The sequence below is a fragment of the Pseudomonas baetica genome, from assembly GCF_051216495.1.
In the GTDB taxonomy this organism is placed as follows: domain Bacteria; phylum Pseudomonadota; class Gammaproteobacteria; order Pseudomonadales; family Pseudomonadaceae; genus Aquipseudomonas; species Aquipseudomonas baetica_B.
On the sequence record NZ_JBPKAM010000022.1, the window covers coordinates 1 to 55,954 of the forward strand.

The 55,954-nt window shown below is 59.3% G+C and carries 53 protein-coding genes and 1 pseudogene (1 of these 54 cut by a window edge); 32 read left to right on the forward strand and 22 right to left on the reverse strand.

The window, feature by feature from the left end; genetic code table 11:
- Nucleotides 1-121 precede the first annotated feature (121 nt).
- The 3 genes from ACSFE6_RS10655 to ACSFE6_RS10665 all read right to left on the reverse strand — a co-directional run bounded on the left by ACSFE6_RS10655 (nt 122) and on the right by ACSFE6_RS10665 (nt 4,976).
- The gene (locus ACSFE6_RS10655; protein ID WP_435427558.1) at nt 122-1,447 is read right to left on the reverse strand and encodes a sigma-54-dependent transcriptional regulator; all 1,326 of its coding nucleotides are present in this window, start codon (nt 1,445-1,447) and stop codon (nt 122-124) included.
- Complete coding sequence (locus ACSFE6_RS10660; protein ID WP_435427559.1) at nt 1,441-3,216, reverse strand: sensor histidine kinase; 1,776 nt, start codon at nt 3,214-3,216, stop codon at nt 1,441-1,443. The genes ACSFE6_RS10655 and ACSFE6_RS10660 overlap by 7 nt, the downstream gene beginning before the upstream one ends.
- A 236-nt stretch (nt 3,217-3,452) precedes the next feature.
- Nucleotides 3,453-4,976, reverse strand: coding sequence for a fumarate hydratase (locus tag ACSFE6_RS10665; RefSeq protein WP_110964653.1), 1,524 nt, complete (start codon nt 4,974-4,976; stop codon nt 3,453-3,455).
- 343 nt (nt 4,977-5,319) lie between these two features.
- Here ACSFE6_RS10665 and ACSFE6_RS10670 point away from each other — a divergent pair, with 343 nt between their 5' ends.
- From ACSFE6_RS10670 to ACSFE6_RS10680, 3 genes are read left to right on the forward strand one after another with little or no spacing between them, the layout of a single operon-like run.
- Entirely contained in the window at nt 5,320-6,426 is a 1,107-nt protein-coding gene (locus ACSFE6_RS10670) for a diguanylate cyclase domain-containing protein (protein ID WP_435427560.1), read from the forward strand.
- Nucleotides 6,419-7,354: an iron-sulfur-binding ferredoxin reductase gene (locus ACSFE6_RS10675; RefSeq protein WP_435427561.1), complete on the forward strand. Its 936-nt coding sequence runs from the start codon at nt 6,419-6,421 to the stop codon at nt 7,352-7,354. Before ACSFE6_RS10670 ends, ACSFE6_RS10675 begins: the two co-directional genes overlap by 8 nt.
- Before the next feature lie 28 nt (nt 7,355-7,382).
- Complete coding sequence (locus ACSFE6_RS10680; RefSeq protein ID WP_435427562.1) at nt 7,383-8,132, forward strand: enoyl-CoA hydratase-related protein; 750 nt, start codon at nt 7,383-7,385, stop codon at nt 8,130-8,132.
- 189 nt (nt 8,133-8,321) lie between these two features.
- Here ACSFE6_RS10680 and pyk read toward each other — a convergent pair whose 3' ends face one another.
- Nucleotides 8,322-9,773, reverse strand: a complete 1,452-nt coding sequence (pyk, locus tag ACSFE6_RS10685) for a pyruvate kinase (protein WP_435427563.1) — start codon at nt 9,771-9,773, stop codon at nt 8,322-8,324.
- A 202-nt stretch (nt 9,774-9,975) separates the two neighbouring features.
- Here pyk and ACSFE6_RS10690 point away from each other — a divergent pair, with 202 nt between their 5' ends.
- Together ACSFE6_RS10690 and ACSFE6_RS10695 are read left to right on the forward strand one after the other, a co-directional pair.
- Nucleotides 9,976-10,353 (forward strand): tetratricopeptide repeat protein, encoded by a 378-nt coding sequence (locus tag ACSFE6_RS10690; RefSeq protein WP_435427564.1) that lies wholly within the window; start codon nt 9,976-9,978, stop codon nt 10,351-10,353.
- Between the two features lie 245 nt (nt 10,354-10,598).
- Entirely contained in the window at nt 10,599-10,958 is a 360-nt protein-coding gene (locus tag ACSFE6_RS10695; protein ID WP_435427565.1) for a PilZ domain-containing protein, read from the forward strand.
- 128 nt (nt 10,959-11,086) lie between these two features.
- Here ACSFE6_RS10695 and ACSFE6_RS10700 read toward each other — a convergent pair whose 3' ends face one another.
- From ACSFE6_RS10700 to ACSFE6_RS10725, 6 genes are all read right to left on the reverse strand, one after another.
- Nucleotides 11,087-12,418 (reverse strand): DUF58 domain-containing protein, encoded by a 1,332-nt coding sequence (locus tag ACSFE6_RS10700; RefSeq protein WP_435427566.1) that lies wholly within the window; start codon nt 12,416-12,418, stop codon nt 11,087-11,089.
- Between the two features lie 190 nt (nt 12,419-12,608).
- Complete coding sequence (locus ACSFE6_RS10705; RefSeq protein WP_435427567.1) at nt 12,609-13,610, reverse strand: AAA family ATPase; 1,002 nt, start codon at nt 13,608-13,610, stop codon at nt 12,609-12,611.
- Nucleotides 13,607-14,764, reverse strand: a complete 1,158-nt coding sequence (locus tag ACSFE6_RS10710) for a DUF4350 domain-containing protein (protein ID WP_435427606.1) — start codon at nt 14,762-14,764, stop codon at nt 13,607-13,609. The genes ACSFE6_RS10705 and ACSFE6_RS10710 overlap by 4 nt, the downstream gene beginning before the upstream one ends.
- A 17-nt stretch (nt 14,765-14,781) precedes the next feature.
- Nucleotides 14,782-16,326 carry a DUF4129 domain-containing protein gene (locus tag ACSFE6_RS10715; protein WP_435427568.1) on the reverse strand — a complete coding sequence of 515 codons (1,545 nt, stop codon included), beginning with the start codon at nt 16,324-16,326 and terminating at the stop codon, nt 14,782-14,784.
- Nucleotides 16,313-17,290 (reverse strand): stage II sporulation protein M, encoded by a 978-nt coding sequence (locus ACSFE6_RS10720; protein ID WP_435427569.1) that lies wholly within the window; start codon nt 17,288-17,290, stop codon nt 16,313-16,315. Before ACSFE6_RS10720 ends, ACSFE6_RS10715 begins: the two co-directional genes overlap by 14 nt.
- Nucleotides 17,287-18,012 carry an RDD family protein gene (locus ACSFE6_RS10725; protein ID WP_435427570.1) on the reverse strand — a complete coding sequence of 242 codons (726 nt, stop codon included), beginning with the start codon at nt 18,010-18,012 and terminating at the stop codon, nt 17,287-17,289. Before ACSFE6_RS10725 ends, ACSFE6_RS10720 begins: the two co-directional genes overlap by 4 nt.
- Nucleotides 18,013-18,196: 184 nt before the next feature.
- Here ACSFE6_RS10725 and sbcB point away from each other — a divergent pair, with 184 nt between their 5' ends.
- Nucleotides 18,197-19,627: an exodeoxyribonuclease I gene (gene sbcB / locus ACSFE6_RS10730; RefSeq protein ID WP_435427571.1), complete on the forward strand. Its 1,431-nt coding sequence runs from the start codon at nt 18,197-18,199 to the stop codon at nt 19,625-19,627.
- Nucleotides 19,628-19,725: 98 nt separating this feature from the next.
- Here sbcB and mvaT read toward each other — a convergent pair whose 3' ends face one another.
- Entirely contained in the window at nt 19,726-20,103 is a 378-nt protein-coding gene (mvaT, locus tag ACSFE6_RS10735; protein WP_007933316.1) for a histone-like nucleoid-structuring protein MvaT, read from the reverse strand.
- A gap of 337 nt (nt 20,104-20,440) precedes the next feature.
- Here mvaT and purU point away from each other — a divergent pair, with 337 nt between their 5' ends.
- Nucleotides 20,441-21,289, forward strand: a complete 849-nt coding sequence (purU, locus tag ACSFE6_RS10740) for a formyltetrahydrofolate deformylase (RefSeq protein WP_435427572.1) — start codon at nt 20,441-20,443, stop codon at nt 21,287-21,289.
- Between the two features lie 100 nt (nt 21,290-21,389).
- Entirely contained in the window at nt 21,390-21,593 is a 204-nt protein-coding gene (locus ACSFE6_RS10745) for a hypothetical protein (RefSeq protein ID WP_435427573.1), read from the forward strand.
- 56 nt (nt 21,594-21,649) lie between these two features.
- Here ACSFE6_RS10745 and ACSFE6_RS10750 read toward each other — a convergent pair whose 3' ends face one another.
- From ACSFE6_RS10750 to ACSFE6_RS10770, 5 genes and pseudogenes are all read right to left on the reverse strand, one after another.
- Complete coding sequence (locus ACSFE6_RS10750; RefSeq protein ID WP_435427574.1) at nt 21,650-22,648, reverse strand: lysylphosphatidylglycerol synthase transmembrane domain-containing protein; 999 nt, start codon at nt 22,646-22,648, stop codon at nt 21,650-21,652.
- Nucleotides 22,645-23,421 (reverse strand): DUF2334 domain-containing protein, encoded by a 777-nt coding sequence (locus ACSFE6_RS10755; protein ID WP_435427575.1) that lies wholly within the window; start codon nt 23,419-23,421, stop codon nt 22,645-22,647. Before ACSFE6_RS10755 ends, ACSFE6_RS10750 begins: the two co-directional genes overlap by 4 nt.
- Complete coding sequence (locus ACSFE6_RS10760; RefSeq protein ID WP_435427576.1) at nt 23,414-24,535, reverse strand: glycosyltransferase family 4 protein; 1,122 nt, start codon at nt 24,533-24,535, stop codon at nt 23,414-23,416. Before ACSFE6_RS10760 ends, ACSFE6_RS10755 begins: the two co-directional genes overlap by 8 nt.
- Before the next feature lie 174 nt (nt 24,536-24,709).
- On the reverse strand, nt 24,710-25,474 hold the full coding sequence (locus ACSFE6_RS10765; protein ID WP_435427607.1) for a methyl-accepting chemotaxis protein: 765 nt from the start codon (nt 25,472-25,474) through the stop codon (nt 24,710-24,712).
- A gap of 93 nt (nt 25,475-25,567) precedes the next feature.
- Nucleotides 25,568-26,599: pseudogene (locus ACSFE6_RS10770) on the reverse strand (HAMP domain-containing protein); the annotation flags it as partial.
- Between the two features lie 183 nt (nt 26,600-26,782).
- Here ACSFE6_RS10770 and ACSFE6_RS10775 point away from each other — a divergent pair.
- Nucleotides 26,783-28,270 carry a helicase HerA-like domain-containing protein gene (locus ACSFE6_RS10775; RefSeq protein WP_435427577.1) on the forward strand — a complete coding sequence of 496 codons (1,488 nt, stop codon included), beginning with the start codon at nt 26,783-26,785 and terminating at the stop codon, nt 28,268-28,270.
- Nucleotides 28,271-28,379: 109 nt separating this feature from the next.
- Here the strand turns inward: ACSFE6_RS10775 and ACSFE6_RS10780 are convergent, their stop codons facing one another.
- Nucleotides 28,380-28,835 (reverse strand): DUF721 domain-containing protein, encoded by a 456-nt coding sequence (locus ACSFE6_RS10780; RefSeq protein ID WP_435427578.1) that lies wholly within the window; start codon nt 28,833-28,835, stop codon nt 28,380-28,382.
- Nucleotides 28,836-29,141: 306 nt separating this feature from the next.
- Between ACSFE6_RS10780 and secA the strand changes: the two genes are divergently transcribed.
- The 4 genes from secA to ACSFE6_RS10800 all read left to right on the forward strand — a co-directional run bounded on the left by secA (nt 29,142) and on the right by ACSFE6_RS10800 (nt 34,934).
- Nucleotides 29,142-31,877, forward strand: coding sequence for a preprotein translocase subunit SecA (gene secA / locus ACSFE6_RS10785; RefSeq protein WP_435427579.1), 2,736 nt, complete (start codon nt 29,142-29,144; stop codon nt 31,875-31,877).
- Between the two features lie 119 nt (nt 31,878-31,996).
- On the forward strand, nt 31,997-33,214 hold the full coding sequence (gene argJ / locus ACSFE6_RS10790; protein WP_224541632.1) for a bifunctional glutamate N-acetyltransferase/amino-acid acetyltransferase ArgJ: 1,218 nt from the start codon (nt 31,997-31,999) through the stop codon (nt 33,212-33,214).
- A 146-nt stretch (nt 33,215-33,360) separates the two neighbouring features.
- The gene (locus ACSFE6_RS10795; protein ID WP_435427580.1) at nt 33,361-33,993 is read left to right on the forward strand and encodes a glutathione S-transferase family protein; all 633 of its coding nucleotides are present in this window, start codon (nt 33,361-33,363) and stop codon (nt 33,991-33,993) included.
- Nucleotides 33,990-34,934: a Nudix family hydrolase gene (locus ACSFE6_RS10800; RefSeq protein ID WP_435427581.1), complete on the forward strand. Its 945-nt coding sequence runs from the start codon at nt 33,990-33,992 to the stop codon at nt 34,932-34,934. The genes ACSFE6_RS10795 and ACSFE6_RS10800 overlap by 4 nt, the downstream gene beginning before the upstream one ends.
- Before the next feature lie 64 nt (nt 34,935-34,998).
- Here ACSFE6_RS10800 and ACSFE6_RS10805 read toward each other — a convergent pair whose 3' ends face one another.
- From ACSFE6_RS10805 to ACSFE6_RS10815, 3 genes are read right to left on the reverse strand one after another with little or no spacing between them, the layout of a single operon-like run.
- Nucleotides 34,999-35,580, reverse strand: a complete 582-nt coding sequence (locus tag ACSFE6_RS10805) for a cob(I)yrinic acid a,c-diamide adenosyltransferase (protein WP_435427582.1) — start codon at nt 35,578-35,580, stop codon at nt 34,999-35,001.
- Between the two features lie 3 nt (nt 35,581-35,583).
- On the reverse strand, nt 35,584-37,620 hold the full coding sequence (locus tag ACSFE6_RS10810) for a sensor histidine kinase (RefSeq protein ID WP_435427583.1): 2,037 nt from the start codon (nt 37,618-37,620) through the stop codon (nt 35,584-35,586).
- 45 nt (nt 37,621-37,665) lie between these two features.
- Nucleotides 37,666-38,583, reverse strand: a complete 918-nt coding sequence (locus ACSFE6_RS10815; RefSeq protein ID WP_435427584.1) for a putative 2-dehydropantoate 2-reductase — start codon at nt 38,581-38,583, stop codon at nt 37,666-37,668.
- Nucleotides 38,584-38,716: 133 nt separating this feature from the next.
- On the opposite strand from ACSFE6_RS10815, the gene ACSFE6_RS10820 reads away from it, so the two are divergent.
- Together ACSFE6_RS10820 and ACSFE6_RS10825 are read left to right on the forward strand one after the other, a co-directional pair.
- Entirely contained in the window at nt 38,717-39,202 is a 486-nt protein-coding gene (locus ACSFE6_RS10820) for a YajQ family cyclic di-GMP-binding protein (RefSeq protein WP_435427585.1), read from the forward strand.
- Between the two features lie 138 nt (nt 39,203-39,340).
- A complete protein-coding gene (locus ACSFE6_RS10825) occupies nt 39,341-40,183 on the forward strand; it encodes a mechanosensitive ion channel family protein (RefSeq protein WP_435427586.1) in 843 nt (280 codons plus the stop codon).
- A gap of 109 nt (nt 40,184-40,292) precedes the next feature.
- Here ACSFE6_RS10825 and ACSFE6_RS10830 read toward each other — a convergent pair whose 3' ends face one another.
- Nucleotides 40,293-41,651, reverse strand: coding sequence for an OprD family porin (locus ACSFE6_RS10830; protein WP_435427587.1), 1,359 nt, complete (start codon nt 41,649-41,651; stop codon nt 40,293-40,295).
- A 915-nt stretch (nt 41,652-42,566) separates the two neighbouring features.
- Between ACSFE6_RS10830 and ACSFE6_RS10835 the strand changes: the two genes are divergently transcribed.
- Nucleotides 42,567-42,992, forward strand: a complete 426-nt coding sequence (locus ACSFE6_RS10835; RefSeq protein ID WP_435427588.1) for an HIT family protein — start codon at nt 42,567-42,569, stop codon at nt 42,990-42,992.
- Between the two features lie 3 nt (nt 42,993-42,995).
- A complete protein-coding gene (locus ACSFE6_RS10840) occupies nt 42,996-43,202 on the forward strand; it encodes a SlyX family protein (RefSeq protein ID WP_435427589.1) in 207 nt (68 codons plus the stop codon).
- 60 nt (nt 43,203-43,262) lie between these two features.
- Here the strand turns inward: ACSFE6_RS10840 and ACSFE6_RS10845 are convergent, their stop codons facing one another.
- Nucleotides 43,263-43,865: a cold shock domain-containing protein membrane protein gene (locus ACSFE6_RS10845; RefSeq protein WP_435427590.1), complete on the reverse strand. Its 603-nt coding sequence runs from the start codon at nt 43,863-43,865 to the stop codon at nt 43,263-43,265.
- Between the two features lie 312 nt (nt 43,866-44,177).
- Here ACSFE6_RS10845 and ACSFE6_RS10850 point away from each other — a divergent pair, with 312 nt between their 5' ends.
- The 15 genes from ACSFE6_RS10850 to ybgF all read left to right on the forward strand — a co-directional run.
- The gene (locus ACSFE6_RS10850; protein WP_435427591.1) at nt 44,178-44,648 is read left to right on the forward strand and encodes a Dps family protein; all 471 of its coding nucleotides are present in this window, start codon (nt 44,178-44,180) and stop codon (nt 44,646-44,648) included.
- A 263-nt stretch (nt 44,649-44,911) separates the two neighbouring features.
- On the forward strand, nt 44,912-45,262 hold the full coding sequence (locus ACSFE6_RS10855; RefSeq protein WP_435427592.1) for a ribbon-helix-helix domain-containing protein: 351 nt from the start codon (nt 44,912-44,914) through the stop codon (nt 45,260-45,262).
- A 121-nt stretch (nt 45,263-45,383) separates the two neighbouring features.
- A complete protein-coding gene (locus ACSFE6_RS10860; protein WP_007977333.1) occupies nt 45,384-45,605 on the forward strand; it encodes an FmdB family zinc ribbon protein in 222 nt (73 codons plus the stop codon).
- Between the two features lie 122 nt (nt 45,606-45,727).
- The gene (aspS, locus tag ACSFE6_RS10865) at nt 45,728-47,503 is read left to right on the forward strand and encodes an aspartate--tRNA ligase (RefSeq protein WP_435427608.1); all 1,776 of its coding nucleotides are present in this window, start codon (nt 45,728-45,730) and stop codon (nt 47,501-47,503) included.
- A gap of 129 nt (nt 47,504-47,632) precedes the next feature.
- Nucleotides 47,633-48,379, forward strand: coding sequence for a YebC/PmpR family DNA-binding transcriptional regulator (locus tag ACSFE6_RS10870; protein ID WP_435427593.1), 747 nt, complete (start codon nt 47,633-47,635; stop codon nt 48,377-48,379).
- A 158-nt stretch (nt 48,380-48,537) separates the two neighbouring features.
- Nucleotides 48,538-49,062 (forward strand): crossover junction endodeoxyribonuclease RuvC, encoded by a 525-nt coding sequence (gene ruvC / locus ACSFE6_RS10875; RefSeq protein WP_110964618.1) that lies wholly within the window; start codon nt 48,538-48,540, stop codon nt 49,060-49,062.
- Nucleotides 49,063-49,173: 111 nt separating this feature from the next.
- Nucleotides 49,174-49,782: a Holliday junction branch migration protein RuvA gene (ruvA, locus tag ACSFE6_RS10880; protein WP_175388409.1), complete on the forward strand. Its 609-nt coding sequence runs from the start codon at nt 49,174-49,176 to the stop codon at nt 49,780-49,782.
- A complete protein-coding gene (gene ruvB, locus ACSFE6_RS10885) occupies nt 49,783-50,844 on the forward strand; it encodes a Holliday junction branch migration DNA helicase RuvB (RefSeq protein ID WP_435427594.1) in 1,062 nt (353 codons plus the stop codon).
- A gap of 127 nt (nt 50,845-50,971) precedes the next feature.
- Nucleotides 50,972-51,439 (forward strand): tol-pal system-associated acyl-CoA thioesterase, encoded by a 468-nt coding sequence (gene ybgC, locus ACSFE6_RS10890; protein ID WP_433736859.1) that lies wholly within the window; start codon nt 50,972-50,974, stop codon nt 51,437-51,439.
- Nucleotides 51,429-52,124 (forward strand): protein TolQ, encoded by a 696-nt coding sequence (gene tolQ, locus ACSFE6_RS10895; RefSeq protein ID WP_095193175.1) that lies wholly within the window; start codon nt 51,429-51,431, stop codon nt 52,122-52,124. Before ybgC ends, tolQ begins: the two co-directional genes overlap by 11 nt.
- 23 nt (nt 52,125-52,147) lie before the next feature.
- Entirely contained in the window at nt 52,148-52,600 is a 453-nt protein-coding gene (gene tolR, locus ACSFE6_RS10900) for a protein TolR (RefSeq protein WP_162634961.1), read from the forward strand.
- A complete protein-coding gene (gene tolA / locus ACSFE6_RS10905; RefSeq protein WP_435427595.1) occupies nt 52,600-53,679 on the forward strand; it encodes a cell envelope integrity protein TolA in 1,080 nt (359 codons plus the stop codon). Before tolR ends, tolA begins: the two co-directional genes overlap by 1 nt.
- Nucleotides 53,680-53,696: 17 nt before the next feature.
- Nucleotides 53,697-54,977, forward strand: coding sequence for a Tol-Pal system beta propeller repeat protein TolB (gene tolB / locus ACSFE6_RS10910; protein ID WP_433741492.1), 1,281 nt, complete (start codon nt 53,697-53,699; stop codon nt 54,975-54,977).
- Between the two features lie 52 nt (nt 54,978-55,029).
- Entirely contained in the window at nt 55,030-55,527 is a 498-nt protein-coding gene (gene pal / locus ACSFE6_RS10915) for a peptidoglycan-associated lipoprotein Pal (RefSeq protein ID WP_003178634.1), read from the forward strand.
- Nucleotides 55,528-55,533: 6 nt separating this feature from the next.
- Nucleotides 55,534-55,954, forward strand: the 5' portion of a protein-coding gene (ybgF, locus tag ACSFE6_RS10920) for a tol-pal system protein YbgF (RefSeq protein WP_435427596.1). The gene runs 410 nt beyond the window's last position; 421 of the gene's 831 nt are visible here — the first part of the coding sequence; its start codon is at nt 55,534-55,536; its stop codon lies beyond the right edge, outside the window.

Sequence of the window (55,954 nt, forward strand, 5' to 3'; positions counted from 1 at the left end):
GGTGGGAGGGTGTGGGGTGGTGCCCCCGCCGTGTATACCAGAGCCCCCCCCCCCATGGGATTTTCCCCCCCCCACACGTTGTGGGCCCCCCCCCCCCCCCCCAACGAGGCCCTTTCAGACGCTACAAGAACATCTCTCTGGCGAGCCCATGCCGCTGCATCTTTTCATTGAACGTGCGACGCGGCAGTTGCAGTTCTTCAAGCACCGCCTTGACGTCACCCTTGTGCCGGGTGAGCGCCGCGCGCAGGCATTGCGCTTCAAAGGCTTCCTGTTGCGCGGCCAGTGACTGCCCGGGTTCGATGCCTGCAGGAACGGGCTCGCCAAGCCCCAGGACCTGGCGTTCGGCCATGTTGGCCAGTTCACGCACATTGCCCGGCCAATCGTGGTTCAGCAGATGGCTCAGCTGTGGGCCGCTCAAGGGTGAGAATGAGCGACCCAGTCGCTCGGCGGCGTTGCGGGCGAACGATTCGTACAGTAATGGAATGTCTTCGCGACGGTCGCGCAACGGCGGCAGGCGCAGCTCGGCGACGTTCAGGCGATAGGCCAAGTCCTCGCGAAAACGTCCGGCCCGGGCTTCATCGAGCAAGTCCGGCTTGGTCGCGGCAATGATGCGCAGGTCCACGCGGATGCTCTGGTTCGAACCCAGGCGCTCCAGCTTTTGTTCTTGCAGTACGCGCAACAATTTCACCTGCTGCGCCAGAGGCATGCTTTCGATTTCATCGAGAAACAGCGTACCGCCGTCGGCGTATTCGAGCTTGCCGATGCGCTTGCCCTGGGCGCCGGTGAATGCGCCACTTTCGTGGCCGAACAGTTCGGCCTCAAAGAGTTGTTCCGGGATGGCCGCGCAGTTCAGAGCGACAAAGGGTTTGTCGGCCCGCGGTCCGAAGTCGTGCAGGCAACGGGCAACCAGTTCCTTGCCGCTGCCGGTTTCGCCACGGATCAGTACGTTGACCGGCAGTGCTGCCAGGTCCAGCACTTGCCCGCGCAAAGTCTGCAAGCCTCGGGAGACACCGAGCAGTGTGGCATCGAGTTTGGCCCGGTTATCGGCCTGTTCGTGCAGGGCGCGGTTTTCCAGGACCAGCCGACGCTTGTCCAGTGCGCGGCGAAGGCTGCCGAGCAGGGTTTCGGGGCTGAAGGGCTTTTCGAGAAAGTCGTAGGCGCCATCACGCATGGCTTCGACGGCCATCGGCACATCGCCATGGCCGGTCAGCAGGATCACTGGCAGATCGGCATCGCGCCGCTGCACCTCGGCCAACAGTTCCAGGCCGGTCATTCCGGGCATGCGCACATCGCTGAGGATCACCCCGGCAAAATGCTTTGGCAGCTGTGCCAGGCACTCGTCGGCACGGCTGAACAGTTGCACTTCGAACCCCGACAGGCTCAGCCATTGCTCCACGGCGCTGCGGATGCTGCTTTCATCGTCGACCACCATCACTGAATTCAGCATGAGCCATTGGCCTCCGGATCGATGGGTAAGATCAAGGTAAACACCGCGCCATTGGCGTGATTGTCGGCCGTCAGGCGACCGCCTGATTCGTGAACGATAGCGAAAGAAACCGCCAGGCCAATACCCAAACCATCGCCCACCGGTTTGGTGGTGAAAAACGGATCGAACACCTTGGGCAGATCTTCCTCTGCAATGCCGCTGCCGTTGTCGATGACGCTCAATCGCCAACTTTGTTCTTCGGCTTCGAGTCGGATTTCCAGGCGCTTGCAGGGTTTGTCTTGCATGGCGTCCAAGGCATTGCGCAGCAGGTTTATCAGCACCTGCTCCAGGCGGATCGCATCGCCGCGCACCCAGGCCGGGCGCGTCAGATGCAGCACGGTGCTGACCTGTTCGTCGCGCAACCGTGTGTCGAGCAGTTGCAGCGACTGGTCGATCACCGTTGCCAGGTCCAGGCGTTCGCGTAAGCCGCTGGGGCTTTTGCGGGCGAAGGTCTTCAGGTGGCCGGTGAGGGCTGCCATGCGCGTCAGCATGTCATCCACCGGTTTGAGAGCCTTGTACGCTTCATCGACCCGGCCGTGATCGAGCAGCAGCCTCAGCGTGGCCAGCTGCATGCGTTGCGCGGTCAGCGGTTGGTTGATTTCGTGAGCCAATGCCGCCGACATTTGCCCGAGGGCGGCGAGCTTGGCCGATTGCACCAGACTGTCCTGGGCAGTGCGCAATTCTCGGGTGCGCGCCTCCACTAGCTGTTCTAGCTCCTCGCGGCTGCGCTGGCGCAATTTGGCCAGTCGCCAGCGCTGGTTGAGAAACAGCAACAGAAACACCAGGGTCAGCCACAATCCGGCGGCGGCGAGGGCGGCGAGGGCGGCGTTGCGGCTGTCTTGGAGGGTGACTTGCGGGCGGCGCAGCAGGTGCAGCGTCCAGCCTTCGGCGGCCAGCGGCAGGGATTCCCACAAGTAATCGGCAGAGCCGTCCGGACCCTTGACCCGTGCCAACTCGCTGTTGTCGTCGAAATGGCGCAGCGATTGGGACTCAAGGGGCGTCAGTGGCTGCTTGTCATACTGACGGGTGGCCTTGAGTTCGGCGTGATCGCTGTCGCTCAGCGGTTTCAAGTGGCGATAGCGCCAGCCTGGCTGGTTGGCGATGAAGATGATCCCGCGGGCGTCGCTGACCAGCAGCGTGTCGTTGCCCTGCCGCCATTCGCGCTCCAGCTCCGGAAACTCCAGTTTCACCACCATGGCGCCGAGAAATTGCCCGTCGTCGTTGGTCACGGCGCTGGACAAGAAATAACCCGGAATGCCGCTGGTCACCCCCACGGCATAAAAGCGGCCGGTGCCTTGGGTGCGGGTCTGGTTGAAATAGGGGCGAAAGCCGTAGTTGTGGCCGACGTAACTGCTGGGCAAGCGCCAGTTGCTCGCGGCCACGGCGAGACCGGTGCGATCAAGCAATTCCAGGGTCGAGGACTCGGCGGCACCGTTGATTTTTTCCAGTTTTCGATTCAGCACGTCCTGTTGCCCAGGGCTCACCGGGCCTTTGAGCGCGTCGCGCAATTGCGGGTCCAGTGCCAGCACCGAGGGCAGGGCACGGTAGCGCTCGATCAAGGTATGCAGGGATGTGGCGTACAGCGCCAATTGCTGGTTGGCCCGGGCTGCGTCTTCGACCATGGACTGGCGCACGCTATGGCGCATGGCCAGAGTGGCGGCGATGACGGCACCAGCGATGATCACCAAGGTATAGAGCGTCAGGCGCAGGGGGCGGGATGACAAGAACATGCAGGCATTACACATGGGTACGGAGGGGGCGCACCATAACATGGGTCTTTGCTGACATCCCATCACCCCCTGTAGGAGCGAGCTTGCTCGCGATGGACGTCAACGATAACACGGGGTATCAGACAGCCCGTGTTGTCCATGCGTTCTTCGCGAGCAAGCTCGTTCCTACAGGGGCAGGAGGCAAAAAAAAAGGCGACAGGGTTAGCCCGGTCGCCTTTTTCGGTCAATCGAAGCGCTTACTGCACTTCGACGGCCAGGCTTTCACTGATCTTTTGCTGCCAGATGGCAGGACCGGTGATGTGTACCGACTCGCCCTTGCTGTCGACGGCAACAGTCACGGGCATGTCTTTGACTTCGAACTCGTAGATCGCTTCCATGCCCAGCTCGGCGAACGCCACCACGCTGGACTTCTTGATCGCTTGCGCCACCAGGTAAGCGGCGCCGCCCACGGCCATCAGGTAAACGGCCTTGTGGTCCTTGATCGCGTCGATAGCGGTCGGGCCGCGCTCGGATTTGCCGATCATGCCCAGCAGGCCGGTTTGCTCGAGGATCTGACGGGTGAACTTGTCCATCCGCGTAGCCGTTGTCGGACCCGCAGGGCCAACCACTTCTTCGCGAACCGGATCGACCGGGCCGACGTAATAGATGAAGCGACCCTTGAGGTCCACCGGCAGGGATTCACCCTTGTTCAGCATCTCGACCATGCGCTTGTGCGCGGCATCGCGACCGGTGAGCATCTTGCCGTTGAGCAGGATGGTTTCTCCCGGCTTCCAGCTTTGCACTTCTTCCGGCGTCAGGGTATCGAGGTTGACGCGACGGGCCGACGGGCCGGCTTCCCAGACGATTTCCGGGTAGGCGTCCAGCGGTGGCGCTTCCAGCGAGGCCGGGCCGGAACCGTCGAGCACGAAGTGCGCGTGACGGGTGGCGGCGCAGTTCGGGATCATGCACACCGGCAAGGACGCGGCGTGGGTCGGGTAGTCCATGATCTTCACGTCGAGCACGGTGGTCAGGCCACCGAGGCCCTGGGCACCGATGCCCAGCTGGTTGACCTTCTCGAACAGCTCCAGACGCATTTCTTCGATGCGATTCTGTGGGCCGCGAGCCTTCAGCTCGTGGATGTCGATGGATTCCATCAACACTTCCTTGGCCATCACCGCGGCTTTCTCGGCGGTGCCGCCGATACCGATGCCCAGCATGCCCGGTGGGCACCAGCCGGCACCCATGGTCGGAACGGTCTTGAGCACCCAGTCGACGATCGAGTCGGACGGGTTGAGCATGGCCATTTTCGACTTGTTCTCGGAACCGCCGCCCTTGGCTGCCACGTCCACTTCCACGGTGTTACCCGGAACGATGGAGTAGTGGATAACGGCAGGGGTGTTGTCCTTGGTGTTCTTGCGAGCACCCGCCGGGTCGGCGAGGATCGAAGCACGCAGGACGTTCTCCGGCAGGTTGTAGGCGCGACGCACGCCTTCGTTGATCATGTCGTCCAGACTCATGGTCGCGCCATCCCAACGCACGTCCATGCCCACGCGGACAAACACGGTCACGATGCCGGTGTCCTGGCAGATCGGACGGTGGCCCGTGGCGCACATGCGCGAGTTGATCAGGATCTGTGCCATGGAGTCACGGGCTGCTGGCGATTCTTCGCGCAGGTAGGCCTCGTGCATCGCCTGGATGAAATCCACGGGGTGGTAGTAGGAAATGAATTGCAGGGCGTCGGCAACGCTCTGAATCAGGTCGTCTTGCTTGATCACGGTCATGAGTCGCGCTCCTCTAAAAGACGGGAACATTCTATGGGGCAGCTACGAGCTTCAAGCCACAAGCGGCAAGATGAAGCTGTATGAGTACTGCTCTGAGCTTGCTGCTTGAAGCTTAAAGCTTGCAGCTGCTCTTCTGGCTAAAAAGGCGCGGCAGTATACCTCGGCTCGCTCAAGGGCACACCCGCCGGTAGTCAATCGTTGGTCGCATATCGGACAGTGGACTTGCCGACGGATGTTCGTCCCTGAAAATTGGATGGTCATTTATCGGCCACGCCACTAAAGTGACACTCAGTCTGTAGAGTAGGACGCTCTATCAGTCTCCTTTCATTCGGTGAGTCAACGATTGACCCATAACGCCATCCAACGATTGCTGATCAAACGTTTTGCCCTCGCGGCCGGCACTTACGCCCTGGCACTGCTGTTGGTGTGGCTGGCGTTTTTTACCGATCACTATCAGGACTCGCTGGCGGGCATGGCCATTGGCAGCGCGTTGGTGGTGATCAGCCAGGCGACCTTGTTCGCGGTGTTCTATACCGGCTGCAATCTGCGTTTCGCCGACCCCAGCCTGACCGAAGCCCAGGTATTGCTGGGTGTGGGTTGGCAAACCTGGCTGATTGCCCATCTGGATGACGCGCGCGGGGCGTTCCTGGTTTTTTATGTATTGATCCTGCTGTTCGGGCTGTTTCACCTGTCCCGGCGCTCATTCCTGCGCTGTGCCTTGCTGGTGTTCTTCAGTTTCAGCGCGATCACGCTGTGGGAGGGCTATCACTTCCAGCTGCCCGATCCGGCCCTGGCGGCGTTGCAGGTGTGCGTGCTGTTGATCGTGCTGGTTTGGCTGGTGCTCTATGCCGGTTATGTTCAAGCCTCGCGACACCGCATGCGTCAGCGGCGCTTTGCGTTGCAGGCGCACCAGGACACGCTGCGCGGAATGATGCGTCAGCTCGAAGATCTGGTCGCTACCGACGAATTGACCGGCCTGTTCAATCGTCGGCATTTCCTGCGCCTGGCCTCCCGCGAGCTCAATGCCATGGACGCAGGCGTGGCGCACGGCCTGGCGTTGATCGACCTCGACCATTTCAAACGCATCAACGACCTGCACGGTCATGCCGCCGGCGATCAGGTGCTGCAAGCCTTTGCTGGCGTGGCCACCGCTTGCTTGCGTGACGGTGACGTCCTGGCCCGCTACGGCGGCGAGGAGTTCGTGGTCCTGCTCCCCGATTGCAATGCCGACAGCCTGACCTCGTGTTGCGAACGGCTGCGCATCGCGTTCACCGATGTCGAGTTGATCGGTCTGAATGTGCGCAACCTCAGTCTGTCTGCGGGCATGACCTTGCTGGAACCGGGGGACGACCTCGACGATGCCTTGCAGCGGGCCGATCAGGCGCTGTATCGCGCCAAGCGCGACGGGCGCAACCGTTGCGCGGCGGCGTGGGAAAACGTCGATGCCTGATTTGCGAGTCGGCGATCGCCACTGGTCGGTGGCGGCGGGCAGCAATCTGCTCGACGCCCTGAATCAAAACGGCGTGGCAGTACCCTATAGCTGCCGCGCCGGCAGTTGCCATGCCTGCCTGGTGCAATGCGTGCAAGGGCTGCCGAGCGACAACCGTCCCGATGCTTTGGGCGCGGAGCAGCGTCAGCAAGGCTGGCGCCTGGCTTGCCAATGCCAGGTGGTCGAGGACTTGCAAGTGCATACCTTCGACCCGCAACAGGATGGCCGCCCGGCCGAGGTGGCTGCCGTCGATTGGCTGAGCGACAGCGTCCTGCGTTTGCGCCTGACGCCCCAACGTCCGTTGCGCTACAGCGCCGGCCAGCACCTGGTATTGTGGACCGGCCACATCGCGCGGCCCTATTCCCTCGCCAGCCTGCCCGAAGACGACCGTTTCCTTGAGTTCCATCTCGATTGTCGGATGCCAGGGGCGTTCAGCGATGCAGCACGTTTGCTGAAGGTTAGCGATCCGATCCGTTTGGGCGAGTTACGCGGCGGAGCCTTGCACTACGACCCGGACTGGCACACCCGGCCGTTATGGCTGATGGCCTCCGGCACCGGGTTGGGGCCGCTGTTCGGCGTATTGCGAGAAGCCTTGCGCCAGGATCACCAGGGGCCCATCCGCGTTATTCACCTGGCCCATGATGCCAATGAGCATTATCTGGCCAAACCCTTGCAGGCCATGGCCGCCAGCCGTCCGAACCTGAGTATCGAACTGTGGACCTCGGCCGAGTTGCCAGCGGCTTTGGCGCAACTGCGGCTTGTTTCCCGGCAAACCCAGGCCCTACTCTGCGGAGCCCCCGACAGTGTCGATGCCTTTGCCCGACGCTTGTATCTGGCGGGATTGCCGCGCAATCAACTGCTGGCCGATGTCTTCCTGCCCCGTGGTTGAGCGCTGACTTTCAGATGCGAGACCGACCATGACCGATGCCATCCAGATTGAACGCGAACACGGCCTGTTGACCCTGCGCCTCAATCGCCCCGAGAAGAAAAACGCCCTGACCCGTGCCATGTACAGCCACTTGGCCGAAGCGCTGAAGCAGGCCGACAGCGACCCTGAAATCAATGCGGTGCTGATCACCGGGTCCAGTGAGTGCTTCACGGCCGGCAACGACATCGCTGATTTCATCCAGCAGCCACCGGGCAACCTCGACAGCCCGGTGTTCCACTTCATGCTCAACTTGCTCGGATGCCGCAAACCGGTGATCGCTGCCGTGGCCGGTGCGGCGGTGGGCATCGGCACGACGCTGTTGCTGCATTGCGATCTGGTGTACGTCAGCCGTGACGCGCGTTTGCGCATGCCGTTCGTCAATCTTGGGCTTTGCCCGGAATTCGGCTCCAGCCTGATCCTGCCACGCCTGCTCGGTCAGGCCAAAGCGGCTGAGTTGTTGTTGCTCGGCGAAGGGTTCAATGGTGAACAGGCGGCCGCCTGGGGTATTGCATCCGAAGCCTTGGGCAGTGGCGAAGAGGCCTTGGCCAAGGCGCGCGAGATGGCCCTGCGGTTCGAATCCTTGCCACCGGAGGCGGTGCGCATCAGCAAGCAACTGATGAAAGCCCCGGACCGGGAGTTGCTGAGAAAGGTCATTGAAGAAGAGGGCGCCTTGTTCACCCAGCGGTTGCGTTCGCCGGAGGCGATGGCGGCGTTGGCGGGGTTTATCAACAGGCATTGAAATTTGCGGTGATTGAACCAGCTTTTTCGCGAGCAGGCTCGCTCCCACAAGTGTGCGGCTTACACCTGTCTACTGTGGGAGCGAGCCTGCTCGCGAAGAGGTCCGCATAGGCAACACATCTTCAGGATCAAAAAACAAAAAGCCCCGCCATTCACATGGCAGGGCTTTTGTTTTTCAGCAACCGGTCACTCAGACCTGAGGATCGCCAACGTGCAGGATCTTCATGCCGTTGGTGCCACCGGTGGTGTGGTAGCTGTCGCCCTTGGTCAGGATGACCCAGTCGCCTTTCTGCACTACGCCGCGCTTGACCAGCTCGTCGATGGCTTTCTGGCTGACTTCATTCGGCGCCAGAGAGGCCGGGTCGAATGGAATGGTGTACACGCCACGGAACATCGCCGCGCGAGCCTGGGCTTCGCGGTGCGGGGTGAACGCATAGATCGGCACCGAGGAGCGGATGCGCGACATGATCAGCGGGGTGTAGCCACTTTCGGTCAGGGCGATGATCGCCTTCACGCCCGGGAAGTGGTTGGCCGTGTACATGGTGGCCAGGGCGATGCTCTCGTCGCAGCGCTGGAACTCCTTGCCGATGCGGTGGCTGGAGGTCTTGCTGGTCGGGTGCTTTTCAGCGCCGATGCAGATTCGCGCCATGGCCTGCACCGCTTCCAGCGGATAGGCGCCGGCGGCGGACTCGGCAGAGAGCATCACGGCGTCGGTGTAGTCGAGCACGGCGTTGGCCACGTCGGACACTTCGGCACGGGTCGGCATCGGGTTCTGGATCATCGACTCCATCATCTGGGTCGCGACGATCACCGCCTTGTTGTTGCGGCGTGCGTGCAGAATGATTTTCTTCTGGATGCCCACCAGCTCGGCATCGCCGATTTCCACACCCAGGTCACCACGGGCAACCATCACCGCGTCGGACGCCTGGATCAGGCCATCGAGGGTTTCGTCGTCGGCCACCGCTTCGGCGCGTTCGATCTTCGCCACCAGCCAGGCGGTACCGCCGGCCTCGTCGCGCAGTTGACGGGCGTACTGCATGTCGGCGGCGTCACGCGGGAAGGACACGGCCAGGTAGTCCAGGTCCATTTCGGCGGCGAGCTTGATGTCGGCCTTGTCTTTTTCTGTCAGGGCGGGCGCAGTCAGGCCGCCACCGCGACGGTTGATGCCTTTGTGGTCCGACAGCGGGCCGCCGATGGTCACGGTGCAGTGCAGTTCGGTGGCGGTGGCGGTATCGACGCGCATCACCACGCGACCGTCGTCGAGCAGCAGCTCGTCGCCCACACCGCAGTCCTTGACCAGGTCCGGGTAGTCGATGCCGACCACTTGCTGGTTGCCTTCGGTCAGCGGATGGCTGGTGGAGAAGGTGAATTGGTCACCGATCTTCAGCTCGATGCGCTTGTTGGCGAATTTGGCGATACGGATTTTCGGGCCTTGCAGGTCACCCAGCAGGGCGACGAAGCGACCGTGCTTGGCGGCCAGGTCACGCACCAGCTTCGCGCGAGCCTTGTGCTCGTCGGGGGTGCCGTGGGAGAAGTTCAGGCGGGCGACGTCCAGGCCAGCCAGAATCAGCTGTTCGAGAACTTCCGGCGAGTTACTGGCCGGGCCAAGGGTAGCGACGATTTTGGTACGACGGACGGACATGCAAAGACTCCTGAGTTCAAGCGCTGAGTGAGGCTACTATGCTCCGCAGGTGTAGTCATTGTTCATATGCACTACTTTTTTCGAAGAGCTTTGTTTTCGCTTTCTTTATTGAACTCTGCAATTGAGGGGCGCAACTTTGCGCCAGACAGCCTGAAGATTTCCGCCCACGGGTCGATACAGCGTTCAAGACAGGAGATCTCCCATGCGATTCGTGCTCATTGCCGCCCTTGCCCTCATCAGTGTCACGGGCTGCACCCGTTTTTCGATGAACCATCATTTGAACCTGGCCTACAGCGCCTATGACCGGGGCAACTGCGAGCAGGTCATGCTCGAATTGTCCAAAGTCGAACGCGCCAGCCGCGCACGACCTTACGTGTGGCCGGAAGTGTCGATGATGCGCGGTCAGTGCCTGGAACGGCAGAAAATGTTTATCGATGCCGCTCAGACTTATCAATTCATCATCGCCTCGTATCCGCAAAGCGAGTACGCCTACCGCGCCCGTGCCCGCCTGGAAACCCTGGCGAGCCTGGGGCATTACCCGATGCGCAGTGCCGCAGCGGTACGTCCGACGCAGTTCTGATGCTGCTCGTCATCCAATGGCTGGCCGACCGGCGGTGGTGAGCTATAGTCGAATAGTCCGTTTTAGAGCTTTATTTCTAAACTGACGCAACACCTGTGATCGGCAGGAGTAAGCGACAGCGATTGATGGACTGTCGCACCAGGATCGGGGAGAGCGGGCCGCTCATGCTTGGGTATGTAAGCAGGCTGGCCTGTTCCGAAGCATTAGTGCGGCCCTGCTTAAGGGCCTTGCGTAGCGAATTCAGCATGTTCACTGACCGCCGGATCGAGCGGCATCAACTGCCGTATTTTCTGAAAGTGTTCAACAGCGTCACCGACAAACCCATCGGCTTTCTGGGCAATGTTTCCGAAGATGGGCTGATGCTGATCAGCCAACTGCCGATGATGATCGGCGTGGACTTCGATTTGCGCCTGAAAATCCCCGGCAGCGATGGGTGCCAACAGGTCATCGACCTGCGTGCGTGCTGCCTGTGGTGCCATGAAGACGCCACCCCTCACCACTATGACGCCGGTTTCAGCCTGCAACGGGCACCGCCGGAATATGGGCAACTGGTGCGGGCGTTGAAGCAGTACTTCAGTTTTCAGACGTTGCCCGCATCGGCCTGAAAAGAAGCATTAAAAGCTTCGCGAGCAGGCTCGCTCCCACAGTTGATAGGTGTACATCAAAAATCCCCTGTGGGAGCGAGCCTGCTCGCGAAGGCGTCATCTCAGTCGATGAAAATCCAACTAACGGATCAAACACTGCCACTGCGCTTCCAGCTCAAGTATTGCGTCACCAGTTGCGTACCCAACTCCCCGGGCCGCGCATCCAGCACAGGAACACCATGCGCCTTTAACCGCTCATGCAGTTCAGCCCGAGCATTCAGGAACTCCACCGTCCCGCAATAAATCAGCGCCTCGGGGAAGGTCTGCACCGGTGTTTCCCTCAGATGATCGAGCACCTCTTCGCGCAGGCTGGCGACCAGCACCCGATGTTGTGTGCTCAGGCGTTTGACGGCGGTCAGCAGTTCTTCATCGTCCTCGTCCCGCAGGTTGGTCATCAGCACCACCAACGCCCGGCGTTTTTGTCGGGCGAGCAGTTGGGTGATGGCGGCTTGATAGTCAGCGCTGCGGGGGCTGCTATTCAAGTCGTAGACCGTGTTGAGCAGGACGTTGAGTTGCCCACTGCCCTTGACCGGGGCGAGGTAGCACGATTGATCGCTGGCAAAGGTACACAAGCCGACCGCATCACCCTGGCGCAGCGCAACGTAGCTCAGCAGCAGGCAGGCATTGAGTGCATGGTCGAAATGCGCCAGCTCACCGTCCTGGCTGCGCATGCGACGACCGCAATCGAGCATGAACATGATCTGCTGGTCGCGTTCATCCTGGTACTCCCGGGCAATCGGCGTACGTTGGCGGGCAGTGGCTTTCCAGTCGATTTGCCGCAGACTGTCGCCTTCGCGAAATTCGCGCAGTTGATGAAACTCCAACCCTTGACCACGACGCTGGCGCTGACGCACGCCGAGCTGGCTGAGCCAGTTATCCACGGCCAATAGCTGGCCGCCGTAAAGGTGGGCGAAGTCGGGATAGACACGGGTGTGATCGGCTACGTTCAGCAGGCGTTTGTCGGTCCACAGGCCCAGTGGCCCCGGCAGGTTTATTTCGCAGTGTTCGAAACTGAAGTGACCGCGTTTGAGCGGGCGCAGGCGATAAGCGGTCAGGCTGCGCTGGCCGGACTGCAATGACACCTTTAGTGGCAGATTTTCGAAGCTCAGACCGCCCGGAACATGATCGAAGAGTGTCAGCTCCAGTGGCTGGGTAAAGTCATGCTCGAGCTCCAGTCGTACTTCACTCCAGCGTCCCAGGGCCAGGCTGCCGGGCATGTTTCGTTTCAGACGGGGCGAGGGCAGACGTTTGACGCGGATGGCATCGAGCAGCGCCAGGGTCAGCAGCGCTAAAAGCAGGCCCCAGTTGATTCGCGACAAATACGCTGGCACTGCAAATTCCAGCGCCTGCAAGGCGCCCAGCACGATGCCGATGGTCAGCAGCAAGGCGAGCCAGAGTAATAGCAGACGCGTCGGTTTCATCGCCTGACACCGATGGAGGAAAAAAGCGATTTTGTGGCGAGGGAGCTTGCTCCCGTTCGGCTGCGCAGCAGTCGTAAAACAGTTGAATACGGTGTATCTGGAATCACTCGTCGCCTGGTTTTTGGGCTGCTTCGAACCCCAGCGGGAACAAGCTCCCTCGCCACAAGGTTTGTGTTTGGCATGGAGGGTTTCACAGGCGCGGCGCCGGCACTTGATCGAGTAGCTGTCGCAACACCTGATCCACCTCCAGCCCTTCGATATCCAACTCTGGCGCAATGCGCACTCGATGACGCAGCACCGCCAGCGCACAGTTTTTTATGTCGTCCGGAATCACAAACTCGCCACCGCGCAACAAGGCCCGTGCTCTCGCGCAACGCACCAGCGCGATCGAGGCCCGGGGCCCGGCACCCAGCGTCAGGCCGGGCCAGCTTCGAGTAGTACGGGCCAGACGCACGGCGTAATCGAGTACTTGATCATCCAGCGGCAGATCACTGGCGATTCGCTGCAAGGCCAGCACGTCCTTGGCCTGCAACACCGTGCGCAGCGGCTGCACGTCGAGCATGTCGGCGCGGGTTGAGCGACTGACCTGGCGCACCATGTTCAGCTCCTGCCCGGCATCGGGGTAGTCCATGCGCACCTTGAGCATGAAGCGGTCCAGCTCGGCCTCTGGCAACGGGTAAGTGCCTTCCTGTTCGATGGGGTTCTGCGTGGCCAGCACCATGAACGGTTGCGCGATGGGCAGGGCACGGCCTTCGAGCGTCACTTGGCGCTCCTGCATGGCTTCGAGCAGCGCAGCCTGGGTTTTCGCCGGGGCGCGGTTGATCTCGTCGGCCAATAACAGGTTGGTGAACAACGGCCCCTTGCGCAGTTTGAATTGCTCGGTCTGCAAGTCGTACACCGCGTGGCCGGTGACGTCGCTGGGCATCAGGTCCGGGGTGAACTGGATGCGTGCGAATTCACCGCTGAAGCAGCGAGCCAGCGCCCGCACCAGCAGGGTCTTGCCCAGCCCCGGGACACCTTCGAGCAACACGTGGCCACCGGCAATCAATGCCGTGAGCACATCGTCGATCACGCTGTTTTGGCCGATCACGGCCTTTTGCAGTTCACCACGAATCGCTTGAGCCAACTGACTGGCACGCTGCCTTTGCGTGGCGGCATGGCTGGAGGCATCGGGCTCGATCGGTCCATTCATAAGGCATTCCTCAAGGTTTGCAGATGCACGACCTGACGGCTGAATTCAGCGCTGGAAAGTCGCTGCTTCGGTCGCAGGCTCATAGCCTGGCTGATAGCGAGTGTGGGCTGGCCGGTCAGGCGTGCAAGCACCCGCCATTGTTCGGCGACGCCGAGTTGGTCATACCCCGGGTGACGGTGGCGGACACGGCGCAGAATGTCCTGCTGCAGCGCTTGCAAAAGGCTGTGTTGTCCATTGCGGCGCAACAGGAAATCGGCACTGGCGCGCAGATGCTCCTGCAGTTGTCGACGTGCTTTCGGCGCTGGCTCCTGTAATGGTCCGTGGCGCACGCCGGCATGCCAAAGACTCAGGCCGATCAAGGCAATCAAGGCGACCAGTGCCTGGGGGAAGTAGCGCTGCAACAACGTCCACAGGCTGTCGTGCTCGGTGTCATACAGCAGGGTCACGCTTGAGTCCGCCGTCAAATACCAGAGCAGCCAGGCATTGTCGTATTGGTCGATGGCCGGGGTTTTCCACAGGTCGGCATCGGTCACCACGATGATCGAACCACGCCCGTAATCCAGCTGCATCATGTGTGTGGCCCTGGCGCTGTTGGCCCAGGACTGGGCAAGGTTTTTCGGGTCTTCCAGATGGAACGCGGTATCGAAGCTGGCGTAGGCCGGTGCGTCTTCGTTTTCCAGATACAGCTTGGTCAGTTTCGGATAGGGGTCTTGGCCACTGCCGTTTTCATTGCCGGGCGGAGGGTCCTTGAGATTTTTGCTCAAGAATTGGTGCAACTGCACCCGGTCGAGCAGCAGATCATTGCTCTGCCCGGCCTTTTCGTCCCACAACGACTGCGCGACAAACAATAGTCGACCGCCGGCTCGGGTCCAGTTCATGACCTGATCGATCTGCCGTGGTGTCATGTTGTAGCGGTCCCCCAGCAGCAAAAGGCTGCGCTGGTGCGGTTCCAGGCTGGGCAGGATGTCGAGGCTGTTGGCATGGCTGACGGACAGGCCCTGTTTGCGCAGGAAATGTTCGGCGGCCAGGTAAGGGTTGGCCTGGGCTTCGGGCGAGGGGCCGTGATCGATTTCAGCCGTGTAAGGCGTGGCCTTGAAGTACAACCAGATACTCAATGCAGCCAGCAGCACGGCGAGCAACACGCCGAGCATCATCGGCCAGGCGCGCCGGTTCAACGGTGTGCTCCCGGGCCGAACAAGGTGCGCCAGCCATCACACAGCTCCCGTTGCAAGTGTGCGGCGGGCAGGCGATGCCCGTAGGCCATGTTTTGCCAGTGCCGGGTCAGGTGTTGGCTGAAGTTCAGCAGTGCCGGTTGGTGCAATTGCTCGACGCGCTCCAGCACCTGGCCTTCAGTGTCGGCGTCTTTCAGCGCAATGTTGAAGTCGTGCAACAAGTGGCTGAGCAGGGCGCGATAGAGCAATCCCAGCGCTTCCCGGGGTTGGGTTTGCCAGAGGCTTTCGGCGGTGGCGGCGATGTCGGCGGGCAAGGTTTCGCGATCGATGTCCAGTCCGAAGACCTGTTGTGGTATCGGTCGTGTGGCTTTTTTAGCGGGAGTTAGGCGACGGTTGACAAAGGCCTGTAGCCAATCGCGGTATCGCCAGATCAACAGACCGACGGCAGCGATCACGGTGCCCCACAGCATGACTTCGATCAAGGAGGCCATGACGCCGAAACGCTGGCTGTCAAACAGCCCGAACAGCGCCTTCAGCCAGTCCGGTGTGTGGCCGTCTTCCGACGTTTCGGTGGTGGCGTTGTCTTCGCCAAATCGATAGCGGGTCACCGTTTCCTTGTTCTTGAACGGTGGTTGATCGAGGATTGCCTTGATGCCTTCCCGGGACGCCTGACTGGTCAATGGTTGTTTCAGCAAGCGCGGACTGTCGGGTGAAATGACTGGCTCGGCAGCCAAGGTGTGTTGCCCCGTGGGCATCAGCAGGATCGCTGCCATTAATAGCGTGACGGCTGCGCTGCTCAAGCGTTGGCGCAACCGACGGAACACCAGTTCGATGTCCCAGGCTTCCAGCACGGTGCGCCGGTTCAGATAGAGACTGAAGCCGCAGGCCACATAGATCGGTTCCCAAACCATCAGCACCAGAGCGTAAAAGACGTTAGTCAGGTGTTCCAACCACCGCCAGTCCTGGGTGGCGGCGGTGATCAGCGACTGCCAGCTCCAGTCCAGGGCCACTTGTTGCGGCAGGAGCAGATAGAACAGCACCATCAGTCCGATCCACAGAGCGGTTTCCAGGTGCACGCCAATCAGCGTCAACCATCGGGCCGCGCCGGCGTCGCGCTGCAACAACACCTGCAAGCGCTGTTGTCGCGCCTCACCCGACAGGCCTTCGAGTTGCACCACGGGCAGTAGAAAGCTGCGACTCAGGCTCAGCCGTCGCCAGGTCAGGCTGGCCAGCAGCTGTGGCTTGAGCAGTCGCGGCCATTGGCAAAGCGCCTGTTTCAAAGTGGGCGTTTCACCAAACAGGGTTTTGGACAGGATGTACAGCGGCAGGCGCTCGAAGGCCGGTTTCAGCCACCAGAAGATGAACACCGCGAGAGAGGGCGACTCCCAGAACATCCAGGTCAGCAGCGCAAACACTGGCAAGGTCACAATGGCCCAACTGCTCATTAGCAGTCGCCGGTGGCGCTGGCTCAACAGCACCCCAAGGTCCATGGCTTCCCAGGTGGGGCGCGGGCGGATCACCACGGTGGCATCACTCAGGCGCATGACGAACCCGTCCGGCAAACAGCAAATAAACCGCGACCGACAACCAGAGCAGCGCTCCGACCAGGTATTTGGTCATGGGCGCCGGCGTCGTCATCGACGACCAATAAGCTTCGATAAACGCGGCAATCAGTAGAAACAGCATGACCCCGCAAATCAACAGCACACTCTTGTGCGCTGCCAGGCGCAAGGCCTCGGCACGTGGCAGGCGTCCCGGCGCAATCAACGCCCAGCCCAGTTGCAGGCCGGCGGCACCGGCCAGGGCAATGGCGGTCAATTCGAAGGCGCCATGGCCGATCACGAAAGACCAGAAGGTCTGCCCGTAGCCGATGTGTGTCAGGTGCCCGGCCACCGCGCCGATCATCAAACCGTTGAAGAACAGGAAAAACGCACTGCCCAGGCCAAACAGCAAACCGCTGGCGAATGTCTGAAAGGCGATGCCGATGTTATGCATGATGTAGTAGCCGAACATCACCCAGTCTTCGCTGGCCGCCCGCTGTGCGGAGCGCCCCAGGTGACCGGAGTCGGGGTCATACATGTTTTGCATGTCGTTGACCTGTTCGGCGGGAATCAGGTTGTAGACCAGGTCCGGAACCAGATAAACCAGCACGGCGAAACCGATCAGGCTGCCGAAAAACATCAGGCTGGCGGCAAGCACGAAAGGCCATTGTTCGCGCACCAGCCGGGGGAAGTCCGCGAGGATGAACGCCAACACATTGGCACCCAGCCGGCTTCGGTGGCGATACAGTTGTTGATGCCCGCGCAGGACTTGTTGCTGCAACGAGTCAATGAGGAAGCTGCTGTAACCGCGCTCCCGGGCCAGCGCCAGGTGTTGGCAGATGCGCCGGTAATCGCCGGGAAAACTGTCGGTCCCTTTGGCGTTTCTGTCCCGCTCCAGCCGTTCCAGCAGGGCGTCAAACTGCTCCCATTCGGCCATGTGCCGATGTTCGAATAGACTTTGCTTCATGCCGGACCCAACAGGCCACGGGCGATGCCATTGAGTTCGGCCACGGCGTGTGGCGCTGGAACCTGCAATGGCTGCGCGAGGATCGAAGCGAGTTCATTGACTCTGTCAGCTGAAAGTTCAGTCTGTCGCTCGGCGAACCCGAGGATGGCGCGTTGCTCGCTCGGTGTCAGGGAGAAGACTGGACGACGCGGTTGGGCGGGCGGCAGCTGCGGTCGGTTGAGTGGGTGTTCGCGGTAGATCACCAGCGTGCCGGCAGCAAGATCGCCCAGGCGTTTGAATCCAGGATGTTGCAAACAACTGATGGCCCCGAGGAAGTAACCGAACGGCAGCAGATCGACAAAGCGTAGCAGGTTACGCAGCAGCGATGCGGACCAGCCAATGGGGGTGCCATCGTCCTGCACCACACGCAAGCCCATCCACTGCTTGCCCGGTGAGCGGCCCTGGTTGAGCACTTCAAACAACACCATGTACCACCAGCTCACGCCGAAGATCAGCAACGAGCCCAGCCCCGCGCCGAGCTTGCCCAGCATCGCCAGGGCAATGAACAGCAGACCAAGGATCAAACCGCGCAATGCCAGATCAATGGAAAAGGCCACCGCGCGAACCATCAGCCCGGCCGGGCGCAGGGGCAAGTCGATGCCTTCCGGTGTTTCGACCTGGTACCGCGTATCCAGCGGCGGGGACAGCGATGCTTTCCGTGGCAGTGCTGCAGTCTCGAGCATGGGCAACCTGACGTTGTGGCCTGATCGGGAGGGTCTCTTCACCCGATGCTAGCAGTCCTGTGGGGAAAAACGACATCACTCTGTCTTGCAAGGTCATCAAACAGGGGGATTGAATGACAAGATGGCTGGCCGGAGCAGGACTTGAGGGCCTAGACTTCGTCGATCTTCAGTTCAGGAAACGCCTGTGACCTCCATCTTCTGGTACGACTATGAAACGACGGGCATCAACCCCCGTTGCGACCGCCCACTGCAAATGGCGGGGCTGCGTACGGACTTCGATCTCAATGAAATAGACGAACCGGTCAACCTCTATTGCCAACCCAGTGAGGACATCCTGCCGCACCCGGCAGCCTGCGCGATCACCGGCATTACCCCCGGTTGCTTGTCCGAACACGGCCTGAGCGAAGCCGATTTCATGACCCGTGTGCATGCCCAACTGGCGGCTCCCGGCACCTGCGGCGCGGGTTACAACACCTTGCGTTTCGACGACGAGATGACGCGCTACAGCCTGTATCGCAACTTTTTCGACCCCTATGCGCGGGAATGGCAGGGCGGTAACAGTCGTTGGGACCTGATCGATGTGGTGCGTGCCGCGTATGCCTTGCGCCCTGACGGGATCGCTTGGCCAACGGACGAGGAGGGACGGGTGACGCTCAAACTCGAACGCCTGACGGCCGCCAACGGTATCGATCACGGCAACGCCCACGAAGCGCTGTCGGACGTTCGCGCGACCATCGCCCTGGCGCGTTTGATCCGGGAAAAACAACCGAAGTTATATGACTGGCTGTTTCAGTTGCGCAGTAAACAAAAAGTGCTGGATCAGATTCGCCTGTTGCAACCGATGGTGCATGTGTCTGGACGTTTTTCCGCTGCCCGCCATTACATCGGCGTCGTATTGCCCTTGGCATGGCACCCACGCAACAAGAATGCATTGATTGTCTGCGACCTTCACCTCGATCCGCAGGGGCTGCTGGATCTGGATGCCGAGACCTTGCGCCAGCGCCTCTATACACGGCGCGATGATTTGGCCGAGGGTGAGTTGCCCGTGCCGCTCAAACTCATTCACATCAACAAGTGTCCGGTGATAGCACCGTTGGCGGTACTCCGTCCGGAAGATCAGCAGCGTCTCGGGCTGGATATGGCGTTGTATCGGCAGCGCGTACTGCGGCTAAGTGACGCGGCCAAAGTTTGGCAGGATAAAGTTCTGGAAATCTATGCCGGGGAGGAATTTGTCCCCAGCCGGGACCCGGAACAACAGTTATACGATGGTTTTATCGGCGATCGTGATCGTCGATTATGCGAGCAAGTGCGGACGGTCGATCCGCAGCAATTGGCGAGAGAGAAATGGCTTTTCGATGACGAACGTTTGCCGGAGTTATTGTTTCGATATCGCGCACGTAACTTTCCGGATACGTTGAGTTTCGAAGAGCAAGAGCGCTGGCGACTATTTTGTCAGAAGCGTCTGTCAGACCTGGAATGGGGGGCGCCCAATACCCTTGATAGTTTTGTGGAGACCGCAGCCCAATTGATGCTTACTGCGACACCGTTTCAGCAAAAGGCACTCGATGAGTGGCAGGAATATGTTCAGGACTTGCGCCAGCGTTTGAATCTTTGAAATCGAAACTGAACGGGTTGAACTGCGGACATAAAAAACGCCAGCGCTATGCTGGCGTTATTTTTTGTCGCAAATATGTCTGCGACAAGCACGGCGGCTTAGCCCAGCAGGGTAGCCCAGCCTTCAACCACGTCACCGCCCCACTTGGCTTTCCACTCTTTCAGAGTCTTGTGGTTGCCACCTTTGGTTTCGATGACTTCGCCGTTGTGCGGGTTTTTGTATTGTTTAACTTTGCGAGCACGCTTGGTGCCGGTAGTTTTTACTGCGCCGCCACGTGGTGCCTTGGTTTTGGATTCCGGATCCAGCAAGGCGATGATGTCACGCAGGGACTTGGAGTATTCGCCCATCAGGGTGCGCAGTTTGCCTTCGAATTCCAGCTCGGTTTGCAGTTTGTCGTCTTGGGACAGGTTCTTCAAACGGGCTTGCAGCTCTTTGATAGCTTCTTCGGTGGCACGGTATTCGTTGATCAAGGACATGATTACTACCTTATGTAGAAACAGGATGGCAGGGGACAGTGCGGCAATAATAGTCAGGGTATTTCATCAAGTAAACATTAAACCGGAGTTTATTTAATTTAATGACAGCGAGTTAAGCCCACTTTTGGTGAGCAGTTAAATAGTTCGAAGCTGAGGCTACAAATGTTCACAATTCAATGCTGCAAGAGAGCAAACAACACTGTCATGACACGGGCTTCCAGCGCTGGCAGAGACCTCGGCGCTGACCATCGGGCAAGGCAATATGTGATCAATACTGCAGATTCGCTGCGCAATCGCTAGAATGGCGGCCTTTGCGAAGTTCTGGAGTTTCCCCCTCATGCGCACTTTTCGGCTGGTGATCTCTTGCCCGGACCGCGTCGGCATCGTTGCTAAAGTCAGTAACTTTCTGGCGTCTCATAACGGTTGGATCACTGAAGCGAGCCATCACTCGGATAATCAGAGTGGCTGGTTCTTCATGCGTCACGAAATCCGTGCCGACTCGCTACCTTTCGGTATCGAAGCCTTTCGCGAAGCGTTTGCGCCGATTGCCGAAGAATTTTCGATGGACTGGCGCATCACCGATACGGCGCAGAAAAAGCGCGTTGTGCTGATGGCCAGCCGCGAGTCCCACTGCCTCGCTGACTTGCTGCATCGCTGGCACAGCGATGAACTGGACTGTGAAATCGCCTGCGTGATTTCCAACCACGACGACTTGCGCAGCATGGTCGAATGGCACGGCATTCCTTACTACCACGTGCCGGTCAACCCGCAGGACAAGGAGCCGGCCTTCGCCGAGGTTTCGCGCCTGGTCAAACAGCACGATGCCGAAGTGGTCGTACTGGCCCGTTACATGCAAATTCTGCCGCCCGAGTTGTGCAGCGAATATGCACATAAGGTCATCAACATTCACCACAGCTTCCTGCCGTCGTTCGTCGGCGCCAAGCCGTACCACCAGGCGTCCATGCGCGGCGTGAAGCTGATTGGTGCTACCTGCCACTATGTGACGGAAGAGCTGGACGCCGGTCCGATCATCGAACAGGACGTGGTGCGCGTCAGCCACAGCGACAGCGTCGAAGACATGGTGCGTTTCGGTCGCGACGTCGAGAAGATGGTACTGGCCCGCGGCCTGCGTTATCACTTGGAAGACCGGGTGCTGGTACACGGCAACAAAACCGTGGTGTTCTGATCGCGGCACGACGCAGTTGAAATCCGAAGGGCCTGGGCGTTCAATCGCTCCAGGCCCTTCGCCGTTTCTGCGCAGCCGTTTCTGAATAGGGGATATCACCATGGCCGATCCACTGGACAAAGCCACTTCCAAAGCGCCCGCGACATTGGGGGAAGGCTGTTTGAGTCGATATGACCCCGATGACATGGGGCCGGAAGATGGCACAGAATTTCCGGGTGCTGCCGAGTTGTGGGAGCAGTTGCAGCAGGAGTCCATCCCGAATCCCGGTAGGAGCGAGCTTGCTCGCGATGGTCGTAAACGATAACGCGTGAAACCTGATACCCCGCGGTGTCCATGCGTCCATCGCGAGCAAGCTCGCTCCTACAGGGCTTGCTTGGGCTTCATCAGCTTCTTGAGCAATGGCCGACCCAGCATCAATACAAACACCGGCCCTCCCACCAGCAGATAGAAGTAGTAGGTCACTGCCCGCCAGATCAGGATCGCCGCCGCCGCCGTGGATTTTCCCACCATGGGTGCCAGCAGCGCCGCCGAGGTCAGTTCGGCCGCTCCGGCCCCGCCCGGTAACAGGCTGAATTGTCCTGCGCTGAGCGAAAGCATCTGGATCAGAAAGCTCCAGGCCCACTGCAAATCCGCCCCAAGCCCCCGCAACGCCAGATACAGCACGCTATAACGCAAGATCCAATGCAGACAGGTCAAGGCAAACACCGTGATCAAAGTCTGAAAGGGCAGCTTCAGCGTGTCGGTAAACGCCGCCAGAAAGTGCAGGAGTTTTCGTGCCCAGCGCATACGGGTGGTGGATTGGACGTTGATGCGAACAAGAAGTCGACCGCTCAGGCGAATCAGTAAACGGTGGTATCGGGCCACGATCACGCAACAGACCAATCCACCGAACATCGAGAGGGCACTGACGGTCAGAAGCCACTCCATGCGCTGACTCAGGTGCTGGAATAGCGCATAAATCAGGATTGCGCTCAACGCGCAAAGGAAAAACAGCAAGTCGCTCAACTGATCCATGGCAAACACGGCACTGCCCCTGGCCGGACGCACGCCATTGCGCGCCAGTAACGCCATGATGGTCAGTGGCCCGCCACTGCCGCCAGGTGTGGCGCAATAGGCAAATTCGGCGGCCATCACCACACCAAGGCTTTTGACCGGGCTCACCTTGTCGCGTTGATCCCCCAACAGCAGGCGCAGGCGGAAGGTGTTGACGACCCAGCACAGCAGGATCATGCCAAACATGACCAGCAACCAACTGCGTGGAAAGGTGTTCAGCCGCGACCAGGTTTCGCTGCCGCCCAGCAACCAGGGAATCAGCAGTGCGGCGAGCAGGCCGATGAATAGCAGGATCCCGCGGCTCATGCGGCGCGACCCATTCGGTTGTCCTGCTGTGCCAGCCAGCGCAACTTGGTCATTGGTACCCGTCCCTCGTCGAGCAGGCGTTTAAGGGTTTTCAGCCACCAGGTGCGTGAAAATTCGTGGCGCATATCCACCGGGTGCAAGCCCAGCCGAATGACTGGTGCTTGCCGCCAGCGTTGTTCGAGTTGATCGCAAACCAGCTTCGACATGCCACGGCGCCAGGCGCTGCGCGCACTCCAGACCAGTCCGGGAGCATTGAACGGCGTGAAGTCCGGCAAGCGATAGAGGTGTTGTGCGTCGCTGGTATAGCTCAAGGGTAATTGTCGCAAGGCCTGTCGAGTGCCTTCGCTCATCAGCCAGGCCGGCGCGACAAAGCCGTGCAGCGGCCAGTGATAACGGTCGAATACTTCAATTCCGGCGCGCAGCCGAGCGAGGGCGGCCTCGCGGGGCAGGTTGTAAAACTCACCTTCGTGGGTATAGATCCGGCGTATGAACCAGTCCCGGGGATTACTCGTCATTGGTCCGTTGTCGCAGTGAAAGTAGCCGTGAAGTACCAGTTCGTCGCCCCGGTCGAGACGCTCGGCGAGCTGGCGGCGAAATCCCGGATGGGCGTGTAGGGGGGCGTGCTTGTGGTAGTCAGGCACCACCAGCAGGGTCATCGGCACATCGCCGAAGGCATCGAGGGCTTCGATAAAAGGTTGATAATCGGCCCAGGAGTGCGGCGTCACATCGTGCAGCACCAACAACAGGCTGGATTGATTCATGGGCTCAACCATTGACGACTCGCGGCCATTGGCTGCCGAGTACGGCGTGATAGTGGTTGAGCAAGCTGTTGACCACTGTATCCCAGTCGTAATACCGCTCGACATGGCGTCGCGCCTGTTGGCCGAGGGCTGCGCTGCCCTGGCTGAACAGTTCGCGCACGGCGTTGGCCATGGCCACCGGTTCGTTGGGGGGACACAACAGGCCACATTCATCGGTGATGATTTCCTCGAACGCGCCGGCTGCGACGGCCACCACTGGAATGCCGCAGGCCATGGCTTCGAGCACCACCAGGCCAAAGGTTTCCTGGTCACCGGCATGCAGCAACGCGTCGGCACTGGCCATCAGGCGGGCGACTTGCGGGGCAGGGCGGAATTCATCGATGACGGTAACATTGCTTGGCACAGTGGCTGGCATCGACGAGCCGACCAGCAACAAGTGATAGCGTCGGCCCAGGCGTTTCATGCAATCGAGCAGGACCGGCAGGTTTTTTTCCTTGGAGCCGCGCCCGGCAAAAATCAGCAGATGAATGTTTTCGTCCAGGCCCAGTTCGGCCCGCAAACCGTTATCGCGCGCACCGGGATGGAACATTTGCAGGTCGACGCCCAGGGGCTGCACGAAAACGTTCTTCACGCCCAGGCCGGTCAGTTTGTCCGCCATGACCCGACTGGGTGCCAGCACCCGGTCGAAGTTGCCGTAGAGCTTGCTGACATAAGCTTCGACGTTGGGGGTGACCCAGTGACCCATGCGGTTGCTGACCAGCAGTGGCAGGTCCGAGTGATAAAAGCCAATCACCGGCACATCCAGTTGGCGACGCGCATCCAGGGCCGCCCACGCGGTGAGATAAGGATCGCCGACCTCGATCAGTTCGGGTTGCAGGTCGTGAAGTACATTGCGCCAGGGCGCCAGACGGAGAGGGAAACGATAGCCTTTGCCGAAGGGCAGGGCGGGAGCTGGAACGGTGTAGATACCCTCCTTTTCACTGAAAATCGCTCCGGGGATCAGCAAGCTGTGGCGAATGTTCGGCCTTGTGCACAGACGATGATGCTTGGCATCCAGATAAGTGCGCACGCCACCGCTGGCGGGGGCGTAGAACATGGTTATGTCCGCGATATGCACGATGAACATCCCTCCGGTCCAATGATCTCCTTGGTTGACCTAAATGAAGAATAGATGTTCGGTTGGGCTTTTGCGGGTGGGGTGCCAGTGGGTTATTGCGGAGTATTTCAGATCATCTTCGCGAGCAGGCTCGCTCCCACAGAAGTACCGAGACACTGTGGGAGCGAGCCTGCTCGCGAAAAACTAGATACGGAAACTGCCCACTAACTGCTTGAGGCGCGCCGCCTGCTGCTCAAGATCGGCACAAGCACGCAGCGTTGATTGCAGGTTTTCCACGCCCTCCTGGTTCAACGTATTGATTTCGGTGATGTCGACATTGATCGACTCCACCACGGCAGTCTGCTCCTCGGTCGCGGTGGCCACCGACTGGTTCATGCCGTCGATTTCACCGATGCGTTGGGTCACGCTACTCAGGCGCTCGCCGGCCAGGTTGGCGATTTCCACGCTGTCCTGACTGTGGCGCTGGCTGTCACTCATGGTGCTCACGGATTCGCGCGCGCCGACCTGCAACTCTTCGATCATGGCCTGTACCTGTTGCGCCGACTCCTGGGTACGGTGCGCCAGGTTGCGCACTTCATCGGCCACGACCGCAAATCCGCGCCCGGCTTCGCCTGCCCGTGCCGCCTCAATGGCGGCGTTGAGCGCCAGCAGGTTGGTCTGCTGGGAAATGCTGGTGATGACCTCGAGAATCTGCCCGATGTTCACGGTTTTGCTATTAAGCGACTCAATGTTGTCGCTGGAGGCGCTGAGCATGTTCGACAGCTGGTTCATCGCAACGATGCTGCGATCCACCACCTGCTGGCCATCTTCGGCCAGGCTGCGGGCGTCGCTGGCCTGATTTGACGCTTGCGCGGCATTGCGGGCGATTTCCTGGGCGGCAGCGCCGAGCTGGTTGATCGCCGCCGCCACGCTGCTGGTGCGTGAAGCCTGTTGGTCGGAGTTGTACATCGACGAATTCGAGGCGGCCACCACCCGCAGTGCCACTTCGTTAACCTGTCCTGTGGCCGAGCACACTTCACGGATTGAGCCATGAATACGCTCGACGAAACGGTTGAACGCTTTGCCAAGGAGGCCGAACTCATCGTTGTTGACGATTGTCAGGCGTTTGGTCAGGTCGCCCTCGCCGTCGGCAATGTCGGCCATGGCGCGGGTCATGACGTGTAGCGGCTGGATCAGGATGCGGATCAGCATCCCCAGCAGGGCGATGATGATGGCTACCGCGATGATGGTCGCAAAGACCGCTGAGGCGCGGAATTCGCTGAGCATTGAGAAGGCTTTGTCTTTATCCACCGACACACCGATGTACCAGTTGACTGAAGACAGGCCTTTGATCGGGGTGAATGTGACGATGCGGGTTTTGCCATCGACCTCGATTTCACTGAAGTCGCTACTGATGCGCGGCGTGTTGTTCGGGTAGGCCTCGGACAAGGATTTCATGACCAGTGTCTTGTCCGGGTGCACCAGGATCTTGCCGTCGGCGCTGACCAGGAACGCATGGCCCATGCCACCAAAGTCCAGTGCGTTCAGGCTGTCTATGATCATCTGCATGCTCAGGTCACCGCCGACCGCGCCGATGCTTTGACCCTCTTTGATTACGTTGTGGACGATGGAAATGACCTGTTGGCCTGTGGCCATATCGATGTAGGGTTCGGTCAGTACCGGGCCACTGGTGTTTTGAGCGCTCTTGTACCAAGGCCGGACGCGAGGATCAAAGCCTTCGGGCATCTTGGCGTTCGGGCGGATGATAAAGGTGCCGTCGATGCTACCCATGAAGACGCCCATGAACGCTGCGGCCATCGCCTTTTGTTCAAGCAGTTTGGTGATGTTGCTGGTGTCGGCATTCAGTGCGACGTTTTGTGAGAGATTTTCAATCAACAGGCTGCGTCCGTTCAGCCAGGTCTGGATGTTGTTGGCGGTCACCCTGCCCATTTCTTGCAGGTAGTTGTCCAGATCTTTGCGGATCGCGTTACGTTGCTGGTAGTCGTTGTACAACGTAAATGAAGCGAAGGCGGCAGTGACGATGAGGGCGGCGGCAAGCAGGATTTTATGGCTGAATCTTAGATTTTTGTTCATGGCTTGGGGTTCCGCTAAGGTCTTATATGCCAGAGGTGTGTTCTTATTGGTCCACACGGCAGGGCATGGGTAAATACTGAAATTTCCGGCTGTCCTTAGGGAAATATCCGATCGATTTGTCAGACTGGTCTGTTCAGATGTCTATCGGCCAATTCTGAAAAAGATTAACCATTGGGTGACCAAATGCCTGACTCACTGCAACTCGTTATCGGTGCCGATCTTTCGGGACAGCCGATTTCCCAGGCCATGCGCCTGGCCAACCGTCACGGTTTGATCGCAGGTGCTACCGGGACCGGCAAGACCGTCACCCTGCAACGCATGGCAGAGGCTTTCAGCGATGCCGGTGTGGCGGTGTTCGCCGCCGATATAAAAGGTGATCTATGTGGCTTGGGCGCTGCGGGCAATCCCCAGGGCAAGATCGCCGAGCGGATCGCCGGGATGCCTTGGCTGAACCACAAACCGGCCGCCTATCCGGTGACCTTGTGGGACATACAGGGTCAAACCGGCCACCCGCTGCGCACAACCTTGAGCGAAATGGGGCCGTTACTGCTGGGCAGCTTGCTGGAACTGACCGACAGCCAGCAGTCGGCACTCTATGCTGCGTTCAAGGTCGCGGACCGCGAAGGTTTGTTGCTGCTGGATCTGAAAGACCTGAAGGCGCTGCTCAATCACCTCAAGGACAATCCGGAACTGCTCGGGGATGATGCCGCACTGATGACCACCGGTTCCAGTCAGGCGCTGTTGCGACGCCTGGCGACCCTTGAACAGCAGGGCGCCGAGGCGCTGTTCGGTGAACCGGCGCTGCAACTCGAAGACATTCTGAAACCGACCGCTGACGGTCGCGGACGCATTCATTTGCTTGATGCCAGTCGTCTGGTGCACGAAGCGCCAAAGGTCTACGCGACCTTCCTGTTGTGGCTGCTGGCCGAGCTGTTCGAGCAGTTGCCGGAGCGCGGCGACGCGGACAAACCGCTGCTGGCGCTGTTTTTCGACGAAGCGCATTTGTTGTTCGCCGGCACGCCCAAGGCCTTGCAGGAGCGCCTGGAGCAAGTGGTGCGGCTTATCCGTTCGAAAGGCGTGGGCGTGTATTTCGTCACGCAATCGCCGGGTGACCTGCCGGATGACGTGCTGGCGCAGCTTGGGTTGCGTATCCAGCATGGTTTGCGCGCATTCACCGCCAAAGAGCAAAAATCCCTACGGGCCGTGGCCGATGGTTTTCGGCCGAATCCGGCGTTCGATGCCTTGTCGGTGCTGACTGAACTCGGCATCGGCGAAGCATTGGTTGGAACGCTTCAGGATAAAGGCACGCCGGAGATGGTCCAGCGGGTCCTGGTGGCACCGCCGCAATCGCGGATCGGGCCGTTGAGCGACGCCGAGCGCGCGGCGCTGATCGCTGGGTCATCGTTACAGGGGCGGTATGACAAGCCAATCGATCGCGAATCTGCGTACGAAGTGCTAATGGGGCGCAAGGGCCTGGCACCGGAGCCGGAAGCGGCACCGGGCAAACCGACACCGCAAGAGCCGAGCTTTACCGAGCAGGCCGGGGAGTTTCTCGGCACGGCGGCGGGGCAGGCGTTGAAATCGGCAATGCGTCAGGCGGCGAATCAGTTGGGGCGGCAATTGGTGCGGGGGTTGATGGGGTCTCTGCTCGGTGGCAGCAAACGTCGATAGGTAAAAACTGTGGGAGCGAGCCTGCTCGCGAATGCGGGCTGGCATTCAATGCATATGTTGACGGATACACCGCTTTCGCGAGCAGGCTCGCTCCCACAGATGGGCTATATCAGGTCTTGGGCCTGGCATGCGCCGCCAAGCGCTCCAGCGCCGCCCGCAGGTTCGGATCGCTGATGCCATCAGCCGTTGCCTGAATGGTTTCCGCCGCATTGTTGGACAGATCCATGGTATGCCCGGTCGCGCCGCGTTGAACGGTGGGTGGCTGCACCTTGAACAGGATTCGTGTGAGGTTGGCGAACTCGTCAAACATCTGCAGTTGTCGTTGCAGGCGCTTTTGCTGGTAGCGCAGGCGCGTGGCCCAATGACCGTCGGTGACAATCAGCAATAAACTGCCTTCGCGCCACGAGGCCACATGGCAGTGTTCGCGAGCGGCGGGTTGCAGTTGGCTTTCCAGCAGGCGTTGCAGATGGCCCAGGCGTTGGGCGTGGCCGAGGATGGCTTTGAGCGGCTTGGCTTCGCGAAGCAGGACGGCGGGTGCTCTGGCCGTAAGAGGGCGAAATGCCATGATCAGACACCTGAAGTAACAGAGCCGCCATGTTAGCAGAAAGCCGCACCTGCACCGACCCATTGCTTTGCGCGCGATTTACCCCTTAAATCAATCCATGACTTCTGCCTCGTATGGCTTGAAGTTCAGCCATTTGCCCCTATTTTAAGTGAGCCCCGTCACAGCGCTGTGCCAGCATCGTGGAATAACGCCACTTTCCTCACCATCGTTTCCGGGTAGAATGCTCGTTCGCATGCGGCCATGAGGGCTGCACGGGCGACTCACGGGGCCGCCCTCCATCCCTTTAGTGTGGAAGATCCTGCCGATATGTTTGCGCCTTTGTTAAAGAAACTTTTTGGAAGCAAGAACGAGCGTGAAGTCAAACGCATGCTCAAGACGGTGCAACTCGTCAATGCCTTCGAAGAGCAAATGGTGGCCCTTTCGGACGATCAATTGCGTGCCAAGACGGATGAGTTCAAGGCTCGTATCGCCAAAGGGGAAACCCTCGACAAGCTGCTGCCGGAAGCCTTTGCGGTCGCCCGCGAAGCCGGCAAGCGCGTCATGGGAATGCGCCACTTCGATGTCCAGCTGATCGGTGGCATGACCTTGCATGAAGGCAAGATCGCCGAAATGCGCACCGGTGAAGGCAAGACCCTGGTGGCAACACTGGGTGTTTACCTCAACGCATTGTCCGGCAAGGGCGTGCACGTTGTGACGGTGAACGACTACCTGGCCCGTCGTGACGCCAACTGGATGCGTCCGCTCTACGAATTCCTCGGCCTGACGGTCGGCGTTGTCACGCCGTTCCAGCCACCGGAAGAGAAACGCGCGGCCTACGCCTCCGATATCACCTACGGCACCAACAACGAATTCGGTTTCGATTACCTGCGCGACAACATGGCGTTCAGTCTGGAAGAGAAATTCCAGCGCGAACTCAATTTCGCCGTGATCGACGAAGTCGACTCCATCCTCATCGACGAAGCCCGTACCCCGCTGATCATCTCCGGTCAGGCCGAGGACAGCTCCAAGCTGTACATGGAGATCAATAAACTGATCCCGCAGCTGGAATTGCACATCGAAGAAGTCGAAGGTGAAGTCACCAAGGCCGGCCACTACACCGTCGACGAGAAGACCCGCCAGGTCGAACTCAACGAAGCCGGTCACCAGTTCGTCGAAGAGGCGCTGACCCGCCTGGGCCTGCTGGGTGAAGGCGAGAGCCTGTACTCGGCGCACAACCTACCCCTGCTGACTCATGTTTATGCCGGCCTGCGTGCGCACAAGCTGTTCCATCGCAACGTTGAATACATTGTGCAGGACGGTCAGGTGGTGCTGGTCGACGAGCACACCGGTCGTACCATGCCGGGTCGTCGTTTGTCCGAAGGCCTGCACCAGGCCATCGAAGCCAAGGAACACCTGAACATCCAGGCCGAAAGCCAGACACTGGCATCGACCACGTTCCAGAACTACTTCCGTCTGTACACCAAACTGTCCGGCATGACCGGTACGGCCGACACCGAAGCGTTCGAGTTCCATCAGATCTATGGCCTGCAGGTTGTCGTCATTCCGACCAACAAGCCGCTGGCCCGTAAAGACTATAACGACTTGGTGTTCCTGACCGCCGACGAGAAGTACGCGGCCATCGTCAATGACATCAAGGAAAGCATGGCGGCCGGTCGTCCGGTGCTGGTGGGTACTGCGACCATCGAAACGTCCGAGCACATGTCCAATCTGCTCGTGAAGGAAGGCATCGAACACAAGGTCCTGAACGCCAAGTTCCACGAAAAGGAAGCCGAGATCATCGCCCAGGCCGGTCGTCCGGGTGCGCTGACCATTGCCACCAACATGGCCGGTCGTGGTACCGACATCCTGTTGGGCGGCAACTGGGAAGTGGAAGTCGCTTCGCTGGAAAACCCGACGCCTGAGCAGATTGCCCAGATCAAGGCCGACTGGCAGAAGCGTCACCAGCAAGTGCTCGAGTCGGGCGGTTTGCAGGTGATCGCTTCCGAGCGTCACGAATCGCGCCGTATCGACAACCAGTTGCGTGGTCGTGCCGGTCGTCAAGGCGACGCCGGTTCCAGTCGTTTCTACCTGTCCCTGGAAGACAGCCTGATGCGCATCTTCGCCTCTGACCGGGTGAAGAACTTCATGAAGGCCCTGGGCATGCAGCCTGGCGAGGCGATCGAGCACCGCATGGTGACCAACGCCATCGAAAAGGCCCAGCGCAAGGTGGAAGGCCGCAACTTCGACATTCGTAAACAACTGCTCGAGTTCGACGACGTCAACAACGAACAGCGTAAAGTGATCTATCACATGCGTAACACGTTGCTGGCCGCCGACAACATCGGTGAAACCATCGCCGACTTCCGTCAGGACGTGCTCAACGCGACCGTCAGCGCACACATTCCGCCGCAATCGCTGCCTGAGCAGTGGGACGTGGCCGGTCTGGAAGCTGCGTTGCAGAGCGATTTTGGTGTGGCATTGCCGATCCAGCAATGGCTCGACGAAGACGACCACCTGTACGAAGAAACCCTGCGCGAGAAACTGATGCAGGAGCTCATGGCGGCGTACAACGAGAAAGAAGATCAGGCGGGCGCCGAAGCGCTGCGTACCTTCGAGAAGCAAATCGTTCTGCGTGTTCTGGACGACCTGTGGAAAGACCACCTGTCGACCATGGACCACCTGCGTCACGGTATCCACTTGCGTGGCTACGCCCAGAAGAACCCGAAACAGGAATACAAGCGCGAGTCCTTCACGCTGTTCTCCGAACTGCTGGATTCGATCAAGCGCGATTCGATCCGTGTGTTGTCCCACGTTCAGGTTCGTCGCGAAGACCCGGCCGAAGAAGAGGCACGCCTGCGTCAGGAAGCCGAGGCACTGGCCGCCCGTATGCAGTTCGAACACGCTGAAGCGCCTGGTCTTGAGCAGGTGGAGCCGCTCGGGGAAGAGGTCGATGTAGCCCTCGCCGCCGCACCGGTTCGCAACGAGCAGAAGCTGGGCCGTAACGAGCTGTGCTACTGCGGTTCGGGCAAGAAGTTCAAGCATTGCCACGGGCAGATCCAGTAACCCCGTTCAAACGCTGAAATACCCGCGCCGCGACCGGCTCATGCCGTCGCGGCGTTTTGCCATTTAAACCACCGCGCTTGCTGACGCGGTGTAGACATCATCTAGTAAGGAGCGCATTCATGGCTGTTGGTCTTGGTCCTTTGCCAACGTTGCACCCGGTTGCCGGTTTTGAACTCGGTATCGCCTCGGCTGGTATCAAGCGCCCTGGGCGCAAGGATGTCGTGGTCATGCGCTGTGTCGAAGGCTCGACAGTCGCTGGCGTGTTCACCCTGAACGCTTTTTGCGCAGCCCCGGTAATTCTGGCCAAGCAGCGTGTGCAAGGTCCGGTGCGTTACCTGCTGACCAACACCGGTAATGCCAACGCCGGTACTGGCGAGCCGGGCCTGGCCGCCGCTGAGCGCACCTGCGCCAAGCTGGCTGAATTGACCGGCGTCGATGCCAGCCAGGTACTGCCGTACTCCACTGGTGTGATCGGCGAGCCGCTGCCGGTCGAGAAGATCGAAGGCGCGTTGCAGGCCGCCCTCGACGACCTGTCGGTTAACAACTGGGAAGCAGCCGCCACCGGCATCATGACCACCGACACCTTGCCCAAGGGTGCCAGCCGCCAGTTCCAGCACGACGGCGTAACGGTCACTGTGACCGGTATCAGCAAAGGCGCGGGTATGATTCGCCCGAACATGGCCACCATGCTCGGCTACATCGCCACTGACGCCAAAGTCTCCCGCGACGTGCTGCAAAACCTGATGCTCGACGGTGCCAACAAGTCGTTTAACCGCATCACGATCGACGGCGACACCTCGACCAACGACTGCTGCATGTTGATCGCAACGGGTCAGGCGGCATTGCCGGAAATCACCCGCGCCGAAGGCGAGTTGTTCGCCAAGCTCAAGCAAGCGGTATTCGAAGTGTGCATGGACGTGGCCCAGGCCATCGTTCGCGATGGCGAAGGCGCGACCAAGTTCGTGACCGTTGAAGTCAATGGCGGCGGCAATCACCAGGAGTGCCTGGACGTCGGTTACACCGTGGCCCACTCGCCGTTGATCAAGACCGCACTGTTCGCTTCCGACCCGAACTGGGGGCGCATCCTGGCCGCCGTCGGCCGTGCTGGCGTGCCGAACCTGGACGTAAGCAAGATCGACGTGTTCCTCGGCGAAGTGTGCATCGCCAGCCGTGGTGCCCGTGCTGCGACCTACACTGAAGCCCAGGGCGCGGCGGTGATGCAGCAGGAGGAAATCACCATCCGTATCGAGCTGGGTCGCGGCGATTGCAGCGAAACCATCTGGACCACTGACCTGTCCCACGAGTACGTGAAGATCAACGCCGAGTACCGTACGTAAGACCGAGTCGCCCCATTCGCGAGCAGGCTCGCTCCCACACTGGATTTGTATACACCTCAAACCACTGCGGGAGCGAGCCTGCTCGCGAAGGCGGCCGACCAGACACTAAAAATGCTGGCCTGTACCCCTCAAAAAAGGTCCCGAACATGTCCTTGCACCTGATCATCGGCGACAAACTGCTTTCCTCCTGGTCCCTGCGCGGCGCCCTGGCCCTCGACCTGACCGGTGCCCCCTACACCGAAGAACTCATCAAGCTGAACCAGCCGGACACCCGCGAGCGCCTGCTCAAGCATTCGCCAACCGGCAAGGTTCCGCTGCTGAAAACCGAACACGGCACCATCGCCGATTCCCTGGCGATTGCCGAATACCTGGCAGAACAGTTCCCCGATGCGGACCTGTGGCCCAAAGACATCGCCGCCCGCGCCCAGGCGCGTTCGGCTTGCGCGCAGATGCACAGCGGTTTTTTCGCCATGCGCGGCAATATGCCATTTGACCTGAGCCATGACGCACCGTTGGCGCCAGTCCCGGCGGATGTTCAGGCCGATATCGAGCGCATGTCGGCATTGTGGGCCGAGTGCCGCGCAGCGGCGACCGTAGCCGGCCCGTATTTGTTCGGTCGTGTATCGCTGGTCGACGTGTTTTTCGCACCCATCGCCGTACGCCTGCGCACCTATCGGGTGAAACTGTCGGCCGTCGACGAAGCCTATGTTGAAACCCTCTACCAATGGCCAGCGTTCATGGCCTGGCAGAAAGCCGGACTGGAGGAGGTCGAGCGGTGAAACGAGTACACGTAGCGGCTGCCGTCATTCGTGACAGCGGCGGCAAGATCCTGATTGCCCGCCGTGCTGACACTCAGCACCAGGGTGGCCTGTGGGAGTTTCCGGGTGGCAAGGTCGAAGCCGATGAATCGGTCGAAACCGCGCTGGCCCGCGAACTGAAGGAAGAGCTGGGGATCGTCGTCAGCGCGGCGCGCCCATTGATCAAAGTCCATCACGACTACCCGGACAAGCAGGTGTTGCTGGATGTCTGGGAAGTTTCGGCATTCACCGGCGAGCCACATGGCGCCGAAGGTCAGCCACTGGCCTGGGTGACGGCGCGTGAACTGTCGGGTTACGAGTTCCCCGAGGCCAACCGGCCAATCGTCGCCGCGGCCCGCTTGCCTGAGCAGTACCTGATCACCCCGGAAGACCTGGAAGCTCCGCAACTGCTACGGGGAATTCAGAAAGCAATCGCAGGCGGTATCAAACTGATCCAGCTACGCGCACCGAACGGTTACGATCCCAAGTACCGCGATCTGGCGGTGGATGCCGTCGGGCTGTGTGCCGGCAAGGCGCAATTGATGATCAAGGGGCCGTTCGAATGGCTCGGAGATTTCCCTTCCGCCGGCTGGCACATTACCTCGGCACAGTTGCGCAAGTACGCGGCTGCCGGTCGCCCGTTGCCCGCCTCGCGCTGGCTGGCGGCGTCCTGTCATAACGCCGAGGAGTTGGCGTTGGCCGAAGAAATGGGCGTGGATTTCGTGACCTTATCACCCGTGCAGCCGACCCTGACGCATCCTGATGCTCAGCCGCTGGGTTGGGAGCAGGCTTCGAGCTTGATCGAGGGCTTCAGCAGGCCGGTGTTCCTGCTCGGTGGCGTTGGGCCGGCAGAGGTTCAGAAGGCTTGGGCGGCGGGTGCCCAGGGTGTGGCGGGGATTCGGGCATTCTGGCCAGAGATTTGATCCTGCGGTGATCTTGCTGGCCTCATCGCGGGCTTGCCCGCGATGAGGCCAGTGAATATGCCGCTCAAATTTCAGGTTTTGCCGCGGGCTGCCAAAGAATCTCCGCAACCCCCTGGCGCCTGGCAATCACCCGCGCCACGACAAACAACAAATCCGACAACCGATTGATGTACGCCAATCCCACTCCGGCCAACGGCTCCAGCGCATTCAGATGCTGACAGCGACGCTCGGCACTGCGGGCCAGGCTGCGGCAGACATGCGCCTGGGCGATCAACTGTGAACCACCCGGCAGAATGAAATTCTCCAGCGGTCCCAGTTCTTCATTCCAGATATCGATCGCCGCTTCCAGGCGTTCGATTTCCGTGATGTTCAGGGCCTGATACTCCGGCATCGCCAGCTCACCGCCCAGGTCGAACAATCGATGCTGACAGGGTGCCAACACCTCTATCACTTCTTTCAATCCTGGGTACCTGGCGCTTTCCGCGGTCAGTGCGGCCAGTAGTACACCCACCTGACTGTTCAGCGTATCGACCTCGCCGATGGCTTCGATCCGCGGGTGATCCTTCGGCACACGGCGACCGTCACCCAAGCCGGTTTCACCTTTGTCGCCGGTACGGGTGTAAATCTTCGACAGGCGAAAGCCCATGGGTTACCTCGATAGCTGATTGAGTTCTTGGGAGACGAGCGGGGTACCCGCCAGGGGCAGGCGCAACGTGAAGCAGGTGCCTTGGCCCAGGGTCGATTGCACTTCCATCTGACCCTTGTGGTTGTTGGTGATGATGAAGTACGAAACCGACAGGCCCAGGCCGGTGCCTTGGCCAATTTCCTTGGTGGTGAAGAACGGTTCGAACGTCCGCTTGCGCACGTTTTCGCTCATGCCGATGCCGTTGTCTTCTACCTGGATTTCCGCCCAGGGCGGATTGAGCCGGGTGCGCAGGATGATCCGCCCCGGTTCGCGGTCGTCTTCGCGCAGGTGAATGGCCTGGGCGGCGTTTTTCAGCAGGTTGAGCAGCACCTGTTCCAGTTCGTTGGCCGTGCCGGGCACCGGTCCCAGCGCCGGATCGAACTGGCGAATGATGGCCTGGCCCTTGAAGTCGAAGCCGATCGCCAGGTCAAAGTCGTTACCGGCGATTTCCACCGCTTGATCGATTAGCGCCGGAAGGTCGCAAGGGGCCATTTGCCGGGTGCTGCGGCGACTGAAGCTGAGCATGTGGGTGACGATTTTCGCTGCCCGGGCGCCGGCCTGTTGAATGCCGTCGAGCAGCTGCGGCACTTCCCGCGCTTGCAGGTAGTCGTTGACGGTCGACAGCTCGACGCCGATCTGTTCGGCCTGCTCGAGGTTTTTTGGCAAATCGGGAGACAGCCGGCGACGAATGTTTTGCACGTTGTGCAGGATGGCACCCAGCGGGTTGTTGATCTCATGGGCCATTCCGGCGGCGAGGCCACCGACGGAGAGCATCTTCTCCGACTGCACCATCATTTCTTCCAGTGACAGACGCTGGGTGATGTCGTCGATCCGGATCACCACGCCACGTCCGGCGCCGCCCATCAGTGGATAGAAGGTCAGGGCATAATGCCGGGCGTCATCGTCCTTGACCCAGGTGACGCGCTCGATCTTGGCCACGGTGTGCTGCTCGACGGTTTGCTTGAGCTGTGGAAGAAACGGCTTGAGCGGCTCGAAAGCGAGGAAGATCGGCTGATTCAGGGCTTCGTCCAGACGGGTGCCGGAGAGGGCGCTGGCCTCCTGGTTCCATTGCGTCACGTAGAGCTGTTCGTCGAGGGCAATCAGCGCCGAGGGCATGGAGTCGATGATGCTGTTGAGGTAATTCTGGAATCCGGTGAGTTTTTTCTCGATCTTGCTGCGCACCTGGACTTCGAGTTCCAGCTTGCGATTGGTGTGCCGGGTTTCTTCGGCCAGCCCCTGAGCCTGGTCATACGCGGCCTGGGAGTCATCCCGCGCCCGTTTGAGTTGCTGCTCCCGCGCCTCGATACGCGAGAGCATGGTGTTGAAGGCTTCGGCGAGGCTGCCGATTTCGTCGTGATTGCCGCGGGAGGCGCGCAGGGCGTAGTTCTCTTCCCGGGTCACTTGCCGGGACAGCTCTTCAAGCTCATGAATCGGTCGGGTGATCAGGCGTTTGATTTGTCGAGCGATCACCAGCCAGAGCAGGACGCTGAAAATCAGGATGCCGAGGCTGGCGGTCAGGGTGCCGGTATAGAACGCCATGGGCAGTTCGCTGCTGGCCACCAGCAGCAGATGGCCGGGGGCCGCGCCCGGACGGGGCAGGGTAATGACCTGGTTGCTGCGAAACTCGGTGGCTTGCCAGGCTTCGATGTGCCGGTAACGTTCCGGCAGTTCCAGATGATCGCCATGCTGCAGCTGCGCCAGACGCTCGCCCTTGCCGTCATACAGGGCAGCGGCTCGCAACGGTGAATAACTGTTGAGTTCATCGAGCAGGCGTTGCGCGCTTTGTGGCGATGCCAGCGCTTCGGAGATCAGGCTCGGATTGGATACCAGGCGGCCGATGGTTTGCAGGGCCTGGGGCGCCATGCTCTCCTGGGAGATGTAATACGAGGCACTGATAAAGGTCAGGTTGGCGACCAGCAGGACAGTGGTCAACAGCACCAACAGGGCGGCCAGCAGCTTCTGGCCGACAGGAAGGTTTTCAAGGCGCTGGCGCAATGGCATCGGGTTTATCGCTGCAAAGGAACAAGTGGCCAGCGTAGCCGCTGCTCAGTCGCTGGGCAATCCAAGGCTGTCCAGGCGAGCGATCAGCCGCTGCTGCAACTGATTGAGGTGCGGCAGGTTCAATTGGTGCCGGGTTGCGACTCTGCAGGCATGACCGAGCAAGTAGCTGATTTCGGTCCGGCGCCGGTTACTGACATCCTGGTACATCGACGAATAGTTGGCGGCGGTGGCGTGGATCACCCGTTCGACTTCCTGTTGCAGGTTCTCGGCAGCGGCAGGCTGGCCGCATCGCTCAAGCAGCTCAGTCAACTCACCGCAGAGGGTGGCGACTTCACAGTGATGCTCCTGCAAACCGCCATTGCGGCACTCGTGCAGCACGGTCAATGGATTGATCGCACAGTTGAGCGCCAGTTTGCGCCACAGCCGGGTCAGGATTTCGAGGCTCCATTCATGGGGAATGCCGGCATCGTTCAAGTCGTCCAGCCAGATCGGGGCGACGGGATGACCGGAGTCCCCCAGCCAGGTAAACCCATGGCCAGCGAACACCACGCGCCAGTCGCCATCGCGAAAAGCGCCTTCGGTGCTGGAGGCGTAAATGCAGCGCGCCTGCGGAACCTGCGCTGCCACGGCGTCCTGACTGCCCAGGCCGTTCTGCAACAGAATCAGCTCGGCGCCGGGGGCCAGGCGGGGCGCCAGTTGCGCCACGGCGTGCTCGGCATCGTAGGCTTTGCAGGCGACCAGCAGGCGATTAATGGGTTCCTGGCTATCGGGTGTTTCGGCGGGCACCGGGTACCGCTGGGCTTCGCCATGTTCGACCAGCGTCAGTCCGCCCGTTGCTTCATAGGCTTGCAAACGCGCAGCGTCGCGCACGATCAGCCGTACCGGCACCCCGGCCCGGGCCAGACGCGTAGCCCATAACGTGCCGAGACTGCCGGCGCCCAGGACATGCCAGGTGGTGGACATCAGTTTTTTGCTCTGTTTGACGCGTGCATGGACGGCTCGCAGTGAATGATGGGAAAGACCCGTTATAATCAGCGCGGATTTTTACCGCAAGCAGGCGTGCTCCATGGGAGCGCCTTTTATTTGGAGAAACTACATGCCGTCGTTCGACGTGGTATCCGAACTGGACAAACACGAAGTCACCAACGCGGTCGAGAACGCCGTCAAGGAACTCGATCGTCGCTATGACCTGAAAGGCAAGGGCAGCTTCGAGTTCAAGGAAAAGGACCTGACCGTCAACCTGACCGCTGAAGCCGATTTCCAGCTTGAAGCGATGATCGAGATCCTCAAGCTGTGCCTGGTCAAGCGCAAGATCGATGTGCAGTGCCTGGAGGTCAAGGATGCTTTTGCTTCGGGCAAGCTGATGAAACAGGAAGCCATCCTCAAGGAAGGTATCGATAAAGAGCTGGCGAAGAAGATCGTCGCTCATATCAAGGACGCCAAACTCAAGGTCCAGGCCGCCATTCAGGGCGAGCAAGTGCGCGTCACCGGCAAGAAGCGTGACGATCTGCAGGAAGCCATTGCGGCGCTGCGGGCCAAGGAATTCGGGATGCCGCTGCAATTCAACAACTTCCGCGACTGATGTAAAAAGCGGGAACCTCTCGGCGTTTTCGGCGTCCGAGGCCCAAGCAACGGTAGAAACGGTCGGCCCGGCAAGGGCTCGATCTTTTCTGCCGTTTATTTTTCGCGTGCCCCGTGGCCGGAAATAAGGAGAACGTAGATGGACTTGAATGCTGAAGTAGATAACCTGGTCAAGGTGTCCCAGGCCTGGATCCCGATGATCATGGAATACGGCAGCCGCGTGCTGCTGGCGGTGATCACCCTCGCCATTGGTTGGTGGTTGATCAACAAGGTCACGCACAAGCTTGGCAAACTGATTGCGTTGCGTAATGCCGATCTGGCGCTGCAAGGCTTTATCAGCAGCCTGGCAAACATCGTTCTTAAAATTCTGCTGATCGTCAGCGTGGCGTCGATGATCGGCGTGGAAACCACTTCGTTCGTGGCAGCCATCGGTGCGGCGGGTCTGGCCATCGGTCTGGCGTTGCAGGGCAGCCTGGCGAACTTCGCCGGCGGCGTGCTGATTCTGCTGTTCCGTCCGTTTCGCATTGGTGACTGGATCGAAGCCCAGGGGGTAGCCGGTACTGTCGACAGTATCCAGATCTTCCACACCGTCCTGCGCACCGGCGACAACAAAACCATCATCGTGCCAAACGGCAACCTGTCGAACGGCATCATCACCAACACCAACCGTCAGCCGACCCGCAAGGTGGTGTTTGATGTGGGGGTCGATTACGAAGCGGACCTGCAAAAGGCCCGTCACGTATTGCTGGAGTTGGCCAAAGATCCGCGTGTTTTGGCAGATCCGGCACCTCAAGCCGTTATTTCGACTTTGGGTGACCATTCGATCACTGTTTCCTTGCGTGTCTGGGTTAAAACAGCGGATTACTGGGATGTGATGTTCATGTTTAACGAGGAGTCCCGTGATCGGTTGAAAACTGCGGGTATTGACATTCCATTTCCACAGCGGGTAGTTCGTGTGGTTCAGGAATCCGCAGTGCAGTGATTGATCTTTCAGTCCATGTTTGACTTATCGGTCAGGCAGGTTCAGTAGAAAAAAAAGGCCCATCCGAAGATGGGCCTTTTGTTTGTTACCGCAAACTAACTGGATGCGATTACAAAACCGACAGCGGGTAGTCGACGATCAGGCGGAATTCTTTGATGTCGCCTTCACCTTGGTCGGAGTTAGCGAAGTGCCATGCCTGACGAATACGGAAGGACAGGTCTTTAGCCGGGCCGTTCTGTACAACGTACTTGGCTTCAAAGTTGGTTTCGTTGTGCTTGCCGTCTTCACCGTACATACCAGCGTAGGCGCTGCCTGCTGGAGTGTTGGTGCCGTCGATGTCCCAGCCTTTTACGTAACGGGTCATGAAGCTCAGGCCAGGAACGCCGTATTCAGCCATTTTCAGGTCATAACGAACTTGAGCAGATTTTTCGTTAGGACCGTTGAAGTCGGAGTACTGAATGGAGTTGGCGAGGAAAATCGAGTCGCCACCACGGTTGTTCTTGCCGACGCCGATGTAGTCGAACGGCGTATCACCGTTGACCTTCTGGAAGGCCAGGGTAATGGTGTGAGCTTGCAGGAACGAGTAAGCTGCGGCCAGCGAGAAGGTGGTGTTGCTGATTTCGCCGACTTTAGCGTCGCCGGTATCCTGAGTGTTGTAGATGTTACCGTCGAAGTTGATCGACTGACTGTCAGTCAGTGGAAGGGTGTAGTTCAGGTTAGCGTAGTACTGGTTCCAGATGTCTTCCAGCTTGGCACCGTAAAGCGAGGCGCTCAGGTTGTCAGTGAAACCGTATTTGCCACCGAAGTAGTCGATCTTGTTGGCTTCTTCACCAGCGCTAAAGTTCGCGTAGGTTGCAAACAGGCCGCCGTCTCGGGCGTTTTTGTCCTGGCTGGAACCCGAGTAGAAGTGGCCGGCTTCGAGGTCAAGATTTTTGATCTCGCTGCTCTGCAATTGGATACCAGTGGCAGTTTGCGGCAGGATACGGGAGCCGCCAACAGCGAACACTGGCGAAGTGCTTGGCTGCATGTCGCCGACTTTCAGTTCGGTTTTGGAAACGCGGAATTTAACGGCACCGCCGGCTTTACCCTGGCTGTCGTTAACTTCGCGATGACCGTTGGCGTTAGGGGTGTCGCTACGGCTCATGTTGCCGGTGCCGCCGGTGCCGTCGCCACCGTCCAGCTTGATTGCCAGGTAACCGTATGCATCAACGCCGACGCCGATCAGACCCTGGGTGTAGCCAGAGCTGAAGTTGCCCCAGATGCCTTGGGTCCAGTCTTTCTGGTCGTTGCTGCCATCTTTGTTATCACGGTTGAAGTAGTAGTTGCGAACCAGCAAGTTCAGCGAGCTGTCTTCAACAATACCTTTGGCTTCAGCCTGGTCACTTACGAACGGTGCGGCCGTAGCCATTTGAGTACTGGCTGCTGCTGCAACTGCCAGTGCGATCATGCTCCACTTCATCACGCGCATCGTGATTTGCTCCTTTGGTTTTTAGAAGAGTACTGCCGCTCCACCTGTTTTATTATCTGGGCGGCTCTTTCTTTTTGTGTCGGCGCAAACTTATATCACGCCGACATTGTTGGCGATACTTGCGCATCTAACCTTTCAGCATCTTTACGACCCTGTCGTAATCAGCTTGCTAGATGTCGCAAATTTACAGCCTCGATGCAACCGGACTGACAACTTTAGTGCTGTTTTTCTAGGCTGGTGCATCGGTAAAAAGAGTCCCTGGTGAAACGTTTGAATCTCCATCGGGCTGCCCTGCCACTGTTTTTTTAGTCTCAAGGCCCCCGCTTCCAGCGGTGCCTTGTAGACGATGTGGGTGTGAATGCAACAAGCGTGCACAAATCAGAAGCCTGCCAATATTTTTTTCTGAAAGGCTGCCTGGCGCTGTAAAAACCTCATAAAACCGGGGGGTTCATCCCGTTGGTGTTCGGGCTTGACGCCATTCTTTGCATCGTGTTGACCGCAGTGTTACCGCTGCGTGACAAGCAAAAATGTTACCGGTTCACCCCGCCAGTGAGTAATCGGCGGATGTTCGAAGGATTCAGCGTAGACGCACTGTGCGATTTTGGTGCAAAAAAATTCAACCGCTGTACTGATTTCATACAGATTGTCCTTTTCCGTAGGTGGAACGAATCGTCGCTGGTTGGTCATTCCAGCGATTTAGCAGGTCGCGCTGGTGTCGTAATGGTGCGTTTTGGTTGTAAGTGTCACATCTCGGGGCGAGTGGATGGCTGTTTGGCGTCGGTCAAGCGTGCTTTGTCCCTGCTTCGTCGTGAAGGCAGCCAGGTTCGCAGGTATGCTGCCGTCCAGTCGCCTGGCGCGCGGTCTCTCGAGAGGGGCGCTAAGCTGAAAAATGATGATCCGACAGGAGTGCGCGCAGTGTTCGCTTTAGATCCACGACTTCAACAAGACACCTTACTGATCGGCGATTTCCCGCTCTGTCGGTTGCTGTTGTCCAACGACTCGAACTATCCCTGGTTCATCCTGGTACCTCGTCGCGACGATATCAGCGAGATATTTCAGTTGGATGTCGCCGACCAGCAGCAGCTCTGGCAGGAAACGACTGCATTGGCAGAAACGCTCAAGGATTCGTTCGATGCGGACAAGTTGAATGTCGCCGCCTTGGGTAATGTGGTCAGTCAGTTGCACATGCACGTGATCGTGCGCAAGCGGGACGACGCCGCCTGGCCGGCTCCGGTCTGGGGCAGGCACCCGGCCAAACCTTACAATGCCGAGCAGGTTGCCGCGATTCGCGAGCGACTGCGTCTGGTATTGACCGAAGATTTCACGTTTCTGGAGGGTTGAACCATGGGCCTGGAAGAGCGCGTTACCGATCTGGAGAGTCAGTTGGCGTTTCAGGATGACACCATCCAGGCGTTGAATGATGTGCTGGCGGCGCAACAGAAGGCCGTTGAGCGCCTTCAGTTGCAAATCGCGGCGCTGCTCAAGCGCCAGGAGGAAATGGCCGGCCAATTCGAGTCTTTCGAGGAAGAGGCGCCGCCGCCACATTATTGAAATGCAGGCAATAAAAAACCGCGAGCAGTCAGGCTGCTCGCGGTTTTTTATTGCTTTGGATCAGCGTCGCGGCAGGGCAGCGATCACATCTTCGGCTTGCAGGCCTTTGTCACGATTCATGACGGAGAACTCCACGCGCTGGCCTTCGACCAGGACGCGGTGACCTTCGCCGCGAATGGCCCGGAAGTGCACGAAAATATCGTCGCCGGAGTCGCGGGAAATGAAGCCGAAGCCTTTGGAGGTGTTGAACCACTTGACGGTGCCGGTATCGCGGTTGCTCATGTCATAGCTTGGCGCGGCGGTGGCCGGTGATGATTTGTAGAAGCCGATGGCCAGGTGCAGAACCACAGCGATCAGCGCTGCGACCAGGCTGAACAGAACCGCAGGTTGACCGGCAATCACAGGCATGGGCGCAAGCAGCGTCAGGGTTTGCAGAACGACAGCCAGAATCAGCAGTGCACTGACCAGGTTTTGCAGTTGGTGGCGCGGGCCTTTGTTCCAGTTGGGAATCACTGGAGCAAGGGTGAGGTTGAGCAGGCCGAACAAGGCCAGGTACAGGGCGTCAGGTTGTTGCAGGTAAGGTACGGCTTCGGCTCGCAGGCTAGGGATGAAGGACAACAGCAAGGCTGCCGTGCCCAATAGCAGGTGGACGATTTTCAACATTTTGATTGACTCACGTTAAGACGGATCACAAGGAAGAGCTGATGGGAGACGGTTCGCTTCAGAACGATAAGAAGAGGCGTTGAGCACGTATCCGGTATCAGCCTATGCGCAGCGCCCGGAAAATAAGGGCGTTAGCGACACACCGCCTATTTAACAGCAAAGCTTGTGGCTACTCAAATCAAGGAGTCCAGCGGTGCTTGGTGGGCGATTTGTCGCAGGTTCGCGGGGTATTCAGGGCTGCGGCGCAGCAACAGGCTTGCTAGAGTGCTCCTGCACTTGTTGGATGAATTTCATCACCTTTAGGGGAAAAACATGGCAATTGATATCGGTATCAGTGAAGAGGACCGCAAATCCATCGTCGACGGACTTTCGCGCCTGTTGTCGGACACTTACGTACTTTATTTGAAGACCCATAACTTCCATTGGAACGTCACCGGCCCGATGTTCCGGACCCTGCACCTGATGTTCGAGGAGCAATACAACGAGCTGGCGCTGGCGGTCGATTCGATTGCCGAACGAATTCGCGCGCTCGGATTCCCGGCTCCCGGTGCTTACTCCGTTTATGCGCGGTTGTCCTCCATCAAAGAGGAGGAGGGCGTGCCTGCTGCCGAAGACATGATCAGGCAACTGGTCGAGGGGCAGGAAGCGGTAACACGTACGGCTCGCGGCATTTTTCCCTTGCTTGACAAGGTCAGTGACGAGCCGACGGCCGACCTGCTGACCCAGCGTATGCAGGTTCACGAAAAAACCGCGTGGATGCTCCGTGCCCTGCTGGAACAGTGATCCGTTGTCGCGCGGATGATGCCTTGTTGGTGTTGTTCGCGTGTTGTCATTGCTCGTCGAAAAAGCACCTGTCTACTGAGTGATTTTTCACTGATCAGAGTAGGAAATGCCCGAGCGTAGGACGCTCTCCATGATCTGCCATCCGTTGTTGGCTTCTCCTACGCGGATGGTCAAAAAGTCATCTGGATATAACTTTGCCCCCGCGGTTTTATAAGTGCACAGACTCTTATGGAAACCAGGGATGGCAAAGGAGTGTCAAGGGTATGGTCCATGAAAACAGGCAGAGGGAAGGGAGGGTCGGTCCACTCAAGGACATCAGGATTGATCCGTTTGTCAGTGAGTTCGATATGGGGCTGGCTCAGCCCATGTCCCGGTCGGTGCGGTTGAATGGTTTCGCCACTTGTTTACGGCTGGAGCAGGTTTACTGGGATATTTTGAGCGAAATCGCCAAGGTGAATTGCTGCTCGGTCAGCGCATTGTTGTCCCACGTGGATCGTGAAGTGCATTTGCGTCACGGTGGGGTGAAAAACTTCAGCGCGCTGGTGCGGGTGGTCTGTGTTGTGCACAGCCTCAAGGATGGCCGTTGCATGACCATCGCTCCGGCTCGGCAATGAAGGGCGGCGTGTCGATCTGTGCAGTCTTACGGCTGCACAGGCCGCATTTAATGGATATAATCCCGCTCTTTGCCGCCAAACCCAGCGTGTGCGGTAGCGATCTGATTGCCGAGACAACCCCATGCCGATGTACGATTACCAATGTGCTTCCTGTGGTCATCAGTTGGAAGCCATTCAAAAGATCAGCGATGCACCGCTGGTCGACTGCCCTGCATGCCAGGCACCTGAGCTCAAAAAAATGCTGTCCATGCCGGGTTTCCGCCTCAGCGGTACCGGTTGGTACGAGACTGATTTCAAGACCGGTTCCAAGAAGAACCTGGCCGGCGGCGACAAAGCTGACTAGGGTTCATGCTCTGAATCGAGCGCCTTGAACTGAACCAAGCACGTGAGCGCTTGCATCATCGGACACCCGATATGTGCAAGGTCTCCAACCGAATGACGAATTATAGAAGTGAACCCACGACCATGATGCGCAGCCATTATTGCGGCCAACTGAACGAAAGCCTGGACGGCCAGGAAATTACCCTTTGCGGATGGGTCCACCGTCGCCGTGACCACGGTGGGGTGATTTTCCTCGATATCCGTGATCGTGATGGTCTGGCCCAGGTGGTGTTCGATCCGGACCGCGCTGAAACCTTCGCCGTCGCCGACCGCGTGCGTAGCGAATACGTGGTCAAGGTCACCGGCAAAGTTCGCCTGCGTCCGGCCGGTGCCACCAACGCCAACATGGCGTCGGGCATGATCGAAGTGCTGGGTTATGAGCTGGAAGTGCTGAACGAAGCGGAAACCCCGCCGTTCCCGCTGAACGAGTTCTCCGACGTTGGTGAAGAAACTCGCCTGCGCTATCGTTTCCTGGACCTGCGTCGTCCGGAAATGGCCGAGAAACTGCGTCTGCGTTCGCGCATGACCACCAGCATCCGCCGTTACCTGGACGAAAATGGCTTCCTCGACGTCGAGACGCCGATCCTGACCCGCGCCACGCCGGAAGGTGCTCGCGACTACCTGGTGCCAAGCCGTACCCACGCTGGTTCGTTCTTCGCCTTGCCGCAGTCGCCGCAGCTGTTCAAACAATTGCTGATGGTGGCCGGCTTCGATCGTTACTACCAGATCGCCAAGTGCTTCCGCGACGAAGACCTGCGTGCCGACCGCCAGCCGGAATTCACCCAGATCGACATCGAGACCAGCTTCCTCGATGAAAAAGACATCATGGGCCTGACCGAAGGCATGATCCGCAACCTGTTCAAGGAAGTGCTGGGTCTGGAATTCGGCGATTTCCCGCACATGACCTTCGAAGAAGCCATGCGCCGCTACGGTTCCGACAAGCCGGACCTGCGTAACCCGCTGGAGTTGGTAGACGTTGCCGACCAACTCAAGGAAGTTGAATTCAAGGTCTTCAGCGGCCCGGCCAACGATCCGAAATGCCGTGTGACCGCACTGCGCGTACCGGGCGGTGCGAGCATGCCGCGCAGCAAAATCGACGATTACACCAAGTTCGTCGGCATCTACGGTGCCAAGGGCTTGGCGTACATCAAGGTCAACGAGCGCGCCAAAGGTGTCGAAGGCCTGCAGTCGCCAATCGTCAAGAACATCCCTGAAGCCGCCCTGAACGTGATCCTTGATCGCGTCGGTGCAGTCGATGGTGACATCGTGTTCTTCGGTGCAGACAAGTTCAAGATCGTCAGCGAAGCCTTGGGTGCACTGCGGATCAAGGTCGGCCACGATCTGAACCTGCTGACCTGCGAGTGGGCACCGATGTGGGTCGTCGACTTCCCGATGTTCGAAGAGAACGATGACGGCAGCTTCACCGCACTGCATCACCCGTTCACCGCGCCGAAGTGCACCCCGGCAGAGCTGGAGGCCAACCCGGCCACCGCACTGTCCCGCGCTTACGACATGGTTCTGAACGGTACCGAGCTGGGTGGCGGTTCGATCCGTATCCATCGCAAGGAAATGCAGCAGTCGGTGTTCCGTCTGCTGGGTATCAATGAAGCGGAACAGGAAGAGAAGTTCGGCTTCCTGCTCGACGCCCTGAAATATGGCGCGCCGCCGCACGGTGGTCTGGCCTTCGGTTTGGACCGTCTGGTGATGCTGATGACCGGCGCCCAGTCGATCCGTGAAGTAATCGCCTTCCCGAAAACCCAGAGCGCGGCGGATGTCATGACTCAGGCACCGGGTCAGGTAGACGCCAAGGCATTGCGCGAACTGCACATTCGTCTGCGTGAAACGCCCAAGGCCGAGTAAGGCTGACCTGAAGGGCGCATCCGTGGATGCGCCCTTTCTTTATAATGGGAACAGGTTGAGATTTTTTGTTTGCCGGCCGGCGCAGTGCAGCGTGGCGGGCAATGATTCAAAGAGAATTCGGAGCGAGTTATGGCAGGTCATTCCAAGTGGGCGAACATCAAGCACCGCAAAGAACGTCAGGATGCCAAGAGAGGCAAGATCTTCACCAAGTGGATTCGTGAGCTGACCGTCGCTGCCCGTCAGGGTGGCGGTGATCCGGGCTCCAACCCGCGTCTGCGCCTGGCCCTGGACAAGGCCCTGGGTGCGAACATGAGCCGCGACATCATCGATCGCGCCATCGCCCGTGGCACCGGTGCTGCCGACACTGACGACGTGGTTGAACTGACCTACGAAGGTTACGGACCTGGCGGTGTAGCGGTGATGGTTGAGTGCATGACCGACAACCGCAACCGTACTGCGGCGGCAGTCCGCCATGCATTCAGCAAGTGCGGCGGTAACCTCGGTACCGATGGTTCGGTCGCATATCTGTTCGAACGCAAGGGGCAAATTTCTTTCGCACCTGGCGTTGATGAAGATGCGCTGATTGAGGCGGCCATGGAGGCCGACGCCGATGACGTCGTGACCAACGAAGACGGTTCCATCGACGTATTCACATCGTTTGCCGGCTTCTATTCCGTGCGTAATGCACTGGAAGCAGCAGGATTCAAAGGTACCGATGCGGAAATCGTCATGTTGCCGACCACCAGCGCCGAACTGGATCTGGAGGGCGCGGAAAAAGTCCTCAAGCTGATCGACATGCTCGAAGATCTGGATGACGTGCAGAACGTTTACTCCAATGCCGATATTCCGGAGTCGGTAGCCGCTCAGCTCGGATAGGAGTGGCTACGATCCGATGTGGGGGCGAGCCTGCTCGCGAATACGGATTTTCAGGCAGCATCGTTGCTGAATGTGAAGCCGCTTTCGCGAGCAGGCTCGCTCCCACATTTGTTATGTGCTGTTTTTGATATCGTGTTTTTACCTGATCCGCAGGCGTTATGACTTTAATTCTTGGTATCGACCCCGGTTCGCGCATCACCGGTTATGGCGTGGTTCGCGATACCGGGCGTGGCTGCGAGTACGTGGCCTCCGGTTGCATCCGCACCGGCGCCGGTGAGCTGCATGAGCGTTTGCAGATTGTCTATCGCGGGGTGCGGGAGATCATTCAGACCTACAAGCCTGTGACCATGGGGATCGAAAAGGTGTTCATGGCGCGCAACGCCGACTCCGCACTGAAACTGGGGCAGGCCCGTGGTGCGGCCATCGTTGCAGGCGCGGAGGAAAGCCTGGAGATTGCCGAATACACGGCGACGCAGGTCAAGCAGGCTGTAGTCGGCACCGGTGCCGCCAACAAGGAGCAAGTGCAAATGATGGTCATGCACATGCTGAAACTGACCAGCAAGCCGCAAATCGATGCCTCGGACGCCCTGGCGATTGCCATTTGCCATGCTCACACCCGTTCCAGCCTGTTGCCCCATGGCCTGGGGGCGGCACGCAGTCGTGGCGGGCGCCTGCGTCTCTGATAGCATCAGCAGTCAATTTTATGGAATGAGGGATTTGCGTCCGGGCTGGCGCAAAATCCTTGCTCTGTCAGTCGCTGGCCTTGTGCTGGCCAACGCTCAAGGATCTGTAACGTGATTGGACGCTTGCGCGGCACCCTGGCTGAGAAACAGCCGCCGCACCTGATTCTGGATGTAAACGGCCTGGGCTATGAACTTGAAGTGCCCATGACCACGCTTTATCGCTTGCCGTCGGTCGGTGAACCGCTGACGTTGCACACCCATTTGGTCGTGCGCGAAGACGCGCAGTTACTCTATGGCTTCGTCGGTAAGCGCGAGCGAGACTTTTTTCGCGAGTTGATCCGTCTTAATGGTGTGGGGCCGAAACTGGCCCTGGCCTTGATGTCGAGCCTGGAAGTCGACGAGCTGATCCGTTGCGTGCAGTCCCAGGACACCTCGGCGCTGACCAAGGTGCCGGGCGTGGGCAAGAAAACTGCCGAGCGTCTGTTGGTTGAACTCAAGGATCGCTTCAAGGCCTGGGAGACTGTACCCGCCATGTTCGCCCTGGTGCCGAACCAGCCGGACGGGCCTGCCCCGGTCAATACCGCCGAGAACGATGCGGTCAGCGCGCTGATTTCCCTGGGCTACAAGCCGCAGGAAGCCAGCAAGGCGATTTCCGCGATCAAGGAGAAAGGCTTGAGCAGTGAAGACATGATTCGTCGCGCCCTGAAGGGAATGATCTAAGTGATTGAAGCTGATCGTCTGATCGCCGCCACCGGTGGCCCCCGTGAACGCGAGGAAGTCCAGGACCGGGCGATTCGTCCTGTCAGCCTGGCCGAATACATTGGCCAGCCGACCGTTCGCGAGCAAATGGAGTTGTTCATCCAGGCTGCCCGCGGGCGCAGCGAGTCCCTGGACCACACACTGATTTTCGGTCCTCCGGGCCTGGGTAAAACCACCCTGGCCAACATCATTGCCCAGGAAATGGGCGTCTCGATCAAAAGCACCTCAGGACCGGTCCTTGAGCGTCCGGGAGATCTGGCGGCCTTGCTGACCAATCTTGAGCCGCACGATGTGCTGTTCATCGATGAAATCCATCGCCTGTCACCGATTGTCGAAGAGGTGCTGTACCCGGCCATGGAGGACTTTCAGCTCGATATCATGATCGGCGAAGGCCCGGCTGCGCGCTCCATCAAGCTCGACTTGCCGCCCTTCACCTTGGTCGGCGCGACCACGCGGGCGGGGATGCTGACCAATCCGTTGCGTGACCGCTTCGGGATCGTCCAGCGCCTGGAGTTCTACAGCAATGCCGATCTGTCGACGATTGTCAGCCGCTCGGCGAACATCCTTGGCTTGCCGCTGGATCCGGAAGGTGCCTTCGAAATCGCCCGACGTGCCCGTGGCACGCCGCGAATCGCCAACCGCTTGCTGCGCCGGGTGCGGGATTTTGCCGAAGTTCGCGCCAAGGGGCATATCACCAAGCCGATTGCCGACCTGGCCCTGAACCTGCTGGATGTTGATGAGCGTGGCTTCGATCACCAGGATCGACGCCTGCTGCTGACCATGATCGAGAAGTTCGATGGCGGGCCGGTTGGCGTGGACAGCCTGGCGGCAGCCATCAGCGAAGAACGCCACACCATTGAAGATGTGCTGGAACCTTACCTGATTCAGCAAGGTTACATCATGCGCACCCCGCGTGGTCGGGTGGTAACGCGGCATGCGTACCTGCACTTCGGCTTAAACATTCCGTCACGATTGGGCGAGATGCCTGTGGTAGACGAGTTCCTCGATGCCGTGGACGATTAATTAACTTTTGCGCGCTGATTTTTCGGGCATTGTGCTGTCCCAGGACCGTACTTTCGCGAGAAAGCCGCAGAACATTGAAAAACAGTTGCCTGGCCGGATTGGCAACCCGAGGAGTAAGCACTAGAGTATGCGCGCGCAAAACGGGCTTGAGCCTTTCGCACATCGTTGTCGCGTTTATTACGAGGACACCGATGCGGGCGGCATCGTGTATTACGTTAATTACCTCAAGTTTATGGAACGGGCTCGAACCGAGCGGCTACGAGAGCTGGGCTTTGCCCAATCGCAGCTGGCAGGGGAGGACCTGTTGTTCGTCGTGCATTCCAGCGAAGCGCGCTATCACGCGCCGGCGCGACTGGATGACGAGCTGCTGGTAAGCGCTGAAGTAATCGAATTGAACCGTGCCAGCCTGCGCTTCAAACAGCAGGTCAGGCGGGCTGCGGATAATGCGCTGCTCTGCGAAGGGCAGTTTCTGGTGGCTTGTGTGCGCACCAACAGTTTGAAACCCCGGGCCATTCCCGAAGCTCTACGAGCGGCCTTTGCCGACGTGAGCGGCGCGGGTACACACTCAAAGCAGGAGATAAAGCGTGGAAGCTAACGTCGTCGACCATTCCTCCATGTGGAGCCTGGTCAGCAATGCCAGTATCGTTGTGCAACTGGTGATGCTGACCCTGGTAGCCGCATCGGTGACCTCATGGATCATGATCTTTCAGCGCAGCAATCTGCTGCGCGCCGGTCGACGTGCCCTGGAGAGCTTCGAGGAGCGCTTCTGGTCGGGTATCGACCTGTCCAAACTCTACCGTCAAGCAGGCAGCAACCCGGATCCGGACTCGGGTGTCGAGCAAATCTTCCGCGCTGGCTTCAAGGAATTCTCCCGTCTGCGTCAGCAGCCTGGCGTTGACCCGGAAGCGGTCATGGAAGGTGTGGCTCGCGCCATGCGCGTTGCCATTTCCCGCGAGGAAGAAAAGCTCGAGCAGAGCCTGCCGTTCCTGGCCACCGTCGGTTCCGTCAGCCCGTACATCGGTCTGTTCGGTACCGTCTGGGGCATCATGAACTCCTTCCGTGGTCTGGCGACGGCCCAGCAAGCGACCCTGGCCACCGTGGCGCCAGGTATCGCCGAAGCCCTGATCGCCACCGCGATCGGTCTGTTCGCCGCGATTCCAGCCGTTATCGCTTACAACCGCTTCTCCGCTCGCAGTGAAACCCTGCTGAGCCGCTACTACACCTTCGCCGATGAGTTCCAGGCGATCCTGCACCGCAAAGTGCACACCAGCGAAGAATAAGCAGGTAATTTCCAATGGCTTTAATCGCTCGAGCCCGACACAAGCGCAAGCCGGTCGCCGAGATGAACGTGGTGCCTTACATCGACGTGATGTTGGTACTGCTGGTCATCTTCATGGTGACCGCGCCGATGCTCAATCAGGGCGTGAAAGTTGATCTGCCCAAGGTTTCCAGTGAAGCCTTGCCGCAGGACAACAACACTCAGGTCCTGACCATTTCGATCAAGGCTGACAAGACCTATTACTGGAACCTTGGCAGCGAAGTCGACACAGAGAAGCAACAAGACCGCGCCATGACCCTGCCGCAAATGACTGACGCGGTCACCAAGATCATTCGCGTCGGCAATGAAAGCGGCAAGCGTACCCAGGTCTTCATTCGCGGCGACAAGAGCGTCGACTATGGTGCTGTCATGGGCGCCATGGGCGGGTTGCAGAAAGCCGGGGTCGGTAATGTTGGCTTGATTACCGAGGCGCCCTGATGCAGCAACAGCGAGAGCCGTCCGCCTCGGAAAGCTACTTCTGGCCTAGTGTCTGGGCGATTGGCTTGCACGTGCTGGTGTTCGGCATGCTGTTCGTCAGTTTTGCCTTCACGCCGGAGCTGCCGCCGGCCAAGCCGATCGTCCAGGCGACCCTGTACCAACTGAAATCGAAAAGTCAGGCAACCACCCAGACCAATCAGAAGATTGCGGGTGAGGCGAAGAAATCCGCCGCGCGCCAGACCGAAGAAGAGCAGTTGGAACAGAAGAAGGTCGAGCAGGAAGCGGTGAAGGCTGCGGAACAAAAGAAAGAAGAAGCGGCTCAAAAGGCCGAGGAAGCCAAGAAGGCCGATGAGGCGAAGAAAGCGGAAGAGGCGAAGAAGGCTGACGAAGCCAAGAAAGCCGATGACGCGAAGAAAGCCGCCGAAGCCAAGAAGGCAGAAGAGAAACAATTGGCTGATATAGCCAAGAAGAAAGCGGAAGAAGAAGCCAAGAAGGCTGCTGAAGAAGAGGCCAAGAAAGCAGCTGCTGAAGAAGCGAAGAAAAAGATCGTCGAAGACGCGAAGAAGAAAGCCGCGGAAGACGCCAAGAAGAAAGCTGAAGCTGAAGAGGCGAAGAAGAAAGTCGCCGAGGAAGCTAAGAAGAAAGCTGCTGCCGATGCTGCGAAGAAGAAATCGCAGGATGCGGCGAAAAAGTCCGCCGAAGACAAAAAGGCCCAGGCCCTGGCAGATTTGCTTTCCGACACGCCACAGCGTCAGCAGGCCTTGGCCGATGAGCAGGGTGACGAAGTCGCCGGCAGTTTCGATGACCTGATTCGAATTCGTGCAGCGGAAGGCTGGGCCCGTCCACCTTCGGCCCGCAAAGGCATGACGGTTCAGCTGCAAATCGGCATGTTGCCGGACGGGACAGTGACTTCGGTCAAGGTGCTCAAGTCCAGTGGCGACGGTCCATTTGACGCTTCAGCCGTAGCGGCAGTGAAGAATATTGGACGTTTGACAGAAATGCAGGGAATGAAGCCGAGCGATTTCGCTCCGTATCGTTCATTCAAGATGACATTCACACCTGAGGATCTAGCCCCGTGAGAAACCTCCTTCGAGGAATGCTCGTCGTGATCTGCTGCATGGCAGGGATCGCGATGGCAGATGAGAAAAACATTCTGGTCACCAGCGGCAGTGATCGGGCCACTCCGATCGCGGTTGTTCCGTTCGGCTTCCAGGGCGGTAGCGTGCTACCGGACGACATGGCTGAAATTATCGGTAACGACCTGCGCAACTCGGGTTACTACTCGCCGATTCCGAAACAGAACATGATCAGCCAGCCAAGCCAGGCCAGCGAAATCATCTTCCGTGACTTCAAGGCGTTGGGTGCCCAGTACGTCATGGTTGGCAGCATTGTTCCAGCGGGCGGCCGTCTGCAGGTTCAATACGCGCTGTTCAACGTGGCCACCGAGCAGCAAGTGCTGACCGGTAGCGTGTCGGGTGGTGTCGATCAATTGCGCGACATGGCGCACTACATCTCCGACCAGTCGTTCGAAAAACTCACCGGCATCAAAGGTGCGTTCTCGACTCGCCTGCTGTACGTAACCGCCGAGCGTTTCTCCGAGAAAAACACGCGTTACACCCTGCAGCGTTCGGACTATGACGGCGCCCGTGCCGTGACCCTGCTGCAATCGCGCGAGCCGATCCTGTCGCCGCGCTTTGCACCGGATGGCAAGCGCATTGCCTATGTGTCGTTTGAGCAGAAGCGTCCTCGTGTGTTCATGCAGAACATCGACACCGGTCGCCGTGAGCAGATCACCAACTTCGAAGGCCTGAACGGTGCGCCAGCCTGGTCGCCGGATGGCAATCGCCTGGCGTTCGTGCTGTCGAAAGACGGCAACCCGGATATCTACGTGATGAACCTGGGCTCGCGTCAGATCACTCGTGTCACCAACGGTCCTGGCATCAACACCGAACCGTTCTGGGGCAAGGATGGTTCGACCATCTACTTCACTTCCGATCGTGGTGGCAAACCGCAGATCTATAAAACCAGCGTGGGTGGCGGTGGTGCAGAGCGTGTAACTTTCGTCGGTAACTACAACGCCAACCCTAAACTGTCGGCAGACGAAAAGACCCTGGTGATGATTCACCGGCAGGACGGTTTCACCAATTTCAAAGTGGCGGCCCAGGATTTGCAGCGCGGTAGTGTAAAAATCCTCACTGATAGCACTCTGGACGAGTCGCCCACTGTCGCGCCCAACGGCACCATGGTAATCTACGCCACCCGCCAGCAGGGCCGGGGAGTCTTGATGCTCGTGTCCATCAATGGACGCGTAAGGCTCCCGCTTCCTACCGCACAAGGCGAAGTCAGAGAACCTTCCTGGTCCCCTTACCTGAACTGACGCGGCGCTTTACGTTTTACTTAACACACTGGGGTTCATTAGGAGTTTCACGATGGAAATGCTGAAGTTTGGTAAATTTGCTGCGCTGGCTCTCGCCATGGCTGTAGCTGTAGGTTGCTCGTCCAAAGGCGGCGACAATGCCGGTGAAGGCGCGGTAGATCCAAACGCTGGTTACGGCGCAAACACTGGTGCAGTTGACGGCTCCCTGAGCGAAGAAGCTGCCCTGCGCGCTATCACCACTTTCTACTTCGAATACGACAGTTCGGACCTGAAGCCAGAAGCCATGCGCGCTCTGGACGTTCACGCCAAAGACCTGAAAGCAAACGGCGCTCGCGTTGTTCTGGAAGGCAACACCGACGAACGTGGTACTCGTGAGTACAACATGGCACTGGGCGAGCGTCGTGCGAAAGCCGTTCAACGCTACCTGGTACTGCAAGGCGTTTCCCCAGCTCAGCTGGAACTGGTTTCCTACGGCGAAGAGCGTCCAGTTGCTACCGGCAACGACGAGCAGTCCTGGGCTCAAAACCGTCGCGTCGAACTGCGTAAGTAATTCGTCATGCGAACGTGCCGTCGTGCTGTAACTGTTCTGGCTCTCAGTCTCGCACCGCTTGCGGTGTGGGCTGCGGTTCCTGTGGTCGATAATGACTCCGGCAATAGCGGGAGCAGTTATCCGCCTGCGGGTTACGGTACGAACGGCGCCTATGCCGGGGGAGGGGTTTCGGCCCCTGTCTCGGCACAGGGCGAGCTGTTCAACCAACTGCAATCGATGCAGCAACAGCTCGAGCGCCAGCAAAATGCGATCGAAGTTCTGCAAAATGATGTAGCACGCCTGAAGCAGGAAGGCCTGGAGCGATACCAGGATCTTGATCGGCGCATCGGGTCCGGCGTTGCACCAGCCGCGACTCCAGAAAATTCTTCCACTGGTGGTGATTTGAATGCCCCCGGTGCAGCAGGCGCAGCCGCGGGGGCGGCAGCAG

What these genes read in the sequence shown, in the direction of transcription:
- ACSFE6_RS10655 (WP_435427558.1), bottom strand. Translation starts at nt 1,447, where the DNA reads ATGCTGAATTCAGTGATGGTGGTCGACGATGAAAGCAGCATCCGCAGC.
- ACSFE6_RS10660 (WP_435427559.1), bottom strand. Translation starts at nt 3,216, where the DNA reads ATGTTCTTGTCATCCCGCCCCCTGCGCCTGACGCTCTATACCTTGGTG.
- ACSFE6_RS10665 (WP_110964653.1), bottom strand. Translation starts at nt 4,976, where the DNA reads ATGACCGTGATCAAGCAAGACGACCTGATTCAGAGCGTTGCCGACGCC.
- ACSFE6_RS10675 (WP_435427561.1), top strand. Translation starts at nt 6,419, where the DNA reads ATGCCTGATTTGCGAGTCGGCGATCGCCACTGGTCGGTGGCGGCGGGC.
- ACSFE6_RS10680 (WP_435427562.1), top strand. Translation starts at nt 7,383, where the DNA reads ATGACCGATGCCATCCAGATTGAACGCGAACACGGCCTGTTGACCCTG.
- pyk (WP_435427563.1), bottom strand. Translation starts at nt 9,773, where the DNA reads ATGTCCGTCCGTCGTACCAAAATCGTCGCTACCCTTGGCCCGGCCAGT.
- ACSFE6_RS10690 (WP_435427564.1), top strand. Translation starts at nt 9,976, where the DNA reads ATGCGATTCGTGCTCATTGCCGCCCTTGCCCTCATCAGTGTCACGGGC.
- ACSFE6_RS10695 (WP_435427565.1), top strand. Translation starts at nt 10,599, where the DNA reads ATGTTCACTGACCGCCGGATCGAGCGGCATCAACTGCCGTATTTTCTG.
- ACSFE6_RS10700 (WP_435427566.1), bottom strand. Translation starts at nt 12,418, where the DNA reads ATGAAACCGACGCGTCTGCTATTACTCTGGCTCGCCTTGCTGCTGACC.
- ACSFE6_RS10705 (WP_435427567.1), bottom strand. Translation starts at nt 13,610, where the DNA reads ATGAATGGACCGATCGAGCCCGATGCCTCCAGCCATGCCGCCACGCAA.
- ACSFE6_RS10710 (WP_435427606.1), bottom strand. Translation starts at nt 14,764, where the DNA reads ATGATGCTCGGCGTGTTGCTCGCCGTGCTGCTGGCTGCATTGAGTATC.
- ACSFE6_RS10715 (WP_435427568.1), bottom strand. Translation starts at nt 16,326, where the DNA reads ATGCGCCTGAGTGATGCCACCGTGGTGATCCGCCCGCGCCCCACCTGG.
- ACSFE6_RS10720 (WP_435427569.1), bottom strand. Translation starts at nt 17,290, where the DNA reads ATGAAGCAAAGTCTATTCGAACATCGGCACATGGCCGAATGGGAGCAG.
- ACSFE6_RS10725 (WP_435427570.1), bottom strand. Translation starts at nt 18,012, where the DNA reads ATGCTCGAGACTGCAGCACTGCCACGGAAAGCATCGCTGTCCCCGCCG.
- mvaT (WP_007933316.1), bottom strand. Translation starts at nt 20,103, where the DNA reads ATGTCCTTGATCAACGAATACCGTGCCACCGAAGAAGCTATCAAAGAG.
- purU (WP_435427572.1), top strand. Translation starts at nt 20,441, where the DNA reads ATGCGCACTTTTCGGCTGGTGATCTCTTGCCCGGACCGCGTCGGCATC.
- ACSFE6_RS10745 (WP_435427573.1), top strand. Translation starts at nt 21,390, where the DNA reads ATGGCCGATCCACTGGACAAAGCCACTTCCAAAGCGCCCGCGACATTG.
- ACSFE6_RS10750 (WP_435427574.1), bottom strand. Translation starts at nt 22,648, where the DNA reads ATGAGCCGCGGGATCCTGCTATTCATCGGCCTGCTCGCCGCACTGCTG.
- ACSFE6_RS10755 (WP_435427575.1), bottom strand. Translation starts at nt 23,421, where the DNA reads ATGGTTGAGCCCATGAATCAATCCAGCCTGTTGTTGGTGCTGCACGAT.
- ACSFE6_RS10760 (WP_435427576.1), bottom strand. Translation starts at nt 24,535, where the DNA reads ATGTTCATCGTGCATATCGCGGACATAACCATGTTCTACGCCCCCGCC.
- ACSFE6_RS10765 (WP_435427607.1), bottom strand. Translation starts at nt 25,474, where the DNA reads ATGTACAACTCCGACCAACAGGCTTCACGCACCAGCAGCGTGGCGGCG.
- ACSFE6_RS10775 (WP_435427577.1), top strand. Translation starts at nt 26,783, where the DNA reads ATGCCTGACTCACTGCAACTCGTTATCGGTGCCGATCTTTCGGGACAG.
- ACSFE6_RS10780 (WP_435427578.1), bottom strand. Translation starts at nt 28,835, where the DNA reads ATGGCATTTCGCCCTCTTACGGCCAGAGCACCCGCCGTCCTGCTTCGC.
- secA (WP_435427579.1), top strand. Translation starts at nt 29,142, where the DNA reads ATGTTTGCGCCTTTGTTAAAGAAACTTTTTGGAAGCAAGAACGAGCGT.
- argJ (WP_224541632.1), top strand. Translation starts at nt 31,997, where the DNA reads ATGGCTGTTGGTCTTGGTCCTTTGCCAACGTTGCACCCGGTTGCCGGT.
- ACSFE6_RS10795 (WP_435427580.1), top strand. Translation starts at nt 33,361, where the DNA reads ATGTCCTTGCACCTGATCATCGGCGACAAACTGCTTTCCTCCTGGTCC.
- ACSFE6_RS10805 (WP_435427582.1), bottom strand. Translation starts at nt 35,580, where the DNA reads ATGGGCTTTCGCCTGTCGAAGATTTACACCCGTACCGGCGACAAAGGT.
- ACSFE6_RS10810 (WP_435427583.1), bottom strand. Translation starts at nt 37,620, where the DNA reads ATGCCATTGCGCCAGCGCCTTGAAAACCTTCCTGTCGGCCAGAAGCTG.
- ACSFE6_RS10815 (WP_435427584.1), bottom strand. Translation starts at nt 38,583, where the DNA reads ATGTCCACCACCTGGCATGTCCTGGGCGCCGGCAGTCTCGGCACGTTA.
- ACSFE6_RS10820 (WP_435427585.1), top strand. Translation starts at nt 38,717, where the DNA reads ATGCCGTCGTTCGACGTGGTATCCGAACTGGACAAACACGAAGTCACC.
- ACSFE6_RS10825 (WP_435427586.1), top strand. Translation starts at nt 39,341, where the DNA reads ATGGACTTGAATGCTGAAGTAGATAACCTGGTCAAGGTGTCCCAGGCC.
- ACSFE6_RS10830 (WP_435427587.1), bottom strand. Translation starts at nt 41,651, where the DNA reads ATGCGCGTGATGAAGTGGAGCATGATCGCACTGGCAGTTGCAGCAGCA.
- ACSFE6_RS10840 (WP_435427589.1), top strand. Translation starts at nt 42,996, where the DNA reads ATGGGCCTGGAAGAGCGCGTTACCGATCTGGAGAGTCAGTTGGCGTTT.
- ACSFE6_RS10845 (WP_435427590.1), bottom strand. Translation starts at nt 43,865, where the DNA reads ATGTTGAAAATCGTCCACCTGCTATTGGGCACGGCAGCCTTGCTGTTG.
- ACSFE6_RS10850 (WP_435427591.1), top strand. Translation starts at nt 44,178, where the DNA reads ATGGCAATTGATATCGGTATCAGTGAAGAGGACCGCAAATCCATCGTC.
- ACSFE6_RS10855 (WP_435427592.1), top strand. Translation starts at nt 44,912, where the DNA reads ATGGTCCATGAAAACAGGCAGAGGGAAGGGAGGGTCGGTCCACTCAAG.
- ACSFE6_RS10860 (WP_007977333.1), top strand. Translation starts at nt 45,384, where the DNA reads ATGCCGATGTACGATTACCAATGTGCTTCCTGTGGTCATCAGTTGGAA.
- aspS (WP_435427608.1), top strand. Translation starts at nt 45,728, where the DNA reads ATGATGCGCAGCCATTATTGCGGCCAACTGAACGAAAGCCTGGACGGC.
- ACSFE6_RS10870 (WP_435427593.1), top strand. Translation starts at nt 47,633, where the DNA reads ATGGCAGGTCATTCCAAGTGGGCGAACATCAAGCACCGCAAAGAACGT.
- ruvC (WP_110964618.1), top strand. Translation starts at nt 48,538, where the DNA reads ATGACTTTAATTCTTGGTATCGACCCCGGTTCGCGCATCACCGGTTAT.
- ybgC (WP_433736859.1), top strand. Translation starts at nt 50,972, where the DNA reads ATGCGCGCGCAAAACGGGCTTGAGCCTTTCGCACATCGTTGTCGCGTT.
- tolA (WP_435427595.1), top strand. Translation starts at nt 52,600, where the DNA reads ATGCAGCAACAGCGAGAGCCGTCCGCCTCGGAAAGCTACTTCTGGCCT.
- tolB (WP_433741492.1), top strand. Translation starts at nt 53,697, where the DNA reads ATGCTCGTCGTGATCTGCTGCATGGCAGGGATCGCGATGGCAGATGAG.
- pal (WP_003178634.1), top strand. Translation starts at nt 55,030, where the DNA reads ATGGAAATGCTGAAGTTTGGTAAATTTGCTGCGCTGGCTCTCGCCATG.